General features: G+C 59.0%; 45 protein-coding genes (2 of these 45 cut by a window edge). 20 read left to right on the forward strand and 25 right to left on the reverse strand.

Features of this window, described 5'->3' with window-relative positions; genetic code table 11:
* The 3 genes from Pan189_RS05420 to Pan189_RS05430 form a co-directional block, all read right to left on the reverse strand.
* Positions 1-42, reverse strand: partial view of a DUF58 domain-containing protein gene (locus Pan189_RS05420; protein ID WP_145362935.1) — the beginning only. It extends 1,269 nt beyond the left edge of the window; the window shows 42 of its 1,311 coding nt (coding positions 1-42); its start codon is at positions 40-42; the stop codon falls past the left edge of the window.
* A complete protein-coding gene (locus Pan189_RS05425) occupies positions 39-998 on the reverse strand; it encodes an AAA family ATPase (protein ID WP_145362936.1) in 960 nt (319 codons plus the stop codon). The genes Pan189_RS05420 and Pan189_RS05425 overlap by 4 nt, the downstream gene beginning before the upstream one ends.
* A 185-nt stretch (positions 999-1,183) precedes the next feature.
* Positions 1,184-4,969, reverse strand: a complete 3,786-nt coding sequence (locus tag Pan189_RS05430) for an FHA domain-containing protein (RefSeq protein ID WP_145362937.1) — start codon at positions 4,967-4,969, stop codon at positions 1,184-1,186.
* A 382-nt stretch (positions 4,970-5,351) separates the two neighbouring features.
* Between Pan189_RS05430 and Pan189_RS05435 the strand changes: the two genes are divergently transcribed.
* Positions 5,352-6,593, forward strand: a complete 1,242-nt coding sequence (locus Pan189_RS05435) for a hypothetical protein (RefSeq protein ID WP_145362938.1) — start codon at positions 5,352-5,354, stop codon at positions 6,591-6,593.
* On the forward strand, positions 6,590-8,140 hold the full coding sequence (locus tag Pan189_RS05440; RefSeq protein ID WP_145362939.1) for a hypothetical protein: 1,551 nt from the start codon (positions 6,590-6,592) through the stop codon (positions 8,138-8,140). Before Pan189_RS05435 ends, Pan189_RS05440 begins: the two co-directional genes overlap by 4 nt.
* Positions 8,141-8,156: 16 nt before the next feature.
* On the opposite strand, the gene Pan189_RS05445 is transcribed toward Pan189_RS05440, so the two are convergent.
* Entirely contained in the window at positions 8,157-8,981 is an 825-nt protein-coding gene (locus tag Pan189_RS05445) for a uracil-DNA glycosylase (RefSeq protein ID WP_145362940.1), read from the reverse strand.
* A 612-nt stretch (positions 8,982-9,593) separates the two neighbouring features.
* Between Pan189_RS05445 and Pan189_RS05450 the strand changes: the two genes are divergently transcribed.
* Both Pan189_RS05450 and aroF read left to right on the forward strand, forming a co-directional pair.
* Positions 9,594-10,586, forward strand: a complete 993-nt coding sequence (locus Pan189_RS05450; RefSeq protein WP_310821122.1) for a serine/threonine-protein kinase — start codon at positions 9,594-9,596, stop codon at positions 10,584-10,586.
* Between the two features lie 431 nt (positions 10,587-11,017).
* Positions 11,018-12,034, forward strand: coding sequence for a 3-deoxy-7-phosphoheptulonate synthase (aroF, locus tag Pan189_RS05455; protein ID WP_145362942.1), 1,017 nt, complete (start codon positions 11,018-11,020; stop codon positions 12,032-12,034).
* On the opposite strand, the gene Pan189_RS05460 is transcribed toward aroF, so the two are convergent.
* Positions 11,998-12,198 carry a carbon storage regulator gene (locus Pan189_RS05460; protein WP_145362943.1) on the reverse strand — a complete coding sequence of 67 codons (201 nt, stop codon included), beginning with the start codon at positions 12,196-12,198 and terminating at the stop codon, positions 11,998-12,000. The genes aroF and Pan189_RS05460 overlap by 37 nt on opposite strands.
* A 250-nt stretch (positions 12,199-12,448) precedes the next feature.
* Here Pan189_RS05460 and Pan189_RS05465 point away from each other — a divergent pair, with 250 nt between their 5' ends.
* On the forward strand, positions 12,449-14,188 hold the full coding sequence (locus Pan189_RS05465; RefSeq protein WP_145362944.1) for a serine/threonine-protein kinase: 1,740 nt from the start codon (positions 12,449-12,451) through the stop codon (positions 14,186-14,188).
* Positions 14,189-14,224: 36 nt separating this feature from the next.
* Here the strand turns inward: Pan189_RS05465 and Pan189_RS05470 are convergent, their stop codons facing one another.
* Entirely contained in the window at positions 14,225-14,473 is a 249-nt protein-coding gene (locus Pan189_RS05470; RefSeq protein WP_145362945.1) for a hypothetical protein, read from the reverse strand.
* Positions 14,474-14,849: 376 nt separating this feature from the next.
* Here Pan189_RS05470 and Pan189_RS05475 point away from each other — a divergent pair, with 376 nt between their 5' ends.
* Positions 14,850-15,173 carry a hypothetical protein gene (locus Pan189_RS05475; protein WP_145362946.1) on the forward strand — a complete coding sequence of 108 codons (324 nt, stop codon included), beginning with the start codon at positions 14,850-14,852 and terminating at the stop codon, positions 15,171-15,173.
* An 18-nt stretch (positions 15,174-15,191) separates the two neighbouring features.
* On the opposite strand, the gene Pan189_RS05480 is transcribed toward Pan189_RS05475, so the two are convergent.
* The 3 genes from Pan189_RS05480 to nadB all read right to left on the reverse strand — a co-directional run bounded on the left by Pan189_RS05480 (position 15,192) and on the right by nadB (position 18,749).
* Positions 15,192-15,782: a hypothetical protein gene (locus Pan189_RS05480; protein WP_310821123.1), complete on the reverse strand. Its 591-nt coding sequence runs from the start codon at positions 15,780-15,782 to the stop codon at positions 15,192-15,194.
* 451 nt (positions 15,783-16,233) lie between these two features.
* Positions 16,234-17,049, reverse strand: a complete 816-nt coding sequence (locus tag Pan189_RS05485) for an SDR family NAD(P)-dependent oxidoreductase (RefSeq protein WP_145362948.1) — start codon at positions 17,047-17,049, stop codon at positions 16,234-16,236.
* A gap of 74 nt (positions 17,050-17,123) precedes the next feature.
* Positions 17,124-18,749 (reverse strand): L-aspartate oxidase, encoded by a 1,626-nt coding sequence (gene nadB / locus Pan189_RS05490; protein ID WP_310821124.1) that lies wholly within the window; start codon positions 18,747-18,749, stop codon positions 17,124-17,126.
* Between the two features lie 361 nt (positions 18,750-19,110).
* Between nadB and Pan189_RS05495 the strand changes: the two genes are divergently transcribed.
* The 3 genes from Pan189_RS05495 (at position 19,111) to Pan189_RS05505 (ending at position 21,776) form a co-directional block, all read left to right on the forward strand.
* Positions 19,111-19,326 (forward strand): hypothetical protein, encoded by a 216-nt coding sequence (locus Pan189_RS05495; protein ID WP_145362950.1) that lies wholly within the window; start codon positions 19,111-19,113, stop codon positions 19,324-19,326.
* 189 nt (positions 19,327-19,515) lie between these two features.
* Positions 19,516-20,067, forward strand: a complete 552-nt coding sequence (locus Pan189_RS05500; protein WP_310821125.1) for a sigma-70 family RNA polymerase sigma factor — start codon at positions 19,516-19,518, stop codon at positions 20,065-20,067.
* A gap of 44 nt (positions 20,068-20,111) precedes the next feature.
* Positions 20,112-21,776: a LamG-like jellyroll fold domain-containing protein gene (locus Pan189_RS05505; RefSeq protein ID WP_310821126.1), complete on the forward strand. Its 1,665-nt coding sequence runs from the start codon at positions 20,112-20,114 to the stop codon at positions 21,774-21,776.
* A gap of 41 nt (positions 21,777-21,817) precedes the next feature.
* Here the strand turns inward: Pan189_RS05505 and glpK are convergent, their stop codons facing one another.
* Positions 21,818-23,329, reverse strand: coding sequence for a glycerol kinase GlpK (gene glpK / locus Pan189_RS05510; RefSeq protein WP_145362953.1), 1,512 nt, complete (start codon positions 23,327-23,329; stop codon positions 21,818-21,820).
* A 484-nt stretch (positions 23,330-23,813) separates the two neighbouring features.
* Between glpK and Pan189_RS05515 the strand changes: the two genes are divergently transcribed.
* Positions 23,814-24,962, forward strand: coding sequence for an alkaline phosphatase D family protein (locus Pan189_RS05515; protein WP_310821127.1), 1,149 nt, complete (start codon positions 23,814-23,816; stop codon positions 24,960-24,962).
* Between the two features lie 42 nt (positions 24,963-25,004).
* Positions 25,005-26,774, forward strand: coding sequence for an arylsulfatase (locus tag Pan189_RS05520; RefSeq protein ID WP_145362955.1), 1,770 nt, complete (start codon positions 25,005-25,007; stop codon positions 26,772-26,774).
* A gap of 125 nt (positions 26,775-26,899) precedes the next feature.
* On the opposite strand, the gene Pan189_RS05525 is transcribed toward Pan189_RS05520, so the two are convergent.
* Positions 26,900-28,177: a Gfo/Idh/MocA family protein gene (locus Pan189_RS05525; RefSeq protein ID WP_145362956.1), complete on the reverse strand. Its 1,278-nt coding sequence runs from the start codon at positions 28,175-28,177 to the stop codon at positions 26,900-26,902.
* 51 nt (positions 28,178-28,228) lie between these two features.
* On the reverse strand, positions 28,229-29,116 hold the full coding sequence (locus Pan189_RS05530) for an AraC family transcriptional regulator (RefSeq protein WP_310821128.1): 888 nt from the start codon (positions 29,114-29,116) through the stop codon (positions 28,229-28,231).
* Between the two features lie 414 nt (positions 29,117-29,530).
* Here Pan189_RS05530 and Pan189_RS05535 point away from each other — a divergent pair, with 414 nt between their 5' ends.
* Positions 29,531-30,541: an ROK family protein gene (locus Pan189_RS05535; protein ID WP_310821129.1), complete on the forward strand. Its 1,011-nt coding sequence runs from the start codon at positions 29,531-29,533 to the stop codon at positions 30,539-30,541.
* A gap of 96 nt (positions 30,542-30,637) precedes the next feature.
* Here Pan189_RS05535 and tdh read toward each other — a convergent pair whose 3' ends face one another.
* The 4 genes from tdh to Pan189_RS05555 form a co-directional block, all read right to left on the reverse strand.
* Positions 30,638-31,660, reverse strand: coding sequence for an L-threonine 3-dehydrogenase (gene tdh / locus Pan189_RS05540; protein WP_145362959.1), 1,023 nt, complete (start codon positions 31,658-31,660; stop codon positions 30,638-30,640).
* A gap of 30 nt (positions 31,661-31,690) precedes the next feature.
* The gene (locus tag Pan189_RS05545; protein ID WP_145362960.1) at positions 31,691-32,776 is read right to left on the reverse strand and encodes a Gfo/Idh/MocA family protein; all 1,086 of its coding nucleotides are present in this window, start codon (positions 32,774-32,776) and stop codon (positions 31,691-31,693) included.
* Positions 32,777-32,889: 113 nt separating this feature from the next.
* The gene (gene nagB, locus Pan189_RS05550) at positions 32,890-34,821 is read right to left on the reverse strand and encodes a glucosamine-6-phosphate deaminase (protein WP_375154903.1); all 1,932 of its coding nucleotides are present in this window, start codon (positions 34,819-34,821) and stop codon (positions 32,890-32,892) included.
* A gap of 352 nt (positions 34,822-35,173) precedes the next feature.
* Positions 35,174-35,563, reverse strand: a complete 390-nt coding sequence (locus tag Pan189_RS05555; protein WP_310821131.1) for a hypothetical protein — start codon at positions 35,561-35,563, stop codon at positions 35,174-35,176.
* 300 nt (positions 35,564-35,863) lie between these two features.
* Between Pan189_RS05555 and Pan189_RS05560 the strand changes: the two genes are divergently transcribed.
* Positions 35,864-36,748 (forward strand): alpha/beta hydrolase, encoded by an 885-nt coding sequence (locus tag Pan189_RS05560; protein ID WP_145362963.1) that lies wholly within the window; start codon positions 35,864-35,866, stop codon positions 36,746-36,748.
* Positions 36,749-36,854: 106 nt separating this feature from the next.
* Here the strand turns inward: Pan189_RS05560 and Pan189_RS05565 are convergent, their stop codons facing one another.
* On the reverse strand, positions 36,855-37,076 hold the full coding sequence (locus Pan189_RS05565; protein ID WP_145362964.1) for a hypothetical protein: 222 nt from the start codon (positions 37,074-37,076) through the stop codon (positions 36,855-36,857).
* Between the two features lie 190 nt (positions 37,077-37,266).
* Between Pan189_RS05565 and Pan189_RS05570 the strand changes: the two genes are divergently transcribed.
* The 3 genes from Pan189_RS05570 to Pan189_RS05580 all read left to right on the forward strand — a co-directional run bounded on the left by Pan189_RS05570 (position 37,267) and on the right by Pan189_RS05580 (position 43,391).
* Positions 37,267-38,325, forward strand: coding sequence for a M42 family metallopeptidase (locus Pan189_RS05570; RefSeq protein WP_145362965.1), 1,059 nt, complete (start codon positions 37,267-37,269; stop codon positions 38,323-38,325).
* Positions 38,326-38,559: 234 nt separating this feature from the next.
* The gene (locus tag Pan189_RS05575) at positions 38,560-41,829 is read left to right on the forward strand and encodes a DUF1592 domain-containing protein (protein WP_145362966.1); all 3,270 of its coding nucleotides are present in this window, start codon (positions 38,560-38,562) and stop codon (positions 41,827-41,829) included.
* A 242-nt stretch (positions 41,830-42,071) separates the two neighbouring features.
* Positions 42,072-43,391 carry a DUF1552 domain-containing protein gene (locus Pan189_RS05580; RefSeq protein WP_310821132.1) on the forward strand — a complete coding sequence of 440 codons (1,320 nt, stop codon included), beginning with the start codon at positions 42,072-42,074 and terminating at the stop codon, positions 43,389-43,391.
* A gap of 28 nt (positions 43,392-43,419) precedes the next feature.
* Here the strand turns inward: Pan189_RS05580 and Pan189_RS05585 are convergent, their stop codons facing one another.
* Positions 43,420-44,193 (reverse strand): tetratricopeptide repeat protein, encoded by a 774-nt coding sequence (locus Pan189_RS05585; RefSeq protein ID WP_145362968.1) that lies wholly within the window; start codon positions 44,191-44,193, stop codon positions 43,420-43,422.
* Positions 44,194-44,353: 160 nt separating this feature from the next.
* On the opposite strand from Pan189_RS05585, the gene priA reads away from it, so the two are divergent.
* Positions 44,354-46,702, forward strand: coding sequence for a replication restart helicase PriA (gene priA / locus Pan189_RS05590; protein WP_145362969.1), 2,349 nt, complete (start codon positions 44,354-44,356; stop codon positions 46,700-46,702).
* 13 nt (positions 46,703-46,715) lie between these two features.
* Entirely contained in the window at positions 46,716-47,012 is a 297-nt protein-coding gene (locus Pan189_RS05595) for a hypothetical protein (protein WP_145362970.1), read from the forward strand.
* Positions 47,013-47,205: 193 nt separating this feature from the next.
* Here Pan189_RS05595 and Pan189_RS05600 read toward each other — a convergent pair whose 3' ends face one another.
* The 4 genes from Pan189_RS05600 to Pan189_RS05615 form a co-directional block, all read right to left on the reverse strand.
* Positions 47,206-48,645: a DUF1552 domain-containing protein gene (locus tag Pan189_RS05600; RefSeq protein WP_145362971.1), complete on the reverse strand. Its 1,440-nt coding sequence runs from the start codon at positions 48,643-48,645 to the stop codon at positions 47,206-47,208.
* Entirely contained in the window at positions 48,642-50,555 is a 1,914-nt protein-coding gene (locus Pan189_RS05605) for a DUF1592 domain-containing protein (RefSeq protein WP_145362972.1), read from the reverse strand. The genes Pan189_RS05600 and Pan189_RS05605 overlap by 4 nt, the downstream gene beginning before the upstream one ends.
* A gap of 261 nt (positions 50,556-50,816) precedes the next feature.
* Complete coding sequence (locus Pan189_RS05610) at positions 50,817-51,416, reverse strand: hypothetical protein (protein WP_310821133.1); 600 nt, start codon at positions 51,414-51,416, stop codon at positions 50,817-50,819.
* A gap of 232 nt (positions 51,417-51,648) precedes the next feature.
* A complete protein-coding gene (locus Pan189_RS05615) occupies positions 51,649-53,079 on the reverse strand; it encodes a POT family MFS transporter (RefSeq protein WP_145362974.1) in 1,431 nt (476 codons plus the stop codon).
* Between the two features lie 187 nt (positions 53,080-53,266).
* Here Pan189_RS05615 and Pan189_RS05620 point away from each other — a divergent pair, with 187 nt between their 5' ends.
* A complete protein-coding gene (locus Pan189_RS05620; protein ID WP_145362975.1) occupies positions 53,267-55,264 on the forward strand; it encodes a hypothetical protein in 1,998 nt (665 codons plus the stop codon).
* Between the two features lie 52 nt (positions 55,265-55,316).
* The gene (locus Pan189_RS05625) at positions 55,317-55,670 is read left to right on the forward strand and encodes a hypothetical protein (RefSeq protein WP_145362976.1); all 354 of its coding nucleotides are present in this window, start codon (positions 55,317-55,319) and stop codon (positions 55,668-55,670) included.
* Positions 55,671-55,741: 71 nt separating this feature from the next.
* Here the strand turns inward: Pan189_RS05625 and Pan189_RS05630 are convergent, their stop codons facing one another.
* The 3 genes from Pan189_RS05630 to Pan189_RS05640 all read right to left on the reverse strand — a co-directional run.
* Positions 55,742-56,206, reverse strand: a complete 465-nt coding sequence (locus Pan189_RS05630; RefSeq protein ID WP_145362977.1) for a hypothetical protein — start codon at positions 56,204-56,206, stop codon at positions 55,742-55,744.
* A gap of 608 nt (positions 56,207-56,814) precedes the next feature.
* The gene (locus Pan189_RS05635) at positions 56,815-57,333 is read right to left on the reverse strand and encodes an NUDIX domain-containing protein (protein WP_145362978.1); all 519 of its coding nucleotides are present in this window, start codon (positions 57,331-57,333) and stop codon (positions 56,815-56,817) included.
* Between the two features lie 23 nt (positions 57,334-57,356).
* Positions 57,357-57,671: the 3' portion of a hypothetical protein gene (locus tag Pan189_RS05640; RefSeq protein ID WP_145362979.1), read on the reverse strand. 132 nt of this gene lie beyond the right edge of the window; 315 of the gene's 447 nt are visible here — the last part of the coding sequence; its start codon lies off the right edge, out of view; it ends in the stop codon at positions 57,357-57,359.

The following is a 57,671-nucleotide window of genomic DNA, read 5'->3' on the forward strand; positions in this document are numbered from 1 at the left end:
TGCTGCCGCGACAAGGCCGATCAACCGCAGCCGGGGCATCATCGCTTGGGGGCCTCGACCGAGTCGAGCAGATCGCGGATGACCTCTTCCTCCGAAACGCCTTCGACCTCGACGTCCGGCTGCAATCGAATCCGGTGCCGCAGCACGCTGGGCGCGAGGTCTTTGACGTCGTCGGGAATCACAAAGTCTCGCCCGCGACAGGCCGCCGCGGCCCGCGATGCGATCAGTAAGCCGACGCCGGCCCGCGGGCTGGCGCCAATTTCGATCGTGTTCCAGGCCCGCGTCTTCTGCACGATTGCCGAAATGTAGGTGATGACCTGCGGCTCGATCAGGATGCCGCGCACGACCTCTTGGACCGAACGTACCATCTTGGCCGTCATGACCGACTCCAGTCCGAACGTCGATAGGTTGTGGCTGTCCCGGCCGTTTGCGTAGAGCTTGAGGATGTCCTGCTCTTCGGCGTCAGTAGGGTAGTCAACCAGCAGCTTGAACAGGAAGCGATCGAGCTGGGCTTCGGGCAGCGGATAGGTGCCTTCCTGCTCGAGCGGATTCTGAGTCGCGATCGTGATGAAAGGCCGCGGCAACGGGTAGGTCTTGCCGTCGACGGTGACCTGCCGCTCCTGCATGGCTTCGAGCAGCGCGGCCTGCGTCTTGGCGGGGGCGCGGTTGATTTCGTCGGCCAACAGCAGGTTCGTGAAGATCGGCCCCCGGTTGAACGTGAACTCCTTCTCCCGCATATCGAACACCGAATGCCCGGTGATGTCCGACGGCATCAAATCGGGCGTAAATTGAACGCGTCCGAATTGAGAATCGAGAACCTTCGAGAGCGAATTGACCAGCAGCGTCTTGCCGAGCCCCGGCGGCCCTTCGATTAGCACGTTGCCCTCGCAGAACAGGGCGAACAGAACGCCCTCGACCAATTCGGTCTGTCCGACGACCGCCTTCCGGATCTCCTGCTGCACGCGATCGAACAGCTGCTCAATATCGCCGATCGTCATGCCGTCTGATTCGCCTCAGTTGTCCCCGCGCGGGCGGGGAGTGGTGCCTACGAAGATCATCCGCCGATCGTGCGACAAAGTCCGTCGCGATCCGGCTGCGACGATCGGCGGGCGGCGATTCTAAAAGCCGGCAGGCGGCAATGCGAGTCTGTTCAGATCGACCCGATGAACCGCATTGGCCGCGGCTACTCTTCGATCCGCACTTCTTTCGCGGGCTCGGCCGTCGAAACGTCTGCCGTCGGGATGTCTGCCGTCGGGACGTCTGCCGTCGGAACGTCGGCGGTCGCCGGGGGCTTGGCTTGATCTGACCGCTTGGAACCGGACGACCCGCCGGCCTCCTCACGCAACTCGCGATAATTGCGATACAGGTCGTAACCGACCAGCGCGCATCCGATGATCGCGGCCAGGCCGTGCAGCACGAACGATTCGCGGAACCACAGGGGCGTGGTCACGAGGGCGATGCCGATAAACAGTCCGATGCCCACAATCACGCCCTTGAGGACCATGGCCGCTTTCTTGCGGCGCAGTTCGCTGCGGGCGATGGCCGAGCGCGCCGACCGGTTGGCGACTTCGCGGAAACTGGCCGTCTTCGCACGCAGGTCATCTTTGTCGACCTGCGAACGCGGTTTCCTGCGGACCGGCTCGACGACTTCCGGTTCGGTCGGTGCTTCAGTAGCCTCGGGCGTTGACTCATCGGGCATCCCAGCCGACTCGATTGTTTCGACCGGTTTGGGCTTCGCCTTCTTTTCCGGAGCACGCCGCGGGGGATCGGACGGCGGAGCTTCGCCGGTGTTGTTCCGCATTCGTGCGAGCAGGCCCTCCATGTAGCTGGCCACGGAGTCCGGCTCGCCTTCATCGGCCGATGCGTCAATATCGGCGTCATTGACGGCAAACTCGGCGACGGCGGCTTCGATCGGGCTTGGGGCTCCGGGGCAGGCCGGGGCGGCTTCGTCGATATCCGCAGTATCGGCTGCGTCGTAATGCATCGCGGCCGATGGGTTCTCGGCGGAGGGACTTTCATCGGCCGCTTCCTGATCGCCCGGCAATTCGAACATCTCAGCTAACGTCGAGCGGAGACTGGATAGATCGGGATCATCTTCTGAGTCGCTTTCGGAATCCGAGCTTTCAGTTTCGGCAATGTCGGCCACGGCGTCGGATTCTTCGGTCGCCGTCGACTGTCCTGACTCGGTATTGGAATCGGCGAACTCTGAAAGCGCATCGAAATCAATGCCGAGGTCGTCTGCGTCAGACTCTTCCTCAGCTCCATCGCCTTGAGTTGCCCGATCGGAACTCCACCCGGCATCGGCCGCGGCGAGCTGGTCGAGTTCGTTCGAGCGGTTTTCCAACTCGTTGCGCAGCCCGTCGAGTTCGTCTTCGCGGGTGGAAAGCCGGTCGGCCCGAGAAGCCAGTTCCCGTTCCGTTTCGGCGGCTTGCTGCTCGCGGTCTGCGATCACACTTTCGCGGTCGGTCAGATTGGCTTCTCGCTCATTCAATTCTTCTTCGCGGGCCTCAAGCTCAGACTGCTGCCACTGAATTTCGGAATTTCGCTTCTCGAATTCCGCTTCGCGTTCTGCCGCTTCCTGCTCGAGTTCTTCCGATGACTTCGCGGCGGTCTCTTCTTCAGCGGGTGCCTCACGCAGTGCGTCGAGTTCCTGCCGTTGCGATTCGAGCTCTGACTTTTGCTGCTCGATTTCCTTCCGGTCGTTGCGGAGTTGGTCGAGATCGTTGTCGAAGCGAGACAGGTCCTCCTCAAGAGATTTCCGCTCGTTCTGCAACGTTTCGACTTGCGCCTCGATGCTTTGGCGCTCTTCCGAGAGGTCCGTGCGTTGCTGTTCGAGCTCGGCTTGCCCGCTTTCGATTTCGTCACGAAGGCGGTCGAGTTCCTCCCGTTCGGCGCGTTGCGTGTCGGCGGTCGAATCCAACTGGGCGGCACGGGCGTCGATCTCTTCGGCCCGCTGATCGATGTCCGCCGAGCGGCGCTCGATCTCGGCCCGCAGGTCCTCAATGGCCGATCGTTCGGACTCTAATTCCTCCGCGAGAAGTGCAGAAAGCTCCGCACCCTCGACGTCAGATTCGGCCTCATCGGTGATGGGTTGATCGACTTCGGCCAGCATTAATTCGAGTTGGCTCAGCCGATCCAGGAGTTCCGCCTCACGCCGGCGAGCCTGTTCATCTCGTTCGGCAAGACCGACCTGCTGTTCGCGGACGGCGACCTCGGTGCCGGCGATCTCGGCCTGCAGTCGGGTGGCGTCGTTCTCGCGCCATGCGACATCCGCCTCGCGTTCGGCGAGCAACGTTTCTCGTTGTTCGAACTCGTCCGAGGATCGCTGGAGTTCCGCCTCGCGTTCGTCGAGTTCTCGGCGGGCCTGTTCGAATTGCGATTGGGCCTCATCGAACTCGCGGGTCCGGGTATGAAGCTGCTCTTCGCGCTCGTCGAGCTCGCTTCGACGGTGGTCAAGTTCGTCGCTCTTTGCCTTCTGATCGCCCTCGGCTGCTCCGAGTTCTTCGGCGCGTTGATCAAGCTCCGCCTCGCGTTGCTGCAACTCGGTGCGGGCGTCGTCCAGCTCTTGCTCGCGTTCCGTCAGGTCATGCTGACGTTGCTCCAGTTCGGCGACGGACGCGGAATTCCGTCCCGAAACTTCCTCGGTGAGCGCGGCTCTATCGGCCGCGATGCGGTTCGCTTCTTCGTCCAGTTCGGCTCGTTTTGTCTCGAACTCTGTTCGCTCGGCATCGAGACGCTGCCGTTGTTGGTCGAGTTCGGCCTCCGATGCGGCGAATTTGTGACGAGCCTCGTCGACCTCGGCGCCGGCTCTATCGAGTTCGTTGCGGGTTTGTTCGAGCTGAACCTGCTCCGCCTCAAGGCGATGGCATTCGTCGTTGAAATGCGTTTCGCGATCGCGAAGCCGCGTGAGTTCTTCGTTGAGATCGGACTGCGCCTGCTGCAGTTTGCGTTGCTCCGCCTCGATCAATCGCAACTCATCACGGGATTCGGTTTCCGCTATCGAGAGCCGCTCCGCTCGCGTTTCGAGCTGACGTTCCAAGGCCGCCAGCTCGTCGCGTTGCCGGTCGATCTCCGTGCGATCGGAGAGAAGTTCCTCCGTGATGTCCGCGAGCAATGCCGCTTTGCGATCGCGTTCCCCGTTATCGCTTGTGATTTGCGGGACGACAGACTGACCGACCTCCGGCTGAAGGGGCGGGAGTGCTCGGTTGAGCTGATGCCGCACAGCGGCGACTTCGAGCAGTCGATCGTTGTCGCGACGGGCCGCTTCCTCGCGGGCATCGCGAGCGGCTTGCTCGGCGGTGCGGACCCGCTGCAAGAGTCCACGCCGTTTGTCCTTAAAATCGCGCTGACGTTTCCGCACGGAATCCTGTAGCTTCCGCAGACGGGTTTCCCGCTCATGGAGGCGTTGCTCGGCCTCCCGTCCTTCGTCAAAGGTCTCCCGCAGCGATGCCAATTGGAGGTCGAGCAGCACGCGCTTTCGCTCGGCGTCGGCGGCACGATCGGCGAAGCCCGCGAAGACATTCTGCAAATCCTGCTGCCCGATTGCCCCGAGCAAGCCGGCTGACTGCGAAGCGGCGGGCGTTGCTCTGGGCGGCGCTGCTTCGACGGCCATTTCGATCGGGCCGATCGCCAGATGGTCGCCCGCTCGCAGAAGCATCGCGTCGCGGACCGGTCCGTCGTTGAGCCAGACGCGTGGATCGAGCGGCTTGAGCCGGACTTCATGACCCTCCGACTCAATAACGGCATGCCGCGCGGCGATGCCGCCGGCGCGAAAGTGCAAATCGCAATCGGGCGCGCTGCCGAGCGTGAGCCGACCCGGGCCGAGCAACCGGGTGCGGGCCAGCGACGCGGGCCGCACCACTCGAATTTGAAGTGTGGCGGGGTGGCTTCCGCGCAAAGCAGCCTCGGCCGAAGCGTCCGTCAAGTCGGCCCGGCTCGTAGTGTCGGACTTTGGGGATGCGACGGACAACAGCAGCCTCGTGGGTCAGAGGTGACAGGCGAACGCGAAACCGACGCACAATCGTACTTCGAACGTGCATACGGACCGTGCGGCGCCTGTCGGTCGGTCTTATGGGAGTCAAACCGTTCAGTCAGTGCGGCAGTGAGCGCAAAGTGACGCTCCATGTCGGTGCATCGGCCGCGCGCGAGGTGTCTCTGAATGCGGAGGGGACGGAAGCGGGGAAGACAGGCGAAGCCGAGAGCAGTTTGACCCTTATGGGGACAGTGGTGATAATTCCGCCGGGAGCCAGTTGTTCCGAATCTTCCGGCGGTCCGGCATCTCTGAAGCAAGTGGTGGTTTGCGGCCATCAATCGGCCATCTACACTATGGCGAAGACGGCGTAGGGCGTGACATGATCGACATGACCGGCTGGTCGCTCAACGTCACACGCCGCAAGCCTGCGAACGCCGAACCAGTCCCCTTCGAGCGACGCTGTCTGTGCGGGACGCCGCTGACCGGAGAGCGGACCGAAGCGGCCGCTGCGGTCGAGTGTTCCGAGTGCAGGCGGCAATGGTTCGTCCTGCCGATCGACGTCTACCCGCGCCGCGGTAACGCGCGCCGCAAGACGTATCGACCGGCTGATGCGAAGAAGCTGCTCAAGTCGTCGAGCGTCGCCGTGCAAAAGAAGGCCGTGTCCGCGTCGGGCACGGCGGGTCGCAAGATTGCCGAGTCGTCGCGGAATGTAGCGAGAAATCTGGTCCCGAAGATCAACACGGCGTTGATTCGGTTCCAACTAATCCTCGGGGCGATCGCTCTTCTCATTGCGATGACGATCGGCTGGCTCTGGCATCAATCGGCCGTCGAAGAAGCGCGTCGAGGTCTACAAAGCGCGATCGTCACTGCCGAAGAAGCGGTCGGCCTGAAAGACTTCGAGCGGGCAAAAACCGTACTGGAACCAATCGTCCGTCAGCTCGATACGTTGGGGATGAGCGGCCCCTCGGTTCAACTGGCCCGGCAGCGATATGCGGAGAGCGTTGCGGCGAGCGATCTCAGTTCGCAGCCGCTATTCGAGTTGATCGCCGAAGCGTCTGACACGATTGCTCAAAGTCCGCCCGATGTCTGGCGGCGGCGATTCGACTTTCTCTATCAGCAGAAGTGGCTGCTGTTCGATACCGAATTGATCCGAACCGAAGAACTCATATTCCCCGAGCCTGAGATTGATGATTCGGAACCGACAGACGATTCGGGTGACGATGCCGAGCCGGCGGAGCCGGTCCCGCTGATCGTGAATCGACTCACAGTTCCCATTGCGGGAGGGCAGGGAAGGCCGGTCGAATTCATTGCTGACCTCGACATCTTCGCGGACCTGCCGGTCGACGCCCGGCCGCGACGCGTCATCTTCGCCGCTCAGATGATCGAAAGCGTGCCGCCCGAAGATGGCCGCGGTTGGCAAATTCGCTTGGACCCCGAGACGGCCGTGTTTTGGACCGATGAATCGAGCCTCAAGGCCTTGGGTTACGAGTCACTGCCCGAGAGCGACTTCGCCGAAGTTCGAACGATCTTGCAAGAGCAGTCCGAACGAGCGGGGCTCGAGATTGAGACCGAACCCTCGGATTCTCCCGAGAAATCGGACGAGGAGGAGGTCGATCAGTGAGCCGCAGTCCTCAGCGTCGCCAAACCGCCGGCCTTACATCGGTATTCATCTTGCTTGCCGTGTTTTCGGGTTCCGTAGCCTTCGCAGCCGCGCCGATTTCGATCCGTGAATTCAAGGAGATGGCGCCCAAGTATCCGATCTTCGCCGAAGGCCGCACCACGTTGACGCTCGAAGGACGCCGGGCTTCGTCGGGTGGGACCTTGCTGAAGTTTGAAAACTTCGATGTGCGGTTCCGACCGGTCGAGGGCGAGTTCCCGCTATTTCGCAATCGGAATGCGAACGCCCAGGTCCGCGGCTACATGGTGAGAGTTGATGGCGGCTTCGAGTTTCGCGTCGAACAAATCGAAGAGAAGCCGTCCGATCTCGATCGTTTCAAGAATGAACGCGTACTTATCGACGGTAGCGATCCCGACGCACTGCGTGATTTCGCGGAGCGGGTCCGCGAGCGCGCGGCGTTTTACGACGACGACCAATTGAGGGCGATGGCCGACGCCGCGCTTGCTCGATCGATCGAATTGCGTCGTCGATTGCTCGCCCGCGATGACGCTGCCGGCAGAGTGGAACTCGCCGAGGAATTGGAAGGAAAGACTTCAAAGACACGGCTGGCGGCGGAATTGCGTCACGAGGCCTGGCGGATTCGACGCAATGAAATTCCTGCCAAGAAATTTGACGAGCGGCGCGCGTTCGCGGAGTCGATCCGCAAAGAGTTGACCGGGGCCGACAAGGTTCTCAACCCATATCCGCGAGAACTGGCCGCCGACTACCAAGACGATCCGCTCCGAAACTATGCCGATGTCAAAGACGAAGAGCGGGCTTCGCTCCATCGACTGTTCTATATCGAGACCTTGCTTTCCGCATTCGACGCGAAAGCCACGGCCGATGGTCGAAATGGTGCGGAAATCGCCAAATTGATTGAGGCTTCGATCCCGGAACGGACCGATGTGGCCGCGGCTTATCGAGCGCGGGCGGTCGAATATCGGACTCGGCACGCGGCCGAGCTGACACGAGAAGAGGTCGTTGCTTTTGCGGCAGAACTTCGCGCGGGGAAGGAAGCACAAAAGGCGGATCAGGTACTTCGCGACTGGTTGGCCTCACGCACGACATTACTGAGGCGGGACGGGGCCGGCGGCCTCGTGCGGGCCGCGTCGGAATACACCGACCTGCTCGGCGATCAGGAGACCGCCGCGACACTCTTGCTGGAGGCCGCAAAGCAGTCACCTGACTCAGAAGAGGTCGCCGCAGCTCTCGCCAAGCTCGGGTACGAAGAGTCGGCGACCGGTTGGCTTTCCCCGGCCGAGGTCGCCGCTCGCAAGACGGCACGGGAATCGGCGTCGACACCCGATGCGATCGCGATCGGAATGCGGATTGATGACGTGGTGCGAATTCTGGGTCGGCCCGACGCGATCTCTCGAACCGTGTCGGCGTCTCAATTGCATGAAATCTATATCTACCGCACCGGCGGCTCCCGCCTGGCCGTGCATTTTCTGCGGTATAGCGGCGATGACTTAACGAAGTCGCGCGTCGTCGGTCAGCAGGTCGTTCCGTAAAAGGAAGATGTCTCGGTTAAGAGTCGAGGTCGACCCCCATGTCTTTGAACAGCCATTTCATGTCCTCCCACACATCTTTTTTTGCGGGAGGATTTCGCAGCAGGTACGACGGGTGATAGGTGCAGGCGACTTTCGCCTCGCCGTACTCGAAGAATTGCCGCCGCATCTTTCCGATCGGCTGGGATGCTCCCAGCAAACTCTTTGCCGCGACCGAGCCCCAGCAGACGATGTAGTCGGGACGCACGAGTGCGATTTGTGCGTCGAGATACTCGCGGCAATTCGCTGCTTCCGTCTCCGACGGATTTCGATTGCCCGGCGGGCGGCATCGCAGGATGTTGCAGATATAAATCTCCTCGCGCTTCATCCGACACGCGCCGATGATTTTGTTGAGCAATTGCCCGGCTCGGCCCACGAACGGCTCTCCTTCTCGGTCTTCATCGGCCCCCGGTGCTTCGCCGATGAACATGATCGCCGCCTCCGGATCGCCGACGCCGAACACCGTTTGAGTTCGAGTTTCGGCCAACTCTTGGCATCGCGTGCAGCGCGAAACCTTCTTCGCCAAGGTCGTCAGCCGGCGAATTCGCTCGTCGCGAGGGTAGGACTCTGTCGGCAGCTCGACTTCGACGTTGGTCGCAATGACTGACGGCTGCGGCTTCGTGGACGTCGGTTTCTTCTTGCCGTCAACCTTCGCTGCGGCATCTTTCTCAGCATCATCGTACTTGGCGACGGCGGTCAGGAAGGTAAGGTCGAACGCTTCTGACCGGGGCAGATGCGTTAGTCCCGCCCGACGATCGGCTTCGAGCCGTTTCCTCAGCATCCGCCTGAGCGTCACGATGTCCATCAATTTCGATCCGGTTGCGCCGCCGCCTGCCGCGGCAAATATCGATTCGGTGAGTGAATCGGTTATCGAATCGGAGAATGACAACGGATCGCCGCATTGTCCAACCGAGCGGGTCGTCCGATGGCATCGTTAGCACATGTGCTCAATGACGCGGCATGTCGGCTTGGTCGGCAAGTTGTGTGGCGGGAGCAACGGTCTCGCCGCGAGCCGACCGTTCTTAGGAACTCGTCAAAATGTCGGGGGACAACCCGAGTTCACGTCGGTCGCACGTTGGTAAATCTCCCAGAGACAAAGCAACTCGAAAATTTTATCGGGAAAAATCCGATCCGTTGGCCCGGAATATGTATCCCGTGGACGCAGAAAGTCTTTATGGTCCTGCCTTGGGAAGCCTGATGGCCTCCCTTCACTGCCTTCCTGACAACGCACTCGTTTCTTCGACATGGGCGGCGACCCATGCTCGGGAAGAAGAGCTGGCTCGCCGAAGTCCGCAATAGAAGTCCACAAGAATTGTTTCTGTCCGCGACCTACGCGGACCTACCTCGCATGGCTAAATTCCAGAAAGTTTCCGATCGGCCGCGAAGCCTTGGCAGCTTCGAAAGGGGAAACGCGCGCGTGGACGGCGACTCAACCGATCTGACGCAGACGATTCAGATTCAGCCATCGGTTGCCTCCTCGGTGACCTCGCACTGCGGCGCGCAAGCTGCAACCGATGCCGCGGCGAAGCAGAAAGACACGGTCTGCGGTCGTAGCGACGTCGAAACCGTCGACAGTCCGGCGCGGTTGCCGATTGTCCCGGGCGTCAACATCAGCCATCGGATCGGGCGCGGATCGTGTGGTTCGGTCTACGCCGCCCGTTTGGTCTCGAACGACCGCGCCGTATGCGTGAAAATCCTCTCCGCCTCATTGGCGGACGGCCCGATCGATCGCCGCCTTAGACGGGAAGCCTTCATTACCGCGATGCTGTCTCACCGACACATCGTGCGGACCGTCGACTTCGGCGAAATCTCTCGTATCCCCTATCTGGTGACCGAACTGGTCCCCGGATTGTCCTTGGATCGACTGCCGCCGATCGGGATGGCCGGCATTTGCGAAATCGGTCGTCAGGTGTCCTCAGCACTTGCCGCGACACACCGCGCGGGCGTGGTTCATCGCGACGTCAAACCGGCGAACATCGTCGCCTCGTTGGACGGCAAGGGATTCCCGCGGGCCAAGTTGATCGACTTCGGTCTCGCCCGATGCCCGGGCGATTCCGACGATGAAGACGGCTTGATTCGGCCGCGGCAGTCGCTCGGGTCTCCGCCCCATGTCTCGCCGGAACAGATTTCGGGACCGGTCGTCGTCGATGGTCGAGCCGACATCTACTCGCTGGGTTCGACTCTGTTTGAAATGTTGACCGGTTCGCCGCCGTTCGGTTCGACCGTGCCGGAGACGTTGACCCGCAAGTGCCACGAATCAGCTCCGCCATTGCGTTCGCTGCGGCAGGACGTGCCGCCCGCGTTGGAACGGCTCGTCGCCGCAATGCTAAAGCGCAAACGTGTGGACCGACCGGCCGAAGCGTCCGCGGTAGCGGCCGAACTCGCCGATCTGGCCTCAAGTCTCCGCTGACGGTCGGGCTCGGTTCGGTCGGCAGTCCGTTGAGTGCGACGTTCCCGGCCATCCACATTTCGCAGATTTCAGTTTAAGGGCTGACCGACCACCTTTCGCTTCGGGCAGTTGACTCTGAGGCCGGTACGCCGGTAATAATAGGATCGTTACGGGAATATTTTTCACGGCCCATCGGACCTCACGTCATGCACTCTCGAAATCGACAGATCGTCGTCGCGGGTGCTTGGTATTTTTGGTTTACCACCGGAACGGTTCCGGGCCGGGGAGACGCGTAACGACTTCCTACCACTGTGCGAAAGCAAGGCCCCGGAATCACGCGATTCCGGGGCCTTTTTCGTTGGGCGATTTGCACAAGCCGATGTTCGGAACAATTTAGTCAATCCCGTTGGTGAAACCCGGCCGAGCCACACGACGGCCGACAGGAGTGAGTAATGATCGTCGTCATGAAGCGAGGCACGAGTGAGGAGGCGGTCAAAGACGTCTCCGGCCGCATTGAGGAAATGGGAATGAAAGCGCATGTCATCGTCGGAACCGATCGCACCGTGCTGGCGGCCGTCGGCAAGGAGAGCGAAACGCTCCGGCAAGAACTCGAGGCGCATCCGCAGGTGGAGCAGGCAATGCCGATTCTGGCCCCATACAAGATTGCCAGTCGTGAAACCAAACCGGAGCCGAGCACCGTCACGGTCAAAAGTCTGAAGATCGGCGGTGGTCATATCGGAGTGATCGCCGGGCCGTGCTCGATCGAGAGCGAGTCGCAAATCTTCGAATCGGCCCAGCGCGTCAAAGAGTCGGGGGCGACGGGGTTACGAGGCGGGGCCTTCAAGCCGCGCACCAGTCCCTATTCCTTCCAGGGAATGAAAGAGGAGGGGCTGAAACTGCTCCAGGCCGCCGGTCAGGAAACGGGATTGGCGACCGTCACCGAAGTGATGGCTCCTCATGATGTTGACCTCGTCTGCCGCTACGCCGACGTTCTGCAGATCGGTGCGCGGAACATGCAGAATTACACCCTGCTCGAAGCCGTCGGCGGCGTCGATACGCCGGTGGTTTTGAAACGGGGGGCATCGGCGACGATGGACGAATTCCTGTTGGCGGCCGAATACATTCTCAACGGAGGCAACCAGCAGGTCATCTTGTGCGAACGCGGCATCCGCACTTTCGAATCGCACACGCGGTTCACGCTGCCTCTGGCGACGGTCCCCTATCTGCAAGAACGAACGCACCTGCCGGTCGTGATCGATCCGTCGCATGGAACGGGTGTCGCTTCGCTCGTGCCGCCGATGTGCCTGGCGGCTATCGCCGGCGGGTGCGACGGATTGCTTATCGAAGTCCATCCTGACCCGACTCACGCCGTCAGCGACGGTCCGCAGTCGCTGACGCCCGAGGCGTTCGACGATACAATGCGACGGGGTCATCAGGTCGCCGCTGCGGTTGATCGGAAACTCGGATGAGAGAAGGGCTCGCCCGATGCGATCAGTTCGCCCCGACGGATCGGAATGTCTTCGGGCGCATCGATCGCTAAGGTGACCCGCCCGCCCGACGTGCGGACGACGGAAACCGTGATTCCATGCCCGATGACAATCTGTTCGCCCGACTTACGATTGAGGACCAGCATCCTTGCGCTCCCGAAGAGTGACGTTTTGATCTGAAAGCCCGTTATATGTTTTTATGTGCAGTGAACGCAAGTTCTGATTGGCGAAAAAGTTTTTTTCGTTCCGGCCGGCGGCGTGCGTATACTCACAGAAATTCCGGCGGACTTGCGGGATAATTGATTAGATCGAGATTGAGAGATTCAACCGATCATTTGGTAGAATGTGCCCCCGGGCGACCCGGACGGTTTCAGCGTTTTTACGAGTCGATCAGCAATGCAACGCATCGAAGATTCCCCGACGATTATTGTCGACTCGGGAGACCAATCTTCGAAGGCTGATACAAGAGCGGCCGACTGCAGCGGCTCGTTGCAGCGATTTTTCTGCCCGCACAAGGGAATTCAGCAGGGCGGGTCGGCGAGGTTTCTTTCCGAGCAGACACTCCTGCTGCGGAAGAGGCTCAGACTGGCGGCGATCTTCCTTGCGATCGCGTTCACCGCGTTTCTGGTGAGAGCGCTGATTCTCGGCGATCACCCGCACTTCCGGCTCACACACGATCTCAACGTGTGGATGTCATTCGTCGGAGTCACGATCAGCCTGTGGATCGTCGCCGGGGTGCTGTGGTCGCCGCTTCACCTTCCGCGGTTCGGATTGTTCGGCTCGGAGTTTCTCGTCTTCGGTCTTCCCGGACTGTTCTTCGCGTACGAGCAGGCGTCGATGGTCTGCGAGTGCGACCTGACGATGGCCGATGATTACGCCTCCGCATTCCCCGGGCAGACTGTGCTGCCCTGGATCATCCTGATCCAGATTTACGCGGCATTCGTGCCGAGCGGGACCCGCCGGGCGATCGGGGTGATCTCCGTGATGGCGGTTGCTCCCTTGGTGGCGGCATTGATTACCAGCAGCCGGGTCGATCAGGAAGTGCTGCGGACCGTGCTGTACGAGCGTGGCGCGTTTTCAGCCATGGCAATAACGATGGTGATCGTCGCGGCGGTCTCACTCTACTGCACCTATCGCATGGGGAAATTTCGGCGTGAGGCGTTTGATGCAGCGAGCATCGGATCGTTTACGCTGGGCCGACGGCTCGGAGCGGGCGGCATGGGTGAGGTCTATCTCGCCGAGCACCAGTTGCTCAAACGGCCGTGTGCTGTGAAGTTGATCCGCCACGAGTTTGCTCAAGAGAAGCGGGCCCGCGACCGTTTTGAGAGTGAAGTCCGCGCCGCGGCCGGCCTGACACACCCGAATACGATCGAAATCTACGATTACGGGGTGACCGACGACGGCACGTTCTATTACGCCATGGAATTTCTGCCGGGGATGAGCCTGCAAGATCTCGTTGCCGAATTCGGGCCTTTGCCGCCGGGGCGAGTCGCCTATCTGCTGGCTCAGGTCTGTGATGCCCTCAATGAGGCCCATTCGAAGGGCTTGGTGCATCGCGATATGAAACCGGGCAATATTTTCGCGGCCGAACGTGGTGGCAATTACGATGTGGCCAAGCTGCTCGATTTCGGGCTCGTCAAACAGACTCGGCCCCAGCCGGGCGATATCGAACACACCGCCGAAGGCGTCGTCATCGGTTCGCCGCTGTACGGTGCTCCGGAAAGCTTGACGAATGAGTCGAACGGTCCGACCGCCGATATCTATTCCCTCGGGGCGACCGCGTATTACGCGCTCACGGGTCGGCCTGTGTTCGATGAGCGAAACGCGTTGAAGGCGGTCTCGGCTCATTTGAATACGATTCCCGAACCAATGTCTCATTTCGCAGATGTGCCGGACGACCTGTCTGCAGTGGTGATGCGGGCCCTCGCCAAGAACCCCAAGAGTCGGTTCGCCTCAGCGGCCGAGATGGCCGAAGCGATCCGAAGCTGTGAGTGCTTCGGATCCTGGGGGCCGCTCGAAGCCGCACAGTGGTGGTCGACGCTCAAACGCCAGCCAGCCTCCGACTCGGCCTCGCACGATACCGATGCGATCGACGAAACGCGGGAGCAGACCGCGCCAATCTATTCGATGGTTTGAGCGATAGACCTCAGAGTTCCCGACGGAGTACTCGACCTACGTGTCCGACTTCTGCCAGTGCAGGCGGTCGAGCGTGATGACGCCGGTCCGCAGCGCACAGTTCAGGCACAATTTATGTGCCCCGTCGTCGACGTATATCTCGCCCCCCACGATCAGATGGTAGAAGTCTTCGCCGGGATTCTTCGAGTAGCAGTGCTGCTTGGTGAAATCGGCCTTGATGTGAGCCTTCCAGTCGCCGCTGCGCGAGACGTAGAGTCGGCGGTCGTTCGGTTCGTTTTCGGACATGGCGCGATGTCACTCTTTGCCAAATGACTCTGCAGGGCCATTTGATTCTATCGCTTAAGTCGGCGACCGCCATTTCGGAACGGCGATGCTCGATTATTTGGTCGCAGTCACGAAATCAGGGCGTTCGAGTCGTGCCGCGAGAATTCTCGCTGAGATCAGGGCTTTGTCGGAATCAGGAATTGGACGTTACGCCAATTGTTCCGGTCGAAACGACTATGCCCGAAAGTCGCACCGCAATGATCGCTCGGCGCGGAGACCGCGGAGCAAACTTGGCCGTCAGATACGACGATTCATTGGGAGGCCCGTCTGCCGACCCGATCCGAACGAATCAGTCTCGCATCGGGTTTGACCGCTCCCCCAAGCGAGAAATCGACGTATGTCGCTCGAAGCCGCCTCGGTAAAGACCGTCGAACAATTGCACGAATACGTTCACGGCGTGCTGTGTGCCCATGAGAACCTGCTGCCCGATCAATTCACAACGTCTTCGATCCCGATGATGCGCAAAGGCCGATCATGCGGGCTGCAATTTTCGCTCAAGGGCCCCCGCGAGTTGCGGCTCGGAGCGGTTTGGGCAACCGATCACAATGTGATCTTGTTTTATGACGCCCGGGGCGAACGGTTCCGTCGTGAACGACTGAATTGCCGACTGTCGACTGCCGCCGATCGAAACTCCGAAGGCTCGCTCCGCAACGCGGCTTGAGCGGCAGGGGAATCGCGATTAGTCGTGGGAGGCAACCGACGGAGCGGTCAGTTCTGCGAGCATCTGCCTGGCTTCGGGGGCACCCAGTTCCTCAGCCGTCCGATAGTGCAGGCGAGCCAGTTCGACTCGCCCGTTCTCCGCAGCCTTGCGGCCCAGTGCGATGAAGCGGGCCGCATCACGCTTCGAACCGCTGTCGCGGCGAGCCCTCGACCGGTCGGCGAGTTTGATATCTGCGGCCTCACGCTCACGGCCTTCCGCGATGACTCCGCCAGAGCGAAACCGTCGGCTCATCGCGTAGGAAGTCGGGTCATCGTAGGCCGACTTCGTATAGGCCGACATGTGATTGGTCCCGTGGCGGGCATCCTCGAGAATCATCCGGTCCATTTCATGCAGGTCGTGGATGAAAGGCCGAACCGTGATCGCCGTTGACGATCGCGTTCGAGAAATGCGGCTGCCGAACCCGTTCGGCAGCGAACTGCCGGTCGAATCGCGGGCCGACTTCAGTCCGCCGAGATAGGCCTCGCCCCGATCGGGAACCGAGACCGTTGTGTTGACGGAGGCGATACCGAACGTCGGTTGCTGAACCGAAATCGCTTGTGCTGACGCCATCACGCCGAAACCGCAACACGCAGTGCTGACTGCGGCGATTCGCAAAGTTCTGGTCAGGTTCGACATTGCACCGGACGAGTTTGAGTCGCGAGGAATGCTGAGGGCAGTTCGGTCAAGACCCTCTCCTAAGTTACAATACGCAAGGCCGCCCAAAATTTGACCGAAATTCCGGTCGCGGGTCCGTTTCCCGAGAAAGTTGTGCCATTTTCTGGGTGGCCGGGGACGGCGCTTTCGCCGCCCCCGGAACGCTTGCTCTCAATTTCGGATTGCTTGACGAAGGCGTCGCCGGAGACACGTTCCCTGTGGGCGTCGTAAAGACGCCGTCTACAGCCACCCTCCCGGACTCCTAGTCCTTGTGAACTGCCTTGTTACCAAAATTGAGGGGCGGAAGCGAAATCGTTCGATGGCAATCGAGTCCCGTGCTCATGCAGCGGGCTTGTCATTACGCGTCTTACTTTGCGGTCCAACCGCCGTCGACGGCGACCATCGAGCCGGCCATGTACGAGGCCGCATCGCTGGCGAGGAAGATGGCCGCCCCCTGAATTTCCGGGAGTTCGCCCCAGCGTTTGCACGCGGTCGCCCCGACGACGTCTTGAACGATCTGCGGATCGTCTTTGACCGGAATATTCATTTCGGTCAGAAACGGCCCCGGACAGATCGCGTTGACCGCGATCCCATGCGGTGCCAATTCGAGACCGAGGGCCCGCGTCATCTGCACGACGGCGCCCTTGCTGGTCGCGTAAGGGGTTCGGTCTTCAAGCCCGACCAGGCCGAGCGTGCTGGCGAGATTGATGATTCGTCCTGATCGCGCGTGCTTCATGTGAGGCACAACGGCTCTGCTGCACAGCCAGGTGCCGTCGACGTTGACCCGCTGGACGTTACGAAACTGCTCGAAAGACAACTCATCGATCGGCCCGCGGATATTGATTCCGGCGCTATTGATCAGGATGTCGATGCGTCCGAATTCGGTGTGAACTCGTTCCACCATGCTCTGGACAGCCTGCTCATGAGTGACGTCCGCTTTCAAGCCGATCGCCTTTCGACCGAAGTCTCGGGCGATCGCTTCGGCAGCCTCCACAGCTTCGTCTTCATGGCGGCTCACCAGTACGACATCAGCCCCGGCGGAGGCCAGTCCGGCTGCCATGGCGCGGCCGAGTCCTTTCGATCCGCCGGTGATGATCGCGACGCGATCCGTCAGATCGAATTGCGTGATCCCGGGCAGTGGCGAATCGGCGTCCCCCGGCGTTTCAGCAGAAGTCTCACTCATGATTGCCGCCGCTTTGTTGTTCAGAGGGTGGGAGACGCGCTGCGTTGGAACCGGAGCGTTGCAGCATGAACGATTCAGGTAGCAGCCAGCAAGGACACATGGTCGAGTTGGTCTTCGCGAGGCTCGGGGAAATCGCTGCGGAAATGAACGCCACGTGACTCCTGGCGCGCCATCGCCGAAGCGATCATCAGTCGGGCGACCAATAGCATGTTCTGAAGTTCCCAACCGCGCGGCTTTTGGAACTCGCGGCTCGAGATGTATCGATCCCAAAAGTCGACCTGAACCCGGGCATCCTCCAGACCTTCGGCATTCCGCGAAATGCCGACGTGACGCCACATCAAACTCATCAGACTGTTCCGCACGTCGTCGAGATCGATGTCCTCATCGTCTTGATCGTCTGACGCCGGCCACTCCGCGACGAGCGGGGGCATTGAGAAGCGGTCCGGCGTGGCGAGGGCATGCTCCGATGCCGCAGCTCCGCATCGTCGACCATAGACGAGTCCTTCCAACAGACTGTTCGACGCGAGGCGATTGGCTCCGTGAAGCCCGGTGGAAGCCACTTCACCGGCGGCCCACAAACCGGGCAGGGAGGACGCTCCGAGTTCATCGACCGTGACACCGCCGATCATGTAGTGCGCTCCGGGACGGACCGGAATCAAATCGGAGGCGATATCGAGGCCGAATTCGCGGCAGACCTTGCCGATGTTCGGAAACCGCTCGGCAATCAAATCCCGATCGAGGTGGGTCAAATCGAGGTAGACGCAGGGGTGATTCGTCCGCGCCATCTCGGACGTGATCGCCCGGCTGACTTCATCCCGCGGGGCCAACTCCAGCTGCGGAGAATATTCGGGCATAAATCGTTCGCCGCGAACGTTCCGCAGAAAGGCCCCTTCACCCCGGACCGCTTCGGAGATCAGATGCCGTGAGCTGCCGGCGATGTAGAGCACAGTCGGGTGAAACTGCATCAGCTCCATGTCCCGCACTTCGGCCCCGGCGCGAAACGCGGCGGCATGACCGTCGGCGGTTGCGATGTCGGGATTGGTCGACTCACGATAGAGCCGACCGGCACCGCCGGTACACAGGATCGTCGATTTCGCCCACACGAACGTCTTGCCGTGTTGCGGATTCCAAACCAGAGCGCCGCAGCAACGCCCGTCCCAGGAGAGCAGGTCGAGCAGAAACGTCTGCTCCCATGTCTGGATCGTTTCTCGCTGGATCACCGCGTCTCGAACGGCCCGCATGACTTCCCAACCGGTCGCGTCGCCTAACGCGTGGGCGATCCGGCGGTGGCTGTGGCCCCCTTCGCGCGTCAGCGCCAGCTCCCCATTGATTTCGTCGAAGTGTGCCCCGTAGGAAATCAGCTCGCGGATCCGTTCGGCGGCTTCCGCCACGACCGATTCGACCACGTCGGGGTCGCACATGCCTTTGCCGGCGGCGATCGTATCGGCGGCGTGATTGGCGATCTCGTCGAGCGGGTCGAGCACGCCGGCAATGCCCCCCTGGGCATAGCTGCTGTTCGACTCGGTCACAGCATCTTTTGTGACGACCACCGTTTCCAGCTTCGTGTCGATCGACAGGGCGGCCCGCATCCCCGCGATACCGCCCCCGAGAATCAGCACGTCGGTGAACATGTGCGGCACCCGTTTCGGATTGAACTGCACGAGATACCGTCGTCTGACGGGGAGAGTCAGTGCAGTCATCAGCAGCTACTTTCGGGCAAACGCGTTGAGGATCGTTGATCCATCATAGCGGCCGCCGAAAGTTGTCCGAAAGTCGCGGAGTCACGAGCGTGTGATCGGTTCCCGAATGCTGCCGCAAAACAGGTTTTTCAGAACGGCACAGAGGCATTATTTGATGCGGCGAATCCCTGCAAATGCGGCACTCTCATCAACGTATCGTATTGCGTTACGGGCACTTAAGGCGGGAATTGGCGGCTGAGCGGCCAATGTTCGTGAAGGTTTGTGAAACATTTGTCAGAAGGTGGACTTTGCTCTGGACACTAACCGAATGATTGTCAAAATTCGCGCGCCTTCCGGTCCTCTCCCACCTAGGACATATACCATGGCTTTGATTCGTTGGATGATGGAAATTCTCAAGACCGACCTGCTCAGTGAAGATCTCGCGATCGAAGCCGACGAGCGGGAGCCTGCCGATCACGCGCCCGCAAGCTCAACAATCACGACGTCCCGAAATCCGGTCGCGGATCGGTTCAATGACGACTTCGTCAAACAACTTCGGGACCTGAAGTCACTTGCGGGCGACCAGTCAGCCGCTTGAGACGGCATTTGTGGCGAGGAAGACGCTTCCGCTCCGAAGCCCCGATCAGTGGTTCGCGGACCGCTGAAACGGGGTTTTGGCTCTTCTTGAAGTGCGATCCCGAAGAGACCGAAGATAATTGAGAAATTTGCGGGCGTCCCGTCATACTAAAGTAAGCGCCTGTTCTTTCTTCCGTTTCAAGTCTCTGCTTTGGCTCATTCAGCCGATCGGCACGAGCCTCTCAAGGCACGAACCGGCGAGTTTGTGAAGCTCTGGACGGCCCACGCCCGACAGGTTCACAAGTTCGCGTTTATTGCCATGCGCAGTCATGTCGATGCCGACGACGTACTGCAGGAGACCGGTACGGTTGCGTGGGAACGGTTCGACGAGTTTGAATCGGGGACCAATTTTCAGGCATGGGTGATGAGCATTGCTCGCCTGAAAGTGCTCGAGACCATTCGACGCAAGAAACGCCGTATCGTGCCGAGCGAATCGTTACTCAAATTGCTGGTGGACGAGAGTGACCGGGCCGGTCGCTATCTCGAGCGGCAGCGCGATGCGCTCAATGAGTGTCTCCAGCGATTGAACGCGGCTGATCAGGAACTGATGCGTTGGCGGCATTCTGAGGAACTGCCGGTTGAAGAGATTGCGACGAGATTGAATAAGTCGGTTGCGACGGTGTACCGATCGATCGCGCGGGTCCATGAAGTTTTATACGGCTGTATTTCCCGAGTGGTTGCCGGCGGAAAAGGAGCAATATGAAGTCCGACTCTCGCTCCGCTCCGTCCCCATCGCGGAAGCGGCTGATGCGACTGATTCGACTCACCGAAGCACAGCACGTGCCCGACGAAGTCGTACGCGATCTTTATGAGCTACTTGAGACCGATCCTGAAGCACGGCGCGACTACGCCGAGTATATGCAGATGGTCTGGTCGCTCGAGTGGGACGGCGTCCCCCACGGTTCGGCCGATGAGGCGCCGCCTTCGCGAGCGATTCGAACGATCGGTCCGATCCGTCGCTACCAGACGCGTCGCCGCATCGAAATCACGGCCGCGATTTCAGCGGGTCTACTGGCATCAATCGCGCTGGTCGTTCTCGTCGTCATCTCACTGCCCGCCACGCCGGAAGCGAGGTTGGCGGCTCAGTTCGGCGGGGCCAAGCTACTGCCTGTGTTCGAGGGGGCGGCGGTCCAACCGATTTCGCCCGAAGGTCCGGTCGCGACCGGGGGATATCGGCTCGATCAAGGCATGGTCTGCTTGGAGTTTTCGAGCGGATCGACCGTCGTCGTCGAGGGGCCGGCATCATTCATTATTGCCGATAACTCACATTTTTCCGTCGATCAGGGTCTCTATTCGATCGTCGGGCGACCGGGCTTCACCGTCGCAACTCGCGGTGGAACCATTATCGACCTCGGCACCGAATTCACGGTCGAAGCCGCGACCGATCATGTGACCACGCAGGTCGTTAGCGGAGCTGTGAAAGTCGGGGAAATGGAGACAAACGGTGATGCAGATTTCCAGCGTCTGCAGGCCGGGGATGCGGCCACAGCGACGTCCGGCACGGCCTGGACCGAGACGGATTTTGACGTCTCCGATTTTCTCCCCCCGGCCGCGGTGGTCGCGATGGCCGAAGGAGATGACCGGCCCTACTATCGCTGGCTGGCCCAGAGCCGCCGCATTCGTCGCGATTCGGACGTGTTGCTCTATATGACATTCGGGGACGTGCGATTCGGAGACGATTGGGTCTCCGACCAGTCGACGAACAATGCCCCGCCCGCCAAAATCTTCGGAGCGCGGCCCGTGACCGGTCGTTTCGCGGAAACGACAGGCCTGTCATTTCGCGGGGTCGACCATGCCGACGTGGTGCTGTTTGACGAAGAGTTCTCGAAAGCGTTGACGCTTGAAGAGCCTCGGACGTTAGCCGTCTGGTTCCGTACGTCTGACCGGCAGGAGGTTCACGGCTCCCTGATTGCCACAAACCGAATTGCCAATGTGCATGAGCGACCGGAGGGCGAGGACCGAGAACTTCCACTATCCGCTAAAGCGAGTTGGGCGTTCCGCATCAGCGGTCATCACGGTCATTCCACTCAGCGGGAAAGTGGGCTGATCAGCTTCGCGCAGGCGCAGAACGAATGGAATCATCATCCCCATTGGCAAACCGGTTCGATGTCGGGAGCTGCCATCGGGAGTTGGATGCATGCCGTCGCGGTCGTCGAACCGTTTCCCGACAACCCGAAACTCGGAACGACGAAGCTCTACATCAATGGGCGGCTCGAAGCGGAACGCAGCGGTGCGTTGTCCATTCCTGGAAACAACGCGCTGAAGCTCGGCGGCATGGTCGATGACGAGGGTCAACCGGTCAGTAGCAGGGAATCCTTCGAAGGCACGATTGACGAATTCCTCGTCTACGGACGAGCACTTGAAGCCGCTGAGATCGAAGAACTCTACGACAATAGCCGACCCGCCTTCTGATCGACTCTCTGCGGGTCGTTGATTGTCCGGCAAGCCGAACGTCATTCGTCCCAGTCGAGCGCCCGCCTGACCGCTTCTCGCCAGCGCTCGTATCGCCCGTCGGAGTCGGACCGAGGCTGCGTTGGGCGAAACTCGCGATCGAGCGCCCAGTTCGCTTCGATCTCGCTCAGGTCGTCCCAGACACCGGTTGCCAGTCCTGCGAGGTACGCTGCACCGAGGGCGGTTGTCTCTCGCACGACCGGTCGATGCACCGGCACGCCGAGCAGGTCGGATTGAAATTGCATCAGCAGATCATTCGCCGAGGCTCCGCCGTCGACCCGCAATTCCTTAAGTGTCACGCCTGAGTCGGCGGTCATGGCATCGAGCACGTCGCGGGTCTGAAAGGCCATTGATTCGAGAGCCGCACGGGCCAGATGCGCCTTCGTCGTGCCGCGGGTCAGCCCGACGATCGTGCCCCGTCCTCCGGGGTTCCAATAGGGAGCCCCCAGACCAACGAACGCGGGCACAAAATAGACGCCATCGCTATCGGTGACCTGATCGGCGAGCTGTTCGATTTCACTGGAATGCTCGATGAAACCCATCTGATCGCGCAGCCATTGCACGACGGCTCCGGCGACAAGGACCGACCCTTCGAGGCAGTAGGTGACCTCCTCGCCGATCTTCCAACCGACCGTCGTCAGCAGCTTTTGCTCGGAGACCACCGGTTTCGTGCCGGTATTCATGAGCAAAAAACATCCGGTGCCGTAGGTGTTCTTGGCGGTGCCGGGTTGGAAGCACGCTTGCCCGAACGTGGCGGCCTGCTGGTCTCCGGCGATGCCCGCAATCGGCAATTTCACGCCCAGCACCGTCGGATCGGTTTCACCCACGATTCCGCTCGAGGGCACGATCTCCGGCAGCATTGCCCGCGGGACGTTGAGGATACCGAGCAGTTCGTCGTCCCAGTCGAGCGTCTCCAGATTGAACAGCAGCGTCCGACTGGCGTTGCTGACGTCGGTCGCGTGGACCTTCCCGCCGGTCAGCCGCCACAGCAGAAACGAATCAACCGTGCCGAACAGAATCTCGCCGCGTTCCGCGCGAGCGCGCAATCCGTCGATCGTGTCGAGCAGATAGGCGATCTTCGTCCCGGAGAAATACGGATCGAGCAGCAACCCGGTCTTCCGGGTGAACGTCGCTTCGTGTCCGTCCTCGCGCAGCTTCTTGCAGAATTCGGTGGTGATTCGACTCTGCCAGACGATGGCATTCGCCACCGCTTTCCCGGTTGCGCGGTCCCACAGGACGGTTGTTTCGCGCTGATTGGTGATCCCGAGCGCCGCAACGGGACGATTTTCCGCATCGGCTTTCGACAACGCCGCTTTAGCCGTGGTGATCTGCGAATCCCAGATGGCCTCCGGATCGTGCTCGACATGCCCCGGCTGCGGGTAAAGCTGTTCGAACTCCTGCTGACTCGACGCCACGGCTCGACCATCGCGCCCGAATAAAATCGCCCGGCTGGAAGTCGTGCCCTGATCGAGGGCGAGGACACAGGTTTGTGAGGAACTTTGGGTGCTCGGCATTGCTGATCTCCGAAATAGCGACCGGTTGCGAGAAGTCGAACGCCCCGGCTAGGCTCAGCAGACTTTGATATGTGTCAATCCGCAAGGAAACAGGACGTTACCAATGCACAGATTGATTGCCAGATACCTCGCCCTTACAGCATTTTGTTTTTCCACTTCGCTTGTTCACGCGGCCGAACCTCCGTGGGTCAATCCGGCTTACGGGGTCATGGTCGGCGAGGTGACTTCAAATTCGGCCATTGTTCAGGCCCAACTGACTGCAGGGCGATTTATTGGGCGGGGTTCATTAACAGATGGGGCCGGCCGATTCACATTGTATGAACGCCGTGGACAATTTGACCTCAAGAAAACCGCCGAGTCTGGCGTCCTAAAGGTCACGAAAGCAGACGACGGCTCAATAACGAAGCACATCTTCCGTGGCCTTCGCCCGAGTACGCAATATGTGGTCGCGTTCTCGTGCGCTGGAACGGTCAAGACTCTTCTCATGCCCGATCTGCACAATACACCCGGGTCCGCTTCATCTCGATTTAAGACATTGCCTGAGTCGACAGAGAAGGCAGCGTCCAGCTTCGTTGTCGTCACCGGCATGAACTACGCCAAGTTCCACGGCGATCCAACACTCAATATCGCCGAGCAGAAAAAACTCAACGCCGGACAACTCGGCGGACCATATACCGGATCGGACAAACGCAAAGGCTACCCGGCCCTTGAAACCATTAAGAACTTAAAACCCGACTTCTTCGTCGGCACAGGCGATAATGTGTACTACGACACGCCGACAAAGCCGCGCGCAAAAACTAAAGAAGAGATGCGGGCCAAGTGGCATCAGCAGTTCGCACAGCCGCGGTATCGGGGACTCTTCGCGAGCGTCCCCACCTATTGGGAAGTTGATGACCACGACTATCGCTATAATGACAGTGATAACACCGGCAGTAAGGAGCCGTCACCGGAACTCGGGAAAGAAGTGCTGCTGGAGCAACTGCCGATCGTGCCCGATGACGACCCCGATGCGAAGACCTACCGCACGCATCGCGTCGGGAAAGACCTGCAAATTTGGCTGACGGAGAACCGTTTCTACCGTTCCCCCAACAAGATGCCCGACGGCCCGGAGAAAACAATCTGGGGCCAAGAGCAACAAGAGTGGTTGAAGAAGACCCTCGCCGAGAGCGACGCCACGTTTAAGATTTTAATCTCGCCGACGCCGATGATTGGGCCGGATGACGCTTACAAGACCGACAATCACACCAATCCAGGCGGCTTTCGCCATGAACGCGATCAGTTCTTCGGCTGGCTAATGAAGGAAGGGCTGCTCGACCGCAATTTCTATATTGTCTGCGGCGACCGCCACTGGCAGTATCACTCGGTCCATCCTAGTGGCGTCGAGGAGTTTTCCTGCGGCGCACTGGTCGACGCGAATGCGCGGCTCGGACGTAAACCCGGCGACCCGAAGTCGACCGACCCCGAGGGACTCATCGAACAGCCCTACTATCAGACCCCGGCCTCAGGCGGCTTCCTCAACGTCCGCGTCGAACCGGCCGAAGAAGACACTCCGGCCAAACTTCACTTCGTCTTCCTCGACGAACATGGCAAGGAACTCTACCGCGAAACGAAGACACCCGGGACAAAGAATTAAATTCAGAATTTTAATTAATATTGATCGTAGCCTTGGTTACCAATGAATAAACCTTTAATTGCCGCCGTCGCGGTTTCTTGCCTGATCTGCAGCTTCGTCGCGGCGGCGGAACCGCCCGCGGACGACCGGCCAAACGTCGTCCTGATCATGACCGACGACCAGGGTTGGGGGGATCTCAGCGCGAGCGGTAATCAGAATCTGAAAACGCCCCATATTGATTCTCTCAAGCGCGACGGCGTCAGTCTCGAGTACTTCTACGTCTGCCCGGTCTGCTCACCGACGCGGGCCGAACTGCTGACCGGCCGTTATCATCCGCGCGGCAACGTCTACGATACGTCCGAAGGTGCCGAGAGACTCGACCTTGACGAGCACACGCTCGGCGAGTCCTTTCAAGCGGCAGGCTATCGCTCCGGAGCGTTCGGCAAATGGCACAACGGATCTCAACCGCCCTATCATCCGAATGACCGCGGCTTCAACGAGTTCTACGGCTTTTGCTCGGGACATTGGGGACACTATTTCAGCCCGCCTCTTGAGCGGAACGGCAAAATGGTGCGGGGTGATGGGTACGTGACCGACGACTTTACGTCCGAAGCGATTAAATTTATTGAAGACAACCGCGACCGCCCCTTCGTTTGCTATCTCCCCTACTGCACGCCGCACGCCCCGATGCAGGTGCCGGACGAATACTTCGACCGTTTTAAGGATAAAAAACTCACGATGCGGCATCGCGATCCGCAGAAAGAGAAAGACCTTTTCACGAAGGCAGCGCTCGCGATGTGTGAAAACATCGATTTTAATGTCGGACGCGTCCTTAAAACGCTCGAGCAACTCGACCTCAGTGGCAACACGATCGTCGTCTACCTTTCGGACAATGGCCCGAACTCCTACCGTTGGAACGGCGGCATGAAAGGGAGGAAAGCGTCGACCGATGAAGGAGGCGTTCGGGTCCCACTCTTTATCCGATGGGATGACCGGCTGCCCGCGGGCAGAAGCATTAATGAAATCGCCTCAGCCATTGACTTGTTCCCCACGTTGGCTGATCTCGCCGGAGTTGAAATCTTAGCAGAAAAGCCGCTCGATGGGGTTAGCCTTGCTCCCCTCTTGCGATCCGATCAACCCGATTGGCCGGAGCGTCTCGTCTACTCGCACTGGGCGGGAAAAGTCAGTGTGCGGAGTCAGCATTATCGGCTCGACGATCGCGGACGATTGTTCGACATGCGTAACGATTTCGGACAACGCAATAACATCGCTGATCAAGAGCCGGAGCAAGCAACACGCTTGAAAGTCGCCGCAGAAAAATGGCGGACGGAAGTGCTCACAGAAATTGATCGAACGCCCCGGCCCTTTACTGTCGGCTATCGCGACACCACCTGGCTGCCCGCCCGCGATGCGACCCCGCACGGCCATGTCCGCAGAAGCAACCGCTGGCCGAACTCGTCTTACATGACTGATTGGACCTCTCCGAAGGACCGCATCGTATGGAACGTCGATGTGATTAATTCCGGAACCTACGAAGCCACTCTCTTTTACACGTGCCCGGAGTCCCAACTCGGCTCGGTCGTCACGCTGACTGATGGAAAATCTCGCACATCGGCCGAGGTGACCGAGGCTTTTGATCCGGCCTTAATTGGTCACAAAGAAGATCGGTTCCCTCGCAAAAATACCTACCACAAAGACTTTCGGCCGCTTCGCATGGGCGAACTCAAACTCAGTCGCGGTGAGACCAAGCTCACGCTGCAAGCCGAGCAGGTGGCCAACACCAGTGTGATGGATATGCGGTATCTGAAACTCGTCAAAAAACAAGCCGATTAGAAGTGGTTGCGAAGCATTTAATAGACAAGCCCGAGGCGCAAGCCGTCGGGACAATCACTGGTTGATCGACCAGCCGCTCGCGCCTCTGGCTGGTATTAAGACCACATATATCAAAGCCGCCGCATTTAGATGTGGTAAATCCCGGGCATCGGGACGGGGTAGCGTCCCTGTTCGTCGGGGGCGATCGGAGGATCGGTCGACCAATCGACCGTATTCGGCACAAGTTGCTCCTCAGAGGCAAGGACATCTCGGATAGACAGTTCGCGACCTGTGTACGCCGCCATTCGCCCGAGAATCGCCGTCAGCGTGCTTTGGGCGCCGTATTCAATCTCATGATGCAATCGATTGTCACGAATCGCTGCGAAGAGCGCGTCATGCTCCAATTGATACGCGTTCGCAACGCTCTTTACTCGCGACTTTTTTCCGTTAGTGAAGAAACGGCATTCTCTGTAGCGCACAGTTTCAAACGAGCCGTTAGTTCCTTGGCAAGCGGTTCCCACTTTCGTCCAGGTCGACGGATTGTGCCGACATTGGGAGATATAGTGCGTGCCGTCGGCGAATTCATAGTCGATGTTGAAGTGATCGTAAATCTGGCCGTACCTCGGTGCCGTCCGAACCTGTCGACCGCCCATACCACGTGCCCGTTCGGGGTAGGCCCCTTGAAACCAGCAGACCGCATCAATTTGATGGATGTGCTGCTCGACCAAATGATCCCCGGAGAGCCAAGTGTAGTAATACCAATTGCGCTGCTGGTACTCGAGTTCGTTTCTGCATTGTTGACGGGTGCGGCGGGGTTCCCAGACGCCGAACGAATTGTAATAGGCTTTCCAGAAAAGCGGTCGACCGATAACGCCGTCGCGAAGCCTCTTTGCCGCTTCGATATAAGACGGGTGATGTCGTTGCTGAAAGCCGACGCCGATTCTTAGTTGATGCTTCTTGGCTTTCTGCGCGGCGGTCATAACCCGCTTAATTCCGAAGATGTCGGTTGCGACCGGTTTCTCCATAAAGATATGTTTCTTCGCGGCGACGGCTTTCTCGAAGTGCTCGGGACGGAAACCTGGCGGGGTCGTCAGCAGCACGACGTCGACGTCGCATTCGAGAACGCGGTCGATTCCGTCGAAGCCCGAAAACTGTCGTTCCGGCGGCACGTCGAACCGCTCCGGACGGGTAGCCATCCTCGCCCCGAGGTGCTTTACCGCTGAGTTCAAACGATCCTCAAACAGGTCCGCCATCGCAACCAGTTGAACCGGGCCCTCGGTATTAAGCGCCTGCAGTGCTGCGCCACTGCCACGTCCTCCGCAACCAACCAGTCCGACCCGAATCAAGTCGCTCCCGTCAATGTGTCCCGCATCGGTCGGCTCCGGGATCGATTCATCATTCTTGGCATTAAGTTCCGACTCCATGAACGACGGCCTTCAAGAAAGGTGTTCGAATAAATTCTGCCTGCATGCCTCTTAAGTATTGGAGGTCTCTGTCGCTTCGGTATATCGGCGACGGTACTCGCGGGGCGTCATCCCTCTCGATTCTCGGAATCGACGATTAAAATATGAGACGTTGGCGAAACCCGCCTCGAGGCTGACGTCGAGAATGCTCATGTCCGAGTCCATCAGCAAGCGACACGCGAGGCCGATTCTTAATTCATTTAAATATTCGGTCAGTGTCTTTCCGGTCGACTGTTTAAAGAAGCGGCTAAACGCCGAAGGATTCATGCAGGCGTGACTTGCCAGCTCTTCGTGCGATAGGTTGGGATTGCGGAAATGCTGAGAGATATAATGACAGACCTTCTCGGTTCGCGTTTCAGAGGCGGAGGTCAGACTCGGCGCGAACCCTTGCGAAGAGAGCGGTTCGGCCGACGGGCAACTTGAAAGTTCTGAAAGCACTTCCAAGAGATGAATGAGTCTTAGAACCGGTGGTTCGATTGTCATTCTTGTCATCACGGCGCCAATCTGTTCCCCGACTTCGGCAGGAAACCACAACCCACGTCGCGCTGACGTAAGCATCATTGAAATGGCTTCGAACTCGGGCAGTTCGAAGAATTGTTCGCCGAGAAAGTCGGGGTGAAATTGAATGACGATTGCCGAGTGCCGATCGTATTTGCGACCGAGATATTGGTCGCTCTGCCATGTGTGAGGCAGATCGGAACCGATCAGCACGAGGTCATGGTCGCGGTAGCTGTCGATGTTATCGCCGACCAACCTCGTTCCGGTGCCGCGGTCGACGTAGGTCAGTTCAATTTCCGGATGGCGATGCCACCGCGACGGCAAATTCAGGCCGGTGCGATCGAAACAGCGAAACGACGACCCGATCGTCGGAATGAGTTTTTCAAATGTCGGTTTCACCATCACAGGCTGCCCCATCGGGCCATGACGACGCGATCGTAAACTCGGTGCGGCGCATGGCAGCCGAGCCAATTCTTGAGACCCATCAAGTCTATCGAAACTCCGCACACATGGTACTGGTGGGATACTATTTACTTGCAAAACAATAAGAGTGAGACACAGTTCTGCAATCACAGTGCAAGTTCGCGCAATGTCGTACCCTGGCCATTCCATCTGAAGAACAACCGATCGGCAAAGAAGATTGATCAGACTATTCAGTTTTCAGAGAATTCCGCAGATATGCACCCGGCATCAGCAACGCTTCCGTCCTCGCTGGCGCACATCGTGTATTAACATCAGCGAATCGGTGTTGAGATTTGTTCTGTTCACCGGGTACGATTAAAGTGTTCCGGCAACTATAGAGAGGATGTGATCGGCGTGTATTTGGGAATCGACATTGGCGGAACGGTCACGAAGCTGGGACTATTCTGCGGCGATCTTAATTTGATCGCGGAAGAAACCATCGAGACGGACTCGATCCGCCACCCGGGCACAGCGTGCGATATTCTCGCTGATCGCGTTCAGCAATTCATGTGTTACGACGGTGCTTCGCCGAATCGACCGCTGGCTGTGGGAGTTGCTGCGCCGGGGGTGTTCGACAAGCAAACTGGACTTGTTAAGCAGGCTGCCAATCTGCCGCAGTGGGAGAACCGCAACCTTTACGCGGACCTGTCTCACGTGATCGGTTCAACGGTCGTCCTTGTTAACGATGCAAGCGCTGCTGCTTTGGCTGAATTTCAACACCGTGAACTTAAAGAAACCAACTCGCTTGTCTTATTAACGCTCGGCACCGGAATCGGTGGAGGCATCGTCATTGATGGCCGTCCCGTGACTGGCAGTCACGGCTGCGGCGCGGAGGTCGGTCACATGGTGATTGATCATTCGGTGGGTGCTCGCTCCTGCGGCTGCGGTCGGGTTGGGCATCTTGAAGCCTACGCGGGGGCCCGCGGAGTCGTGAAACGTACCGATGATCAACTCGCCGCCGGCGAAGCATCAACTCTTCACGCCAGAACATTGCTGGAGCCACTCACGCCGAAAGTCATTGCGGAAGAAGCGGAGGCGGGCGATCCGCTTAGTCAATTGATTATCAAACAAACGGCATTCTATCTCGGCGTCGGCATCTCCCAGATCTGTCATGTTATTGACCCCGATCATGTCGTGCTCGGCGGGGGAATGAATTTCGGCGGGACGAAGACGGAACTGGGCCGCAGTTTTCTGAACGATATTCGGCAAACGCTTCGTCAGTTTTCGCTCGACCAAATTGCCGAATCGACAGAAGTTGAATTCTCTGCGTTAGGCAACGCCGCCGGTGTTCGCGGGGCGGCGATCTTCGCCAGAAGTTATGTGAATATTGGGACTCCCGACGGATCGTGCGTATTGACTCCGTAAGTGAGAAATCTGTGCGCGCGGTATTCTCTTTGCTATTAAGATGAAATCATTCGTGGCTTTGAGTTGTTTCATCAGGCAGGGCACTTTTGCGCGCTACTACCATTTTAAGATGACCTTACCGCTTTGCCCGGAATTCATTAGTTTGAACGCCTGCTCGTATTCGGTGTAGTCGAGTCGGTGGGTGATGACCGGGGAAATATTGAGCCCGCCCTGAAGCATTACGGTCATGGCGTACCACGTCTCGTACATTTCTCGGCCGTAAATACCCTTAATCGTGAGCATGTTAAACACGACTTCATTCCAGTCGATCGCGATTTCTTCAGAGGGAATACCGAGCATCGCGATTTTGCCGCCGTGACAGGTGTTCGCCAGCATTTCCCGGAAGGCGGACGGATTGCCTGACATCTCCAGTCCGACGTCGAACCCCTCTTTCATGCCCAGTTCGGTTTGGATATCGGCAATTCGTTCCTGCTTCACATTAATCGTTCGCGTGGCCCCCATTCGTTGGGCCAACTCGAGCCGCCAATCATTCACATCGGTGACGACCACGTACCGCGCCCCGGCGTATCGCACGACTGCGGCCGCCATGCAGCCGATCGGTCCGGCACCCGTAATTAAGACGTCTTCGCCCAGCACCGGAAACGATAGCGCCGTGTGGACCGCATTCCCGAACGGATCGAAGATTGACGCAACATCGCGGTCGATATCGTCCGCATGATGCCAGACATTTGACATAGGTAGCGAGACGTACTCCGCGAACGCCCCCGGCCGGTTGACTCCGACTCCCTCAGTATGAGCGCAAAGATGACGTCGCCCGGCAAGGCAGTTGCGGCAGCGCCCGCAGACGACGTGGCCCTCACCGCTGACGACTTCCCCGGGGTGAAAGTCATTCACGTTCGAACCAACTTCGACGACATCGCCGACGAATTCGTGACCCACGACCATTGGGACCGGAATCGTTTTTTTTGCCCAATCGTCCCAATTGTAAATATGAAGATCAGTCCCGCATACACCGGTGCGATCGACCTTAATCAGGACGTCGTTAATACCGATTTTCGGTTCGGGGACGTCTTCGAGCCAAAGCCCCGGCTCGGCATGTTTTTTAACAAGTGCTTTCATCTTTGTCCGGCAACTCTGTGCGGCTCGACATTATGACTGTAAATCAACTGTTCGCCCTTCGCGAAATGAGCGATCGGCTGCTTCGACGATCCGCATGGAATTGACCGCGTCGGCGAGGTGATCCGAAAGGTCGACATTGTTCTGGATCGCATCCACGAGAAACTGCTGTTCGCGGCGGCAAAGTTCATCGTGATCCGGTTCGTCTTCAATCTGCAAAATTTCATCCGGTGATGCAAAACTACCATCGTCTCTTAAGTCCGCTTGGTGGATCAGCAATGCCTCGGTCTGCGTGTGGGAGTCGACATCGGCACTACTTCCGACATCAGCCGCCTTCGTTGCGTTAATCGAGACAGAGCCGCGCGGTCCGACCACGTCTTTAACGAAAAAGGCTGTTTCACTCATCATCGGCCCCCAGCCCGCTTCGTACCAGCCGACGGAGCCATCATCGAAGGTGACCTGCAAGTGGCCGTAGTTGATTTTTCCTGCCGGCAACTCCTCAGTCAGGCGGGCTCCAATGCCTGAGACCCGCACCGGTTTCGCGCCGGTCATCTGGCACATCACGTCGACGTAATGCACGCCGCAATCGACGATCGGCGAGACGGACGACATTAAATTCTTGTGCGTTTCCCAGTTCGAGCCGCTCGATTGCTGGTTCAAGTTCATCCGCATTACGAGCGGCTTGCCGAGCGTTTTTGCGACTTCAATAAATTGCCGCCATGCCGGATTGTGCCGGAGGATATATCCGACGACCATCTTAAGGCCGCGGTCCTGAGCGAGATCGACCAACGCGACAGCTTGCTCGACCGACTCGGCCAGCGGCTTCTCGACGAAGACGTGACAACCGGCCTCCAACGCCGCTTTCGCGTAGTCGAAATGGGTTTCGGTGTAGCTGGAGATCGACACAATATCCGGGTTCGTCGTAGCGAGCGCCTCTTTGAAGGAATCGAAGCCCGGGATCGATTCGTTGAGCTCAGAGAGTAATCCCTCTCGCGATTCGGCCGAGCGTGTGCACAGCCCGACGATCTGACAATTATCAAGCGCGTGATACGCCAAGGCATGCGATCGCCCCATGTGCCCGGCGCCGACGCATAAGACTCGAAAGTTCCCGTCCGCCATCTGTCGTCATCTCACCTGAGAGTTCCGGTCGAAAGACCAATCCGTTTTGCCACTTTAGAGATCAATACGATTGATTCGCCGGCGAAAAATAATTGAAAAAGATAAATGCATCGCTAGATGACATCGCCTTTCCAGCGAACGAAGCCTTCAATGGCTTCAAATTCAGCCAACCCGAGTCGGTCGAAGGTTTGGGCTGTCTCGGCATTTCGTTGTTCGGCCCGCTGCCAGAATTCTCTGCGGTCCGGTCCGGGAAACAGGGCCTTATCTTTTTGCGACTCATGCTTAAAGATCGCGACTCGTTTTCGTTCCACTTCGTCCGGGCTCAAGGGAACGGCCATTTCGATTTCATGGGGTGCCCATTCCTGCCAGGCTCCGCGGTACAGCCACACTTCGCACTGCTGAAACCACTCGTCGCCTTTGACTTCTTCGCAAGCCCGCAGGACCGCCGCCAGACAGGTGCGGTGCGTGCCATGCGGATCGGACAGGTCCCCGGCCGCATAGATTTGATGCGGCTCGATGCCGCGTAACAGGTCGACGGTGATGGAGAGGTCTTCGGGACCGAGCGGCTTCTTTTTCACTCGCCCGGTTTCATAAAAGGGAAGGTCCAAGAAGTGCAGCCGTTCCTCCGGAACGCCGCAGTATCGTGTGGCGGCTTTCGCTTCGGAGCGACGGATCAGCCCTTTGACCTTTTGAATCTCAGCACTATCGACTTGGCCCGGCTGCTTATTGCGAAGAAATTCTTCGACGTGCGACTCTAAAGCCGCGACCCGATGGGCATCGACTTCGAATGTGCGGCACAGGTCACCGACGAAGTCGGCGAAGCGGATCACGTCGTCATCGAAGACGGCGATATTACCCGAGGTTTGATAAGCGACGTGAACTTCGTGTCCCTGATCGGCCAGGCGAATTAAGGTGCCACCCATTGAAATGACGTCGTCATCCGGATGGGGTGAGAAAATTAAGGCCCGTTTCGGATAGATGTCTTCAAAACGTCGTCGCCGGTCTCCCGGCTGCCGCGCATCGGGGCGTTTGCCACCCGGCCAGCCGGAGATCGTCTCCTGCAGGCTTCGGAAGACCCGAAGGTTGATGTCGTAAGCCGGGCCGTGCTCGGCCAGCAGACTCTGTAAGCCGTGTTCGTTATAGTCCTCATCCGTTAATTTCAGGATCGCTTTCTCGACCTCGCCGGCCAGCCAGATGACTGCTTTGCGAACGATCGACGGCTCCCACTCGACCGCCCCTGTCAGCCATGGCGAGCGACTTCGCGTCAGTGCGGCGGCGGCGGCTTCGTCCAGATAGACTCTCGCGTTCGGGTGCTCCTGCAGGAACGTCGCGGGGATGGCCGGTGTAATCGGCCCCTCGATCGCCTTCGCGACGATCTGCGACTTCCCCTCGCCGAACGCGATCATGATGACTTCCCGCGCTCCGAGCACGGTGCCGACGCCCATCGTAATCGCGCGGCGGGGCACGTGTTCGGCCCCGAAGAAGTCGCTCGCCGCATCGACCCGCGTGACGCGATCGAGCGTGATCAGCCGGGTGAGAGTTGATCGACCCGACCCGGGTTCGTTGAAGCCGATATGCCCTGTGCGACCGATGCCGAGCAACTGAATATCGATCCCGCCCGCCTCTTCGATCTTTAGCTCATACTGGCGGCAATAGTCGGGAACCTGCTCGACAGCCAGCGTTCCGTCCGGGATATGGACGTTGGCCGGATCGATATCAATGTGATCGAACAGATGCTCGCGCATGAACCGCACGTAACTTTGCAGTTCGTCCGGCAGCATCGGGAAGTATTCGTCGAGGTTAAACGTGACAACGTTTTGAAACGAAAGGCCCTCATCGCGATGGAGCCGCACGAGTTCTGAGTAGACGCCGACCGGCGTTGATCCGGTCGCAAGGCCGAGCACAGCTTGTTTGCCCTCGGCAGCGCGCTCTGTGATCAATTCGGCGATTCGATCAGCGACTTCCTTGCTGATCTGAGAAGGATTCGACGCCACCTGCGTCGGAATCTGTTCGCCGTTCTCACGATCGGTCGTTTCGATCGACATGATTTCGTTGTCACTACTACTGATGAGATCAGACATGCCCCGGCTCTATCACGATGGTAACTGAAATGTTCGACAGAATCTGCACTTCGGTTTTCGATCGCATCATAACAGCCTGGCGGGACGCGACCTGCGGCTGAATTACCAGAAATGGTTCGGTATGCGCGCATGTGGGAGCAAAACGCGTCAATCAGCGCGATTCGGAGCGAATTGTGGTGAGGATTCTACCCGTCTTGGGTGAACTGTCGGTATTCTGACCGACGCCGTGTTCATGTGATGGCACCAGTTCACGTGATGGCACACGAGAGGTGGATTGCGGCGATCGCTGGTTCGATCGGGCGGGACGAGCGTAGCCTCATTCCGCGTCCGCTTGCTCACCAAAACGGATCGACTTGAAGATGGTCTTCACCGTATCGGCATCGGCCCCGGTTCGTTGAACGAACATCGTCAGGCGGATCATGCCTTCGACCTTGGGAAAGTGGACGCCGATCGTCTCACCCTTTGCCGCGATCCACGCCCGTCGGCCGTCGATCTTCGTCCATTTTCCCTCGTACCCCTCGCCGTCGAGCGCATTCGAATACCAGCCGTAGTCAAAGGAAAGGGTCATCTCCTTGCCGTTGTAACGACCGACGAACGAGTCGATCCCCTGTACCGGCTGCTCTTTGAGGTCGGGAGGCGCGTGAAACGAAAACTTTCCGCCCGCGTCATGCTTCTGCCAGTCTTCGGGGACTTCGGCGATGGCCATGCCAGCAGAAATTGCTACGGACGCTGCGGTGAACAACATAGCGACTTGAATTTCGGTTAATATCATTGCGATTCTGTTATTAAGGTGAGGGGCCACGGATTTGACGCGGGAAGCGACTGTCGGGTTCCGCTTATCTTTCGATTCTCGCTGCAAGCAGGCTTGAAGCCACATCTCACGAGAATTCATCCTGGAATCTGCTGGGCAATCGGAGGCAGCACGCACTTTTCCGAGTACAGATCGCAAAGCAGTGCTTATTCATCCCAAGGCCGCACTTAACTTCAACTAAACCTAGAAAATAACATGACCAACACCACTGACTTTTTGGCCGCGGCGATCGCATTGATTTTGACCGCTGCCGTTCAGTTCGCCGCGATGGCAGACGAACATCCGGCACCCAGCCGACACACTTACAAAACAGTCGGCGATCGTGAGTTAACCGTCGATGTGTTCGAACCAACCGGAAAAGCGCCGTCGGGCGGACGACCCGCGATTGTGTTCTTTCACGGGGGCGGGTGGGTCTTCGGTAAGCCCGCGGATTATCATGCGGCCTGCCGGCGGTATGCGGAGAAGGGGCTGGTCGTCCTGGCGTTCGAGTATCGCCTCTCCATTAAAGAAGACGGCAGCTATCCGCATCCGGACATCACGCCGGTCGAGAGTACGCTCGATGCGCGGTCGGCGATGCGATGGCTGCGAGCCAATGCGACGAAGTTCGGCGTCGATCCGGACCGCATCGCCGTGGCCGGTCGCTCGGCGGGAGGGCAGCTCGCCATGGCGACGGTGCTGCTCGATAAGTTGAACGAGAAGTCGGATGACCTCTCCGTCGACCCGGCGGCCAATCTTTTGATTCTCTACTCCAGCAACTTCAATACGTTGGAGCAGTGGGTCGATCGCATTTTGGCCAAACGCCGGAACGAGATCTGGTCGATTTCCCCGCATCACAATTTGAAGGCGGGAGTGCCGCCGACCATCGCCTTTCACGGAACCGAAGACGACACCGTCCCCTACTGGGTCGTCCTCCACTTTCGGAAGAAGACGACCCGGCTCGGGAACGATTTCACCCTCGTGCCAATTGAGGGGAAGAAGCACTTACTCGGCGAAGAGGACGGGCCTTACGGCGTCTACCTCACCGAAGATGTGCTCAAGAGGACCGACGAATTTCTCGAGAAGCACGGCTATCTCGACTGAAAATCTGCCGGTCGGGTCAGCAATGGCCGTGCGTTGCGCATCGGCCACCTCCACTGACACGAACATTGTCTGGCACTATTCGTGGTTGCCGTCGGTTCGTCAGCGGTCAGTTGACGCAGATGTTATTGGCGAGCGAGCGACCTTGCAGGCCCTTATGGGCGGCGTGGCCGGCCAGTTGCTTGTTGTAGAACGTCGTGGTGCAGCCTTCGAGGACCACGCGCTCTTCGTCGACGGTGATTCGCAGTTGCTGAATTTCACTGCCGGTACGAAGCCGAACGTGCCGTTCGATGTCTTCGACTAACGACTTCGGTTCAAGGGTATCTGTCATGCCGCACATCTCCATCCACGCGGTTTTACGAAACAAATAGTCGCCATCCATCCTGAAGCGACCACCGACAACATAATCATTTTTTCTGATATGTCGGGGTGGAAATTGCTCGATTCGCCGAATTCCCTCAGATTCGTCATGATGGAGAGAGATTGGTCAAAACTGATTTCCGTTTGTGAGCGAGTCCGGAATGAATTCCGCCGAAGAAGCTTTTCTCGATCAGCTACTCAACACCCCCGGCACCTCGGGATACGAGGAAATGATTCAGGAGGTCGTCCGCGAATACGCCGAGACCTTCGCCGATGATGTCTCGACCGACTGGCACGGCAACGTCACGGTCCGCTGTGGGACGAATGAGTCGCGCCGGGTCATGCTCGCCGGGCACTGCGATCAAATCGGGCTCGTCGTCAAGCACATTGACGACAAAGGTTTCCTTCGTGCCGGACCGGTCGGCGGGTGGGACGTGCAGACGCTGATCGGTCAAGCGATGGATGTCTGGACAAATTCCGGCGGAGTCCCCGGCGTCATCGCCCGCAAAGCGATTCACCTGTTGTCGCAAGACGAGCGCAAGCAGGTGCCCGAAGTCAAAGACCTGTGGGTCGATATCGGCGCGAATGACAAGGCCGATGCCGAAGAGGTCGTCTCGATCGGCGACCCCGTGACCCTGCGGCTCGGCCCCCGCAAAATGCGAAACGGGTTCCTCTCCGGCCCCGCCATGGACGACCGCGTCGGCGTCTGGGTCGCGATTCAAGCGGCACGTCGGGCGAAAGAACAGGGCTGCGAGGCATCGGTCTTCGCGGTCTCGACCGTGCAGGAAGAGATCGGCCTCCGCGGAGCCAGAACCAGTGCCTACCGGATCGACCCGCACGTCGCGATCGCGATCGACGTGACCCACGCGACCGACACACCAACGGTCGATCCGAACGAACTCGGCGACATCCGACTCGGAGCCGGCCCGGTCGTATTCCGCGGGGCGAACGTCAATTCGGTCCTGTTCGAGCGACTGACCAGCGGCGCATCTGAGCAGGACATCCCCTATCAAGTGGCGGCCCTGAACCGGCCCGCCAGCAACGATGCTAACGCCCTGCAGCTCACCCGCGGGGGCCCGGCGACCGGGGTGATCGGCATTCCCAACCGCTACATGCACAGCCCGGTCGAAATGATCTCGCCGGCCGATCTCGACGCCGCGGCCAACCTGCTGGCGGAATTCTGCACATCGCTCGAATCCGACAGCGACTTCACTCCGTAATTTCTGGTTGGAGCGGCGTCATCGATTTACCGTAACATCATTCTCAGAATGCGCTTATGTCGATCATCTTCGGGGTGGGTGATTTTGGGGCGGCAGAATCTCCGTCGACATGCAGATAATTTGATGGGTCGCGTTCTGTCCGCGTGACCCTTCGCGGATCGCGATGCCGAATACGCGACGGCGTGGGCGACCTGCTCAAGTCGAACGAATTCCCACCTGCAACCTGTCCTGCCCATGCCAATACGAACTGCCGCTCGACTGCTGACCGGTTTCACGCTCCTGCTTTCGGCAGCGGGCGTCTCCACGGCGGGTCGCCCCGATTTCTACCACGACTTCGGCCCGTTCGTGGCGAAATACTGCGTCTCGTGCCACGACGCGGACGAGGGTGTGTTGGCAACCGGCGTTGACCTCGAATCAGTCGCTTCCGAGCGGGTCCTGCGTGACGATGAATCGATCGAGGCGATCCTTCATCAGATCGAGAGCGGCTCCATGCCCCCCGGCAAGGCCGCCCAACCGACCGATGACGAGCGGACCAAGGTCGTCACCTATCTCGAACGCGTCATTATCGACGTGCAGGATCTGCAGCCGGACGACCCGGGCATCGTGGTGATGCCGCGGCTCAACCACAACGAGTACGACCGGGTCATCGAGCAACTGACCGGCGAAGTGATCGACGCTTCAAAGTACCTGCCGACCGATCCGCAGGGAGGCGAAGGCTTCCTGAACGTCGGCTTCGAACAAGCCGTCACCGCGGGGCAGATCGAGAAGTATCTCGACGCCGCGAACTATGTGCTGAGCCACGCGAAGGTTACGCCGGCGACTGGTATTTCTTGGGAAGGTTCACCCGTCCCGGCGCTGGGGACGCCGGCACAACTACGGACTTATCTCGTCAACGACTGGACGTCGGCGCTGCGACGTTCCGACAACGACATCTTCGGCTACGGCGCCGGTGACCGGCGTAGGAAGTGGACCAATGCCGATGTGCTGTTCGCACTCTGGAAACATCATCACAGCCCCAACAAGAGCGGCCCTGAAGATTTTAGCAAACTCGGTCCGACACTCGACCCGCCGATCGCGGGGCCGGTTCTCGCCAACTGGTATGAATTCCTCGGTTCAATGGACCTCGGCGACAAGCGCTACGATGAGTTCCGCAAAGAGTTTTTCGGCGACTGGTATGAATTGCCGCCACCGGGCGGAATCTCCGACAAAGATGCCCGCAAAATTTGCGAAGAGGTCGCTGAACCTTACACGATGATGGAAAATGTTCGCACCGGCGGGGACGAGCAGGAGAAGCAAGTCGATTTCTTCGGCAATCGCAAGGCGTCGGTGAAGAAGGGGTCTGATATCTGGTTTACGATTAACACCGGTGGCAAGCCGCGCGGTACGCAGTATGCGATCATTAAAAGTACTGAATTTCGATTTAATAAATCGGGCGATCTCGGCGACCGCTGGAATAAGCATTGGCCAGAACTTGTTTCCGTCGATGGGAGGAAGTTTGAATGGGGGAAGGGGATTCGCGGTGTTAAGGTCGGCAAGGACGAAGCGATCGTCGAACTCCCTGTAACATTTAAGGTTCCTGTCCCGAAAGGTTGCACGGCGATCCGTGCCAATGCGAAGCTCGACGAGAAACTCAATCCGAACGGACGCTGCCAACCGTTCTTCTCGACGAGGCCGCCTTCGAAGCAGGACCTCGTCTTTAAAGAAGGCGAGAACCTGCTGGGCGTCGGCTTCAACTTCAAAGCCCTCGAAGATCTTGTCGAGGTCCGCAAGTACTTCGGTGTCCCCGGCAAGCCGGTGCGAACCAACCAGCCTTACCTCGCTTTCTCGCAGTTCGAAAAGTTTCCGATCCGTTATCTCGACGTCGCCACTTGGCCGAACGTGAAAATCGAAGACGGCAAGGTCGTCAGCACGACCCGGCAAAGTCGGCTGGATGAGATCATCGGCGGCAACCCGACCAAGCCGCGGTTCCTGTCGATGAACCAATTGCGTGCGGCGGCTGGTTCGGACCTTTCGAAGCGGATCGACTCGCTTGAACTTGATCTTGAATGGGCTGCTCAGATTCCGCTGCAAGAACTGCGGGCCTTGCTCGTTGATAACGGGCGGCCTTCGGCGGTCGAGGGCGATCGCGCGACCGAAGAAGACTTTAAAAAGATGTCGTACGCGCAGCGTCGCGATTACGAGAAGCTGTTAGGCGAGGTTGAAGCCTTTGAAGCGAAGTTGGAGGGCCAGGCCCGGCCGATCGTCGCAGAATTTGCCGAAGACGCCTGGCGGCGAGAGGTAAGCAGTACAGAAGTCGATCGGCTGCTCGTGGCCTATCAGGCGGAGCGAGCCATCGGCGGGTCGTTCGATGCGGCCGTCAAGCAGTCGCTCAAAGCGGTCATGATCTCGCCCGACTTCCTGTTCCGACCGTCTTCGATCGCCGGTGGTCCCGGTGCGAACCCGAAGCCGTTGAGCGATCTGGCGTTGGCTAACCGATTGGCGTTCGTTCTTTGGGCAGCCGCTCCCGATGAAGAGCTTTTAGAGCTGGCACGAGCCGGACGCTTAAAAAGCGACGACGAGTTAAAGAAGCAGGTCCGCAGGATGCTTAAGGACGACAAGTCCGAGGCACTCGCGACCGATTTCGCCGGGCAATGGCTCGGCTATGCCGACTTCGATCGCCACACCCGACCCAATCCCGAACGATTTCCCGAATATGATCAAGCACTCCGCGAGGCGATGTATGAAGAAGTCGTCCGCTTCATGCATGACATGTTTAAAAATGATGCTTCGATCACGAACCTGATCGATTCCGACTACACCTACGCGAACGGCAAGCTCGCCGAGTTTTACGGCTTGCCGAAGGTGAAGGGTGATCGGCTCCAGAAAGTAAATATTCCTCAAGACCTGAAGAGCCGACGCGGTGGCTTATTCGGAATGGGGGCGGTCTTAACGCGAACGTCGACGGCACTGCGAACCAGCCCGGTCCTTCGCGGGGCGTGGCTCTACAAAACGGTGCTCGGCAATCCGATGCCCGAGCCACCACCCGACGTCGAGATGATCTCGATGGACGAGACCGACGACAAGGGCCGCACGATCGCCGAGCAATTGGCCGAGCACCGCGCGAGTCAGATTTGCGCGACCTGCCATGACAAGATCGACCCGCCCGGCGTGGTGCTGGAACACTTTGATCCCATCGGACGTTGGCGGGACAATTATAACGCCGGTAATCCAGTCATCGACGAGTCCCGGTTGCAAGATGGACGCGAGATCGATGGTCTCGGCGGACTGCGGCAGTATCTCGAGTCGGAGCAGGACCGCTTCTACCGGCAGTTTTCCAAGAAGCTGTTGGCGTATTCGCTGGGGCGTAACCTGCTGATTACCGATAAAACCTTAATTCAAAAGATGGTTGCCACTTTGAAAGCAAACAGGGGCAAACCGGCCCGAGCGATCGAAGCGATCATCCTCAGCCGGCAGTTCCGCTACCGACGCGATGCAACTTCGAAAGACTTGGCTGGTAATAACTAAGCACGATTTAACGGGTGCCGGGGGCGTGTCGCCCCCGCATCTCAAAGCTCATTCACTCATTGCACCGGCTGGGCAATCTGATATTCGAAAAGGTTGAGTGGCGACCGTGCAATAACAAAGCGGACATCACCCTGCGGGGGCGACACGCCCCCGGCACCCATTAAAGATATTTCATCTTCGACATTTCATCGTCCCGACGGCTAACGCCTCGGGCTTATATGGCTTCAAATCCAAGCAGTAATATGATTCAGCAAGAACAAATCACGCGACGCTTCGCTCTTCAAGGTCTCGGAGCATCACTCGCACTGCCTTGGCTGCCGAGTCTCGCTTGGGCGAAGGGCGGACGGGCTGCCGAGAAGTTCGCTCCGCCGAAGCGGTGGGCCTACCTCATGATGTCCAACGGCGTGAACCCGGAGGACTGGTGGGCGGAAGAGACATCTTCCGGGCTGGAACTTTCAAAGACGCTTAGTCCTTTGAACGAGTACAAGAATAAGCTCGTCGCCTTCGAAGGCCTGAACCTTGTACCGGGCTCAACGCCGGGGGCCGGTCACACCTATTTCACCAACTTTCTCGCCGGCTCGGCTTCGCTCGACGATCAGGGCGAGACCGGCCAGACGATCGATCAACTGATGGCCGATGTCATTGGTCAGCAAACGGCGATCCCCGCGATTAATCTCGGGATTGAGCCGCCCGAAGCGGGTTCCACCGGAAGTACGTCAGCGAAATCGACGATCTCCTGGCGAAAGAAAGGCACGCCCGTCGCTCCGGAAGTCGTGCCGCGTCAGGCATTCGATCGGCTGTTCAACACGCAGATGCTGATGCGCGATACGAGCGTGCTCGATGTCGTCCTCGGCCAATCGAAACAGCTCGAGAGACAACTCGGCCTGCAGGACCGCAAGAAGTTGGACGATTTTATGACCTCAGTCCGCGACGTGGAAAAGCGGATCGAGAGGATCAGCCAACCAAGGTCGGTCGACGAGTGGCAGCCGACGCTCTCGGAGCCCGATATGGATGCACCGAAGGATGGCCTCGACTTTGACCTCCCGACGCATGTCCGGCTGATGCTCGACATCATGGCGCTGGCATTTCAGACCGACAAGACGCGGCTTGCGACGCTCTTAATGGCGGCCGATGTGTCTTACAATATTCGCTATAACTTCATTCCGGGCATTCGAGGCGAGGCGCTGCACGGGATTTCGCACCACGGCAACAAGCCCGATGCGAAAAAAGATTACCAGATCGTCAACGAATGGCACGTCAAACAGTACGCCTACCTCTTAAAGAAGCTGGACGAAGTCGACGAAGGCGGCCAGAGCATTCTTGATTCGAGCATGATCATGATCGGCTCGAACATGTTCGACGGGCACATTCACGACTACCGCAAATGCCCGCTCGTGATGACCGGCGGAGCCGCCGGTGCCATCAAGACCGGCCGCGTGCTCAACTTCAAACCGGAAGATAAAGACCGAGCCGTCGCCAACCTGTGGCTGTCGCAAGCTCAGGCGATGGGAGTTGAGATCGAGAGTTTCGGCAACAGCACGGGAACGCTACGCGGGCTGTAGTAACGGTAAGCGAGCCGGACGTGTTTGGTTATTTTTTCTCTTCAAATAACCGCTCATGCACGACGGCTACATCGTGCATGTAACCGCTGATCGGTAATTGGCTCGGATCGGCAGCCGCGGCGGCGCGGATATGTTTTTTTGCCGCCTCGGTATCTCCGGTCGCTTCGGCATAAATGCCGAGGTAGAGGTCGGCATAGAACATCCGACCCGCGAGCGTGGTCGGATTGGGGTCGCCCTCGCGTGCCGCGGCAATGACGTCTTCTGACGTCGCGTTGCCGCGGAACAGTTCATAGACCTGCATCATCGGAATCCGGGTATCGTTCTCGATCGGCAGCAGTTCCGCACGGGCTTTCTCAATACCGACGTCCGGATCGCGTGCCATGCAAAGAAATCGCCACACGGCGTTCTCGACGTCGTTGTCATCGTACGACTGATAGAGTGCGAACTGTTTCGCCCCCGCGTCATACATGCCGGCGTAATATTGTGAAATGCCGCGCTCCCAAAGCCGACGCTCGGCTCCCGGATTGAGTTCGACATATCGGTCAAAATCGGCCACCGATTGCTTGAATTGACCGTCGACGAAGTGCTCGACCGCGCTGGCGTAAAAATCGGCGGCGCTTTCGGGGGCTGGCTCGGGACTAATCGATTCCGGTAATTCCGCCGCGGGTTCCCGTTCGTCGATAGGTTCCTGTACCCGCGCTGCTTCGGTCGACGCGGCCTCCGGTTGGGAAATCGACCCGTCATCGCAGGAGAGGCACAGCGAGACCGGCAGCAAAAAAAGCAGCCGTGAGCGGAGCGACATTGCAGATCTCTCTGTCGGGAGGAGTCGTCATGAAATGAAAATGTTGGCGGGATTCTCACACAATTCGGTCGCCGTCGCGACGGTGCCGTCCCAAATCGATCGCCGATTCGTATGATGCCTCCATGCGATCGATTACGGCGTGAGGCAAGTTGACGGAGCAATGAATACCGAGAAGCAACAGGGACTGTTCGACGAGGGAACACCGCTGCCCGGGCCAATGCCGTGGGAGGAGGCGGCTGTTGAAGATGTCCTGATCGCCGAGATCGCCCTTAATAAGCCGCTCGACGATCAATACAGCTACATTGTTCCCGATCCGCTCCGTGAGCGGATCCGAACGGGTGGCCGGGTCCGAGTCCCGTTCGGCCGGGGCAATCGCTTCGAATACGGTTTCGTCACCGCGCTAAAGACGGCCGCCGACTATCGAGGCAACGGAACGTCCCAAGGGGTGCCGAAGCGGTTGAAGTCGATCGAATCGCTCGTCGATGAAGAGCCGCTGATCGAGTCGCAGATGCTCCAACTGACGAAGTGGATTGCCGATTACTACCTGTGCGGCTGGGGCCAAGTTCTGCATTCGGTGGTGCCCGCGGGAGTCCGCCGCGGCGCGGGCACCCGCTTGGAAACGTTCGTCGCACTTACACCCGAGGGCGAACAGGCCCTCGCAACGCATTCGCTGGGTCGAAAACAACGGGCCGTTGCGGAGATTCTGAAGTCACGGAACGAGCCGGTCCTTGCAACCGAGGTTGCCGCCGCTGCCGACTGTGGGACCGGTCCGATACGTGAGTTGGAACGCAAAGGCTTCGTGGAGCGATTGAAAATCCGCAGCGAAGTGGAATTGGCCGCTGCGGCCAATGTCGACAAGACCGAAGAGTTTCACCCGACGGCGGAACAGGCCGCATCGCTGGAGAAAATTCTGGGAACAATTCAATCGGGCGAGCACCGCACGATTTTATTGCACGGCGTGACCGGCAGCGGCAAGACGGAAGTTTATATCCGCGCGATCGAAGAGGTCGTTTCTTATGGAAGACAGGCCATCGTGCTCGTGCCGGAGATCAGCCTAACGCCGCAGACGATTCGCCGGTTCCGTCGGCGGTTCGATTCAGTGGCCGTTCTGCACAGTCACTTGAACGATGCGGATCGGCACGCGCACTGGAAGCGGATTAAGAGCGGCGACGTTCAGGTTGTCGTCGGAGCCCGCAGTGCCATCTTTGCCCCGACGCCGCGATTAGGCCTTGTGGTCATTGATGAAGAACATGAAACGTCCTTTAAACAGGACACGACGCCCCGCTATCACGCTCGGGAGGTCGCTGAGCAGCGGACACGCTTCGCCGGTGTGCCGCTCGTCCTCGGGTCGGCGACTCCGACTTTAGAAAGCTGGCACGCGGCGAAGACAGGGCGCTACGATCTCGTTTCGATGCGCAAACGGGTGGGCAATCTGGAAATGCCGCCGGTGACGGTCGTCGACATCCGAAACGACCCGCAGGTCCGCAAGGGTCAGGCGATCGGGCGGATTTTAACATCCTCGATTCGTTCCGCGTTGGAAGAGGGCAGCGACGAACAACCGGGCGACGGCCAAGTCATCTTGTTCTTAAACTTAAGAGGCTTCAGCCCGGCGGTCTGGTGCCCGGCCTGCGGATCGAGCCTGAGATGTGATGACTGCGACATCACGATGACGTGGCATCGCGATATCCGCCGCGTGCTGTGTCATAGCTGTGCGCGCGAGGCCGACGTGCCAAAGGCGTGTCCCTCTTGCGGGCATCAGGGTTGGAAGTTTGTCGGGGCCGGTACTCAGAAATTGGAAGACGAAGTCAGGGCGAAGTTCCCCGAATATTCACTGGCGCGGATGGACAGCGACTCGATGAAACGACCGGGCAGCCACGACGAAGTGCTCTCCGCGTTTCGCGACGGCAAAATTCGGATTCTGCTCGGCACGCAGATGATCGCCAAAGGGCTCGACTTTCCGAATGTGACGCTCGTCGGTGTGATCGACGCCGACACGCTGCTGCATCAACCCGATCTCCGTTCCAGCGAACGAACCTTTCAACTCATTGCGCAGGTCGCCGGACGGACGGGACGCAGTCACCGCGGCGGGCGGGTGCTGGTTCAAAGCGCGAATCCGGCCGATCCGGCGATCCGACGCGCGGCCGAGCACGACTATCTCGCCTTCTCGGCGTCGGAAATGCAGGACCGCGAAGTGATGGCGGCTCCGCCGTTCCGGCATTACGCCCGTGTGATCTTAAGGGGCGAAGTCGAGTCGGACGTGAAGCGGGCCGCGCGAGCTCTGGCTGATCGAATCCGTCAATGTTCTGATGCCGGCGGCACTGGCGTTTCGGTCCTTGGCCCGGCGCCGGCCCCGATCTCGAAATTAAGGAAGCTGCACCGCTTCCATCTTCAACTGGCGGCGACCGAATCGGAGTCCCTTCGAGCCTTATGGCGGCGCGTCGAAGCCGACATGCCCCGCACACCCGGCGTGGAACTGGCGATCGACGTCGACCCAATTAATATGCGATGAGTGGTAATATGCGATGAGTAAATTAAACCCCGACAACTCGCTTCAAGCCCTGCCGCAACAAGCACAATTCTTGGTGCCGTATGTGCTCAAGTACCGCATCGATTCTAATGACGATATCGCCGTCGCAGACCCGATGCCGTCGGCTGAACTGGCCGAACTTCGTAATGTTGCCGCCCGAGTTAAGCTGCACGGCGTCTACAGCCTGGTGAATGAGCATCTCGACAAATACCCCGAAACGAAATATGACGAGAGCGTGTGGCTGTATTGGTTCTTCGGGCTGCTGGATGATTTGGGGTTGGACTTTGAGTGAGACTTGTCCAAATCCCGAGAGCGTGATGGTCGCAAACGGCCATCATATGGTCGGCGACGTTCTCGAAAGACATCTTGTGCCTTTCGGCACCCGGCCAAGATAGGCCGGGCTACCCGATCGTTGCACTCCAGGTCATCAGCGAAGTAAGACTCTCGGCAGCGTCGAGATTACAAATGGCTTATTTTCACAGTCATTAAGCAACGATCGCATCGACCGATTGCCGCTCTCGCTTCCGCGGGCCGAGCCGTCCCGGGACTCCTACGGCTGAGAGCATCGTGTTATAGATATCGATGCCTTCGGACCCGGCGTCGACGATCGAACCGGTCTTCAGTCGACCGCCGGCGCTGGTGACGGCGTGGAAGATGCCGGAGAGTTCGCGCTTTGTGTCGTTGTGCCGACCATCTCCCGACTCGGTCGAAACGGTGATCAGCGAGTTGTCGAGGATGGTGCGACCGTTCGCCTCGAGCGACTCCTTGTCGTCCAGCAGCGACAGGAAGTAAGCGACTTCCCGCATCTTCATATGAGCGTGTGCCCGCAACTGCTCGTTCGACTTCTTCTCGTTAAATTTATGCCACCATTCATGGCTGCAGCCTTTGTCGCCCGATGCCTTTAACTGCTTGGCGTCGTTGAAGTCGCAAATTTTCCGGCCGTCGTAGTCGTAGCGTCCGGTCAGGCGGATGCGCTCACCCGCGGCGAGGAAGGTGAGTGAGCCGAAGCGAACCCGGTCGGTTTTAATCGCCATCGCGTATAATTCGGCCATCAGCCGCCATTCGGTCGTTAATTCCTCAAGTGTGATATCAATACCCTGTCCCCCGGGGTCGGCGGCGCCGCCGTGCAGCAGGTGCGACGGGTCGGGCACGGCCGGGCCTTTGTTGTCATGCCGAAGCGAAAAGGCGCGACGCTCATACTCGCGGATGCGATCGAGATGTTCCTGTACCCGGGCGCGGGACGTCTCTCCGAGCGGTGAACGGGCTCCGGTATAAAACTTGTATTGGTCGACGACGGAGTCGAGCACGCTCTGCTTTAATCGCTTCTTCCGCACCGCGTCGGCATCTTGAGGGTCACCGGAAACGCTCAATGAACCGAACACGCGGTCGAAAACGTCACGGGGGCGCTCCTGCATGGTGGCGGCGACGGTGCCGTCGGGGTTGTAACTGTGAACGTACCGGCTGACGCGGCTGCGCCGGAAAAACGTACCTGCCACCAATGTGGGGACCATCCCGGCGGGCAGGCCGTTCGGGTAGTAATGTCGGCGGATGACCTGATCGACCGAGGGCCCGCCCGCCCGCGCTTCGCCGTTGGGAGGCTCGGCGGTAAACGCGCCCGAGGCCCCGTCGAAGTGGGCATTAATGCCCGACTCATCGCAACGGACCTGATCGACCTGTCGCATGACGAGCAGTTTGTCGGACAGCGGCTTCAAAGGTTCGAGGACGCCCTCGTAGCCCTCGTCTTGCAGCGGAGCCGGAATGCCGAGCCCGAAGAATACGTTGAATGCCCGCATCGGCACGCCGGCCGACGCCGACGGTGCGGCGCACGCTTTGGCGAAGAGCATTTCTTCCAGCAATGGCAGCCCGATCGCGGCTCCGCCGAGGCCGCGCAGCATGGTCCGACGGCTTATGGGACGAACGCTCATTCTTCGGTCTCGCTTTGTGCGGTGAGAATTAGGTCGCTGGTCGCCAGCGCGACCACCAGGTCTTGATAGGTGCCGCCTGACTGCCAGGCTCGTTGATGGACGTCACGCACGAGTGGCGCCTCCGTTCCGGTCGGCATCCGGCCCAGTGCGAATTGGATGAACTTCCAGGTCAGCGTTTCGCGGACGCGATCGCTTTCGGACAGAAGTTGCGACAGTTCGGCGGTTGATTCGAACGGGGTGGCCTTCGCATCTCCGGGAAACAGGACCGTCCCGTCCTCGCGCAGAGTATTACCGTGCCGGTCGCGACTTGCGTGCCGACCGAGCCCGTCGAATTGCTCCAAACCGAAAGCGAGCGGTTCAAAGCGTTTGTGGCATCCGCCGCAGGCTTCATTCTTGATGCGGGCTTCGGCGATCGATCGGTTCGAACGCCCCGGCTCTGTCGGAACGGGCGTCGTATCGACACAAGGGGGAGGGTCTTTTACGGCCCCTCGCAATACGTCGTGTAGGACGAACAGTCCGCGTGCGACCATCGACGCTTCGTCGCCGCCAATCGTCAGGACGCTGCCCTGCGTGAACAATCCACCGCGAGACGGGACATCCTCAAGATCATACCGCCGCAATCCCTCACCGGTCGGCTTGATCCCGTAGTGCTTCGCCAGCGTCGGCGTTAAATAGGTAAACTGAGCATCGAATAGGTCGCTCAGCGGACGGTCGTCGGCCCATAAGACTTCTTCGGCGAACCGCAGCGTTTCGGTCCGCATGTCGGAAGCCAGCTCATCGTTCCAGTCCGGATAGTGGTCTCGATCGGGTTGCAGGTTGCCGAGTCGACTGAGATTGATCCATTCGCTGATGAACTGCCGGGTTTGTTCCGTCGCCCGCGGGTCCTTCAGCATCCGTCGAACTTCGGTTTCAATCGACTTTCGATTCGACAGATTCCCCTTCTCAGCGGCATCGAGGAGCTGCTCATCGGGCGGGCCGCCCCAAATGAAGTAGCTCAGGCGTGAGGCGACTTCGTAGTCATTCAGCTTTGCCCGCCCGTCCTTTTCATGCTGACGTTCCATGCGATAGAGGAATCGTGGCGACTGAAGCATGGCCTCGATGGTGATCGCGACGGCATCGTCGAAGTTCCCGCCGGCGCTCGCGACCGTCGTGGTCAAACCGCGATATTGATCGACTTCCCACTCGTCCAACGGCCCCCGCAGCAGGACGCGTCCCATCTTGCCGATAAGGGGCCGCATCACCTTGTCGATCATCAGCCGCTTCTTTTCGAAGCGGCGGGCAAATTTGCTGATGTCGGTCCGTTCGACGGCGATCTCGGCCAGTTTTGCGTAGCCGTCGATATGCTGCATGTCGACGCCGAGGTTGTAAGCGGTATTGCTGAAACCGTCGGCTCGCAGATCCGGAGGCAGCAGTTCCTTCGCCTCGTCGGTCAGATCGACACCCAATGTCGCTTTTACCGTGGCGACGTATTCGGCACGCGTCAGTCGCCGCACCCATCTTCGGGACGAATCGGAACCGCGGCCATAGACGACCGGATCAATCCAATCGACGGTATAGGCCGCTCCGTCGTCGATCCAACGTTTGATCGCGTCCGCTTCGTGCTTGGGGATCGGATCGCTCCCCTTCGGCATCTCTCCGTTGACGACGCTTTCCCAGACTTGGCTATCGGCAGGCTTCCCGGGAACGAGAGCCCCTGATTCGATCGCGGCGGCGCGTCGAGAGAGATCGACCCCGCCCTTTGCGGATGCACTGTCGTGACATTGCAGGCAACGGTTCGCGAGGATTCGCGCCACGTCAGCGTCGAACAGAGACGCCGACTTGTTCGAAGACGAATCCGCTATCGCCGGAGTCGCGACGAGGACCATCAACAAGGCGAGGCATATGATCGGGCGAAAGAACGGCAGACGCATTGCGATCCTTACTCCCGCGTTCGCATCGCCGACGCGGGAATCTCGAAGTTTCGGCCAGGGTCTCCGCCGCAGATCAGCGGATACCGATGTATCTTCAAATTGTCACGCGTTCGCAGGCGGAAAACAATGACTCCGCGGGGTCTGACAAGGAAAAACCTCATCAAACGAATCGAAGCCGGCCACAAGTGACCGGCTTCGTTTTCAAACTGAAAAGACATTGTCGACCGGAGGGCGAAACCCTCGGACCGCGTGGCGGTCTATTTAGGCGTCTGATTCTTCGTCGTCGCTGTGCTCTTCGCCCTCTTCGTGATCATGGTCGCCGTGGTCGTGATCCCCATGGTCATGATCGTGATCGTGGGTGAGGTCGCCGTCGTATGATTCGCCGCCGGCCATGATGTGAAAGTGGCCGTGCATGGCTTCGATATCGTCGGTCGGCAGGGTTTCGAGCGCGAGCGAGAAGGTGCTGGCTTCGCCGCCGTCATTCGGCTCGATGGCTTCCATTTCAAACTCCTGCTCTTCCTCTTCGCCTTCAGCGTTTTCGGTTTCGAGGTCGAACATGACTTCGGTCGCCATCTTCGGCTCTTTCAAGTCGGAACCGGTCAGGTAGAGCATCGCCATGCCGGCTTCCTTGTCGACCACAAATTCGCCGTGCAGCGAGTGGTCATCGGAGAACTCAATGATATGACCGCCGTGGGCTCCTTCGTGGGCATGATCGTGATCGTGGTCATGCTCGTCGCTGTGAGCTCCCTCTTCGACTTCGGAATACTCCTGATAATCGCCCTGCTCGCCGCAACCGACGGCGAAGCCGACAAGGGCCACCAACGACAGGGGAAGCATCCAATGGGTGAAGCGCATCGTCATTCCTCAATTTCGTGTGATTTATTCGGACTTCCTTTTGGCCGCAGTATACCGGATCGCCGTGCAAACGAGAACGCACCCGGATCGCGTCAGGTTCACAAACCGCGCACGAAGTAAGCGGATCGATCATCAGGTTCACAAGCCGCGCACGAAGTAAGCGGATCGATCCAGCAAGCCGGACCCGCTTACTTCGTGCGCGGCTTGTTGCGGGGGGTGATTGAATTGGCGAGTTCGCTCAGCCTTCGCTCGACATCGCGTCGATGTCGGCCCGTTCGATCGTCGCACCGTGATCGGGGTCGTCGTCCTGGATGTAGGTCTTGCCGCGGTAGAACATCGCGAACGGGATGTAACAGACCGCCGCAACGAGCATCACACCGGTGAAAAACCAGTAGTAAGAGGCGCCGGGGAGGAGCGATGACCCGTCGGCGTTGGTAATCACCATATTCACAACCGCCACGAACTCATTCCCCGCGGCGACCGACAGTAGATATAACGCCATCACGACCGACTTCATGCTGTTAGGGGACTGCGTGTAGCTAAATTCGAGACAGGTGACCGAGACCATTACCTCCGCCGCCGTCAACACGAAGTAGGCCAGCACCTGCCAAGAGATATGCGGCGTCTGCCCGGCCGCGATTGCCGCCTCAATCATCGCGCTGACGGCGAAGGAAGCGGCGGCGAGAAACATTCCGATGCCGATCTTCCGAAGCGGCGTCATTCTCCAATGACGATCGATCATCGGGTAGAGGATATAATTAAATAGCGGTATTAACGCGAGGATAAAGAAGGGGTTCAACGCCTGCACTTGGCTCGGCAGGATATCCCAACCCAGCACCGCGGTGTTCATCTTCTTCGCCTGCAATACCCAAGCCGATGCCGTTTGATCGAACAGGCACCAAAAGGCGGCTACGAAGATATAAAGCGGAATCAGCTTTAAGATCACGCCGAGTCCTTCGCCCGTAAAGGCATCTTTAAAGAGCTTCTCTCCGCGGGCCGGGACATGCACAAACTTATTGCGGCCCAACCAGAATACGAAGGTCGCGATTGCCATGAGTACGCCCGGTACCCCGAAGGCAATATCGGCCCCATATCGTACTAGAAGGACAGGCGTCAATAAGGTCGAAATAAACGCCCCGAGATTAATCGCGATATAGAACCAGCCGAACACTTCGCCGAGCCGGTGCTTATTCCCCTGTCCGAATTGATCGCCCACGTGAGCCGAGACGCATGGCTTGATCGCCCCGGTGCCGAGAGCGATTAAGGCCAGACCGAGGAACAACCCCATCTTCGGAGAGATCACGCCGCCCAATATCTCGTGATTGAGCGTCACCGCGAGGGTGAAGTGCCCGATCACGTAAACAATCGACAGCCACAGGATCGTTCGATATTTGCCGAACAGCCAGTCCGAAAGCAGTGCCCCGATCAACGGGGTGAAGTAGGCGGCTGCGACGAAGTTATGCACCCAGGTTTTGGCCGTCCCTTCCGAGACCGCCGCCATTTCACCGCTCGCATTGGTCATGTAGTCGACCATGAAGACGGTCAGGATCGCCTTCATTCCGTAAAAGCTGAACCGCTCCGCCGCTTCATTCCCCACGATGTAGGGAATCCCCGGCGGCATCGTGGTGATGTTCTGCGGCTTGGTCGCGAAGCGGGGTTCTTCAGCCATAGGGATTTGCGATCTCTGTCAGTCCAGGCACCAATGTGCATTCCGGCGAGCTTTGAATTCGCGGCGAATATAGCAAAGATCGAGCGTCAAAGAACGGATCGAGCGCAGGTTTAGAGGTTCCAAGGGACTTCCGAACCCGCCGCGAAGTCGGTCTGAGGAAGTCGCTCTTGGTACGAAAGGATGCGTGATGGCATTGGCAGGCGGAGCGGGACTGTTGCAATTGGTTCTGACGATGCTGCTCGGCGGGGGGCTCGCCGGGGGCGGAATTGCGGGGATGCCGCCGGGCGAACGCGATCCGAACTTGATCAAAGCCGCGTCCACGGAATGCCTGATCTACTGCGAATGGGTCGCGCGCGGGGCGGGAGAGCCCGGTGGTCCCGGAGTCGTCGGATTCGCTGCCGATCCCGAAGTCAAAGACTTCATGGAGAAGCTCACGTCGGCCGTCACGAGCCGACTGCGAGAAGAAGCCTCCCGCGAAGGCCCGGAACAGCAAATCGTCGCCGAGCAACTTCCTCAGTTACTGATCGACCTCTCGGCGCGTCCGGGTTGCATCCTGCTGAACTACGCCCCGCGGAACGTCGGGGGAGCCGACGCCGAGCCGCTCGACGAAGCAGCGGCGCCCTGGGCAGCCTATCTGCGCGGACTCGAAGCCACCTTGATCATCGACGGTGGCGAAAAGTCAGACGAAATCGCCGACCGCATCGGGAAACTGCTCGACGTTCCGCCGGGCTTGGAAAAGACTGATGACCTCAAAATGCAGTCGTTGCCCATCCCCGTACCGGGACTGAAAATGACGCTGCATCGGGACGAGAACTACTTCGTGCTCGCCGTCGGTCGTGAAAGCCTGATTGAGACCGCGTTGTCCGGGATCGCCGGCGACGGAAACGGACTCGCTGAGGACGACCGATTCGCCAAGGCTTTTGAGGCCACCGAGGTGAAGAAGCTGTCGAGCCTGCTCTGGTTGGACTCGGCGCGATTGCTCGAGGTCGGGTCGACCTCATTCGGCATGTATGGCGGTGTCGCCAACGGCGTGGCCCGCACGCTCGCGCTCGATCGGCTCGACTCCATCGCCACATGTGTCGGTGTCGAAGAAGGACAGATCGTCACGCGAACGGAACTTCGCGTGATGGATGGGGACCGAGTCGGAATCTGGGCTCTGGCCGCCGGAGAAGCGATTCAGGCCGACGATTTCAAGACCGTTCCCGGTGACGCCGACTTCGTCGCCGCGGTCTCGATCAATGCGAAAGAGATACTGACGCAAACCCGAACGATCATCGCCCAGACGAGTCCGAACTCCGTCGAAGTGCTGGACCGGCGGATCGAGCAATTCGAGACCATGCTCGGTCATTCACTGGAGGAGGATGTGCTCACGTCATTCGGCCAGAAGGTCATTATCCACAACGCCCCCAGCACCGGTGGTGTCTTCATTTCGTCGCCGATCGCAATGGTCGAAGTTACGAAGCCGGAGCAGGCGTTCGGAATCTTCAGCAAGTCGATGTCGCTGCTGGATGACTGGTTACCTGGCGAGACCCGGGAGCCGCCGCGGCGACGCGGAGTTTTTCTCGCGAAGCAGAAATTTCTCGGCAAGACGATCTATTACGTCAATTTCGTCGGCGAGGATGAAGTCCCATTCGCACCCTCATTCTGCTTTACCGGCAAGCACGTCGTCGCCGCCCCGCATCCGCAGCCGATCAAGGCCTACCTGCGATATGTCGATAGCCCGTCGGATGAGCAGGAATCATTCGCCGACGTCGTTCAAGAAATGGTCTCAGGATCAGAAGGCGAGGTCATTGCTTACAACCGGCTCGACGCTAATAAGGCCGTCGATCTGCTCTACGCGGTCGTCCCCTATGTCGCACAGATCGTGATGTCGGAAGGGCAGAAGCGGGGCTTGGAGATGACGGTGTTCGATGTCCCCTCAGCGGCCGCCATCCGGCCTTATGTTTTTCCCGCAACGTCGCTGACCACCCGGACCGACCGGGGCTACGTCGTCGAGAGCCGCGCAGCTTTGCCGGTTCCGGGGTTGCAAGTGGCACCGGCGGCGCTCGCCGTTCCGTTCTTCGCGGTCCAAAGAAGTGCTTCCCGAGCGCGAGCAATGCGGGAGTTCAACCTGCAGCGGCAGGAAAGACTGCTGGAAAAAGCCGAAGAGGCGGCCGAAGAAGCGGCGGACGAAGCAGCCGAATAAGTCCGTTGATCGCAGCCTCCGTCCTGCGTTTTGGCAGGCGGAGGCACCGCACTTGGACAACGGTCTTGACTTACTCTGGAACCAAATGCTTTGGTCGTGGCTCCGTGATGGCGACGAACCGTGGGGCCCCGCCTACTTCTGGTTCAATGTCGCCGAGGGCCTCATCTGGTTCGGCCTCGGCTTCTATGTATTAATCCGCGCCTATCGTCGCTCATGGCGGGAGGGACTGTCGCCCGTTGAAACGGCATATGCCGTCGCCTTCGTCGTATTCGGCCTGACCGACCTGCGAGAGGCGTGGATTTGCACTCCAGTTCTGATTATTGCCAAAGGCCTGATCTGCGCGACGATACTATTGATTCGACGTGAAATAACGCGGCGTTACTATCTTAGCACGAAGTGGATTTAACCCGTAGGGCGGGCTATGCCCGCCGAAGCGTGCGTAATTAATTTCGAGAACCATGTGATAGATGTTTAGGGTTAATTCGATGGCGGGGTACCGTCTTCCGACTTCGCCGCTTGTTTTGTTTCGTCCGCAATTTGATTGATCTCATTGCAAGAGGATGCGAGCAACTGCCGAGACTTAATTCCCGCCAGCCTGCAGACACCCTGAGTCACCAACATTGCAACGCCGGCGGCGAAGATCGCGATAATCAAATTTTCAATTGCGTGCGGTGGATGCCAGGCGAACACATTCTGCGGGTGCAGGTATCGATCGTCTTGCACACGCGAACTTCCGCTGATCGTCCATTCGTTACAACCGCTGCGAAAACACGGCAGCGGAAAGCCGTGAACGAATTTGTCGTCGCGACCGCGATTTCGCCCTTCAGTCAACATCCGGCTGACCGCATCCAAATTGTCCGGCCACTGGCTCCCGCCCGGCTTTAAGGAGTCGGGAATCAGGTTCAGCGCGGCAAAGTGTAACAGCACGGTCGTGCCAACCACTAAGGAAACGGCTGTTATTTGTCGGAGAGCAGCGAACCGTAAACGTGCGGGCACCGCGAAGATGAGGGTCAACGAGGCGGCGACAAACGGCATCCAGTACGGAATAATTAAAGAAAAATGAGGCGGGACGATATAGCACGTCTCGTCACGTGGTTTGTCATCCCAATTCGCCAAGAGACCGAGAAACTCGAACCGATCTGGCTCCCTGATATTGATAAAAGTATAATGCGAACTTTTGAAGACCGTTAAATCATCCGCTCTGCTGCTGTCATCGAACAGAATTCTGAATGCGAATCCATTCCAACCGGCGGCACCTTGCACGATAAAACCGCGATACGAAACTGATATTCCAGGGTTGAATCCTCGCATCGTGAGGTCGTTATGTTGAAACAGACGCAACGATAGTGTGGTCGCGAGGCACGCTGTCGCCGCGAATAACAACCCCAAACGTCGCCACCGCCTCCACCGGGACCTTCCGGAACCCGATCTATGCAACTGGCGGTTGTTGACTACTGTCGAATCACGTATCAACGGAATCGTCCTCGTCGCAGCTCCGCCACTCTTTATGTTCCGCTTTGCCACTTCGATCGCGGCGGGCACAGCCCGCCCTACTTTAAGAAGGTCTCCAGCGCTCTTCGATTTGATTCGAACGCCATGTTGGACAATTCGTTTTCGCCGGGCACGCACAGATGAAATGAGCTGATTTCGCTTTCCTCGGCCTTAAGCGGCTCGAACGACTCCACCTCAACTCGAAAGAACGCGTCGGTCACCGGCGCGGTGATGCCCTTAAAGGTGTAGTCGTTGGGGAATGAGCACAGATAGCTCGTTTCGATGGCCTTGAGACTCGTCTCTTCAACGACTTCGCGGATGAGTGCTTCTTCGAGCGTCTCGCCACGATCGACGAAGCCCCCCGGTACGCCGAATTTCCCTTTCCCCGGATCACGAGCCCGGATGACGAGCAGCACTCGATCCTCGGGGTCGGTCACAATTCCGCCCACCGCCACGATTGGGTTGAAGAAATGCTGGAAGCCGCAGTTCTTGCAAACGAGAGGAACCGTGCCGGGATTCTCAACCGGTGTCCCGCAGCGGGGGCAATAACGGAACGCGTCGATCACCGATTCAGACATGAAGCAATCCCAAACTTAGTTCGTTAAGCCGGCTCAGATGCGGATGGGCAATTGGGAACACGACGACTATGCAGCCATTTTAAGACGCGATCAATATCCATTTGCCACGATGACTCATTGGGCGGCAAAATGACATAGCGATCGACGGGAACTTTCGGATCGATCCGCGGGTATAGTTCGGGCAAAGAATCTATCAATCCCCCCGGCAGCCACATCAGGTTCCCGTCCGTTGCCGTTTCTCGCAGCCTTAAGAGCAGGCTTTGCTGCGCAGGAACCGGAGAGTCGCCAGCAAGCATAGCGCACTCGATTTCATCGAGGCGAAAGTCGAATGCGTCCGG

Origin of the sequence: Stratiformator vulcanicus (assembly GCF_007744515.1) — a bacterium.
Classification (GTDB): Bacteria; Planctomycetota; Planctomycetia; order Planctomycetales; family Planctomycetaceae; genus Stratiformator; species Stratiformator vulcanicus.

What these genes read in the sequence shown, in the direction of transcription:
- Pan189_RS05425 (WP_145362936.1), bottom strand. Translation starts at nt 998, where the DNA reads ATGACGATCGGCGATATTGAGCAGCTGTTCGATCGCGTGCAGCAGGAG.
- Pan189_RS05435 (WP_145362938.1), top strand. Translation starts at nt 5,352, where the DNA reads ATGATCGACATGACCGGCTGGTCGCTCAACGTCACACGCCGCAAGCCT.
- Pan189_RS05445 (WP_145362940.1), bottom strand. Translation starts at nt 8,981, where the DNA reads ATGGACATCGTGACGCTCAGGCGGATGCTGAGGAAACGGCTCGAAGCC.
- aroF (WP_145362942.1), top strand. Translation starts at nt 11,018, where the DNA reads ATGATCGTCGTCATGAAGCGAGGCACGAGTGAGGAGGCGGTCAAAGAC.
- Pan189_RS05460 (WP_145362943.1), bottom strand. Translation starts at nt 12,198, where the DNA reads ATGCTGGTCCTCAATCGTAAGTCGGGCGAACAGATTGTCATCGGGCAT.
- Pan189_RS05465 (WP_145362944.1), top strand. Translation starts at nt 12,449, where the DNA reads ATGCAACGCATCGAAGATTCCCCGACGATTATTGTCGACTCGGGAGAC.
- Pan189_RS05470 (WP_145362945.1), bottom strand. Translation starts at nt 14,473, where the DNA reads ATGTCCGAAAACGAACCGAACGACCGCCGACTCTACGTCTCGCGCAGC.
- Pan189_RS05475 (WP_145362946.1), top strand. Translation starts at nt 14,850, where the DNA reads ATGTCGCTCGAAGCCGCCTCGGTAAAGACCGTCGAACAATTGCACGAA.
- Pan189_RS05480 (WP_310821123.1), bottom strand. Translation starts at nt 15,782, where the DNA reads ATGGCGTCAGCACAAGCGATTTCGGTTCAGCAACCGACGTTCGGTATC.
- Pan189_RS05485 (WP_145362948.1), bottom strand. Translation starts at nt 17,049, where the DNA reads ATGAGTGAGACTTCTGCTGAAACGCCGGGGGACGCCGATTCGCCACTG.
- nadB (WP_310821124.1), bottom strand. Translation starts at nt 18,749, where the DNA reads ATGACTGCACTGACTCTCCCCGTCAGACGACGGTATCTCGTGCAGTTC.
- Pan189_RS05495 (WP_145362950.1), top strand. Translation starts at nt 19,111, where the DNA reads ATGGCTTTGATTCGTTGGATGATGGAAATTCTCAAGACCGACCTGCTC.
- Pan189_RS05505 (WP_310821126.1), top strand. Translation starts at nt 20,112, where the DNA reads ATGCGACTGATTCGACTCACCGAAGCACAGCACGTGCCCGACGAAGTC.
- glpK (WP_145362953.1), bottom strand. Translation starts at nt 23,329, where the DNA reads ATGCCGAGCACCCAAAGTTCCTCACAAACCTGTGTCCTCGCCCTCGAT.
- Pan189_RS05515 (WP_310821127.1), top strand. Translation starts at nt 23,814, where the DNA reads ATGCCCGATCTGCACAATACACCCGGGTCCGCTTCATCTCGATTTAAG.
- Pan189_RS05520 (WP_145362955.1), top strand. Translation starts at nt 25,005, where the DNA reads ATGAATAAACCTTTAATTGCCGCCGTCGCGGTTTCTTGCCTGATCTGC.
- Pan189_RS05525 (WP_145362956.1), bottom strand. Translation starts at nt 28,177, where the DNA reads ATGGAGTCGGAACTTAATGCCAAGAATGATGAATCGATCCCGGAGCCG.
- Pan189_RS05530 (WP_310821128.1), bottom strand. Translation starts at nt 29,116, where the DNA reads ATGGTGAAACCGACATTTGAAAAACTCATTCCGACGATCGGGTCGTCG.
- tdh (WP_145362959.1), bottom strand. Translation starts at nt 31,660, where the DNA reads ATGAAAGCACTTGTTAAAAAACATGCCGAGCCGGGGCTTTGGCTCGAA.
- Pan189_RS05545 (WP_145362960.1), bottom strand. Translation starts at nt 32,776, where the DNA reads ATGGCGGACGGGAACTTTCGAGTCTTATGCGTCGGCGCCGGGCACATG.
- nagB (WP_375154903.1), bottom strand. Translation starts at nt 34,821, where the DNA reads ATGTCGATCGAAACGACCGATCGTGAGAACGGCGAACAGATTCCGACG.
- Pan189_RS05555 (WP_310821131.1), bottom strand. Translation starts at nt 35,563, where the DNA reads ATGGCCATCGCCGAAGTCCCCGAAGACTGGCAGAAGCATGACGCGGGC.
- Pan189_RS05560 (WP_145362963.1), top strand. Translation starts at nt 35,864, where the DNA reads ATGACCAACACCACTGACTTTTTGGCCGCGGCGATCGCATTGATTTTG.
- Pan189_RS05565 (WP_145362964.1), bottom strand. Translation starts at nt 37,076, where the DNA reads ATGACAGATACCCTTGAACCGAAGTCGTTAGTCGAAGACATCGAACGG.
- Pan189_RS05570 (WP_145362965.1), top strand. Translation starts at nt 37,267, where the DNA reads ATGAATTCCGCCGAAGAAGCTTTTCTCGATCAGCTACTCAACACCCCC.
- Pan189_RS05575 (WP_145362966.1), top strand. Translation starts at nt 38,560, where the DNA reads ATGCCAATACGAACTGCCGCTCGACTGCTGACCGGTTTCACGCTCCTG.
- Pan189_RS05580 (WP_310821132.1), top strand. Translation starts at nt 42,072, where the DNA reads ATGATTCAGCAAGAACAAATCACGCGACGCTTCGCTCTTCAAGGTCTC.
- Pan189_RS05585 (WP_145362968.1), bottom strand. Translation starts at nt 44,193, where the DNA reads ATGTCGCTCCGCTCACGGCTGCTTTTTTTGCTGCCGGTCTCGCTGTGC.
- priA (WP_145362969.1), top strand. Translation starts at nt 44,354, where the DNA reads ATGAATACCGAGAAGCAACAGGGACTGTTCGACGAGGGAACACCGCTG.
- Pan189_RS05595 (WP_145362970.1), top strand. Translation starts at nt 46,716, where the DNA reads ATGAGTAAATTAAACCCCGACAACTCGCTTCAAGCCCTGCCGCAACAA.
- Pan189_RS05600 (WP_145362971.1), bottom strand. Translation starts at nt 48,645, where the DNA reads ATGAGCGTTCGTCCCATAAGCCGTCGGACCATGCTGCGCGGCCTCGGC.
- Pan189_RS05605 (WP_145362972.1), bottom strand. Translation starts at nt 50,555, where the DNA reads ATGCGTCTGCCGTTCTTTCGCCCGATCATATGCCTCGCCTTGTTGATG.
- Pan189_RS05610 (WP_310821133.1), bottom strand. Translation starts at nt 51,416, where the DNA reads ATGACGATGCGCTTCACCCATTGGATGCTTCCCCTGTCGTTGGTGGCC.
- Pan189_RS05615 (WP_145362974.1), bottom strand. Translation starts at nt 53,079, where the DNA reads ATGGCTGAAGAACCCCGCTTCGCGACCAAGCCGCAGAACATCACCACG.
- Pan189_RS05620 (WP_145362975.1), top strand. Translation starts at nt 53,267, where the DNA reads ATGGCATTGGCAGGCGGAGCGGGACTGTTGCAATTGGTTCTGACGATG.
- Pan189_RS05635 (WP_145362978.1), bottom strand. Translation starts at nt 57,333, where the DNA reads ATGTCTGAATCGGTGATCGACGCGTTCCGTTATTGCCCCCGCTGCGGG.